Annotated in this window: 46 protein-coding genes (1 of these 46 running past the window's edge); 26 read left to right on the forward strand and 20 right to left on the reverse strand. The window is 61.2% G+C overall.

All coding sequences use genetic code 11. From position 1 onward, the window contains the following. Nucleotides 1-111 precede the first annotated feature (111 nt). Nucleotides 112-9495, reverse strand: a complete 9384-nt coding sequence (locus tag DXT77_RS18400) for a retention module-containing protein (RefSeq protein WP_119428686.1) — start codon at nucleotides 9493-9495, stop codon at nucleotides 112-114. A gap of 533 nt (nucleotides 9496-10028) precedes the next feature. Here DXT77_RS18400 and DXT77_RS18405 point away from each other — a divergent pair. From DXT77_RS18405 to DXT77_RS18415, 3 genes are read left to right on the forward strand one after another with little or no spacing between them, the layout of a single operon-like run. Beyond that, nucleotides 10029-11387, forward strand: a complete 1359-nt coding sequence (locus DXT77_RS18405; RefSeq protein ID WP_119428687.1) for a TolC family outer membrane protein — start codon at nucleotides 10029-10031, stop codon at nucleotides 11385-11387. A 30-nt stretch (nucleotides 11388-11417) separates the two neighbouring features. Then, nucleotides 11418-13577, forward strand: coding sequence for a type I secretion system permease/ATPase (locus DXT77_RS18410; RefSeq protein ID WP_119428688.1), 2160 nt, complete (start codon nucleotides 11418-11420; stop codon nucleotides 13575-13577). 9 nt (nucleotides 13578-13586) lie between these two features. Beyond that, complete coding sequence (locus tag DXT77_RS18415) at nucleotides 13587-14948, forward strand: HlyD family type I secretion periplasmic adaptor subunit (RefSeq protein WP_119428689.1); 1362 nt, start codon at nucleotides 13587-13589, stop codon at nucleotides 14946-14948. A gap of 29 nt (nucleotides 14949-14977) precedes the next feature. Here the strand turns inward: DXT77_RS18415 and DXT77_RS18420 are convergent, their stop codons facing one another. Together DXT77_RS18420 and DXT77_RS18425 are read right to left on the reverse strand one after the other, a co-directional pair. Next, nucleotides 14978-15571 carry a tRNA-uridine aminocarboxypropyltransferase gene (locus DXT77_RS18420; protein ID WP_119428690.1) on the reverse strand — a complete coding sequence of 198 codons (594 nt, stop codon included), beginning with the start codon at nucleotides 15569-15571 and terminating at the stop codon, nucleotides 14978-14980. Between the two features lie 4 nt (nucleotides 15572-15575). Further along, nucleotides 15576-16469: a LysR family transcriptional regulator gene (locus tag DXT77_RS18425; RefSeq protein WP_007956593.1), complete on the reverse strand. Its 894-nt coding sequence runs from the start codon at nucleotides 16467-16469 to the stop codon at nucleotides 15576-15578. 348 nt (nucleotides 16470-16817) lie between these two features. On the opposite strand from DXT77_RS18425, the gene speB reads away from it, so the two are divergent. From speB to DXT77_RS18455, 6 genes are all read left to right on the forward strand, one after another. Then, nucleotides 16818-17768 (forward strand): agmatinase, encoded by a 951-nt coding sequence (gene speB / locus DXT77_RS18430; protein ID WP_007956591.1) that lies wholly within the window; start codon nucleotides 16818-16820, stop codon nucleotides 17766-17768. Between the two features lie 10 nt (nucleotides 17769-17778). Beyond that, on the forward strand, nucleotides 17779-18201 hold the full coding sequence (locus DXT77_RS18435; protein WP_085710361.1) for a nuclear transport factor 2 family protein: 423 nt from the start codon (nucleotides 17779-17781) through the stop codon (nucleotides 18199-18201). A 55-nt stretch (nucleotides 18202-18256) separates the two neighbouring features. Next, a complete protein-coding gene (locus DXT77_RS18440; protein WP_119428691.1) occupies nucleotides 18257-19768 on the forward strand; it encodes a cytosine permease in 1512 nt (503 codons plus the stop codon). A gap of 168 nt (nucleotides 19769-19936) precedes the next feature. Then, complete coding sequence (locus tag DXT77_RS18445) at nucleotides 19937-21316, forward strand: sodium:solute symporter (protein ID WP_119428692.1); 1380 nt, start codon at nucleotides 19937-19939, stop codon at nucleotides 21314-21316. An 85-nt stretch (nucleotides 21317-21401) separates the two neighbouring features. Further along, nucleotides 21402-22127, forward strand: a complete 726-nt coding sequence (locus tag DXT77_RS18450) for an MBL fold metallo-hydrolase (protein WP_119428693.1) — start codon at nucleotides 21402-21404, stop codon at nucleotides 22125-22127. Nucleotides 22128-22174: 47 nt separating this feature from the next. Further along, nucleotides 22175-22423, forward strand: coding sequence for a phosphopantetheine-containing protein (locus DXT77_RS18455; protein WP_085710356.1), 249 nt, complete (start codon nucleotides 22175-22177; stop codon nucleotides 22421-22423). Between the two features lie 100 nt (nucleotides 22424-22523). Here the strand turns inward: DXT77_RS18455 and DXT77_RS30130 are convergent, their stop codons facing one another. After that, entirely contained in the window at nucleotides 22524-22652 is a 129-nt protein-coding gene (locus DXT77_RS30130; protein WP_007914492.1) for a PA1414 family protein, read from the reverse strand. Between the two features lie 142 nt (nucleotides 22653-22794). After that, complete coding sequence (locus DXT77_RS18460; RefSeq protein WP_114881847.1) at nucleotides 22795-23688, reverse strand: LysR family transcriptional regulator; 894 nt, start codon at nucleotides 23686-23688, stop codon at nucleotides 22795-22797. A gap of 105 nt (nucleotides 23689-23793) precedes the next feature. On the opposite strand from DXT77_RS18460, the gene DXT77_RS18465 reads away from it, so the two are divergent. Further along, on the forward strand, nucleotides 23794-24975 hold the full coding sequence (locus tag DXT77_RS18465) for an MFS transporter (protein ID WP_119428694.1): 1182 nt from the start codon (nucleotides 23794-23796) through the stop codon (nucleotides 24973-24975). Here DXT77_RS18465 and DXT77_RS18470 read toward each other — a convergent pair. The 3 genes from DXT77_RS18470 to DXT77_RS18480 all read right to left on the reverse strand — a co-directional run bounded on the left by DXT77_RS18470 (nucleotide 24920) and on the right by DXT77_RS18480 (nucleotide 27409). Further along, on the reverse strand, nucleotides 24920-25852 hold the full coding sequence (locus tag DXT77_RS18470; protein ID WP_119428695.1) for a DMT family transporter: 933 nt from the start codon (nucleotides 25850-25852) through the stop codon (nucleotides 24920-24922). The two genes, DXT77_RS18465 and DXT77_RS18470, sit on opposite strands and share 56 nt — an antisense overlap. A gap of 270 nt (nucleotides 25853-26122) precedes the next feature. Beyond that, entirely contained in the window at nucleotides 26123-26527 is a 405-nt protein-coding gene (locus DXT77_RS18475; protein ID WP_119428785.1) for a DUF2177 family protein, read from the reverse strand. Between the two features lie 45 nt (nucleotides 26528-26572). Continuing rightward, nucleotides 26573-27409: a S1 RNA-binding domain-containing protein gene (locus DXT77_RS18480; RefSeq protein WP_085710349.1), complete on the reverse strand. Its 837-nt coding sequence runs from the start codon at nucleotides 27407-27409 to the stop codon at nucleotides 26573-26575. A gap of 350 nt (nucleotides 27410-27759) precedes the next feature. Here DXT77_RS18480 and DXT77_RS18485 point away from each other — a divergent pair, with 350 nt between their 5' ends. The 3 genes from DXT77_RS18485 (at nucleotide 27760) to DXT77_RS18495 (ending at nucleotide 29821) form a co-directional block, all read left to right on the forward strand. Further along, nucleotides 27760-27948 carry a hypothetical protein gene (locus tag DXT77_RS18485; protein WP_016985943.1) on the forward strand — a complete coding sequence of 63 codons (189 nt, stop codon included), beginning with the start codon at nucleotides 27760-27762 and terminating at the stop codon, nucleotides 27946-27948. A gap of 215 nt (nucleotides 27949-28163) precedes the next feature. Beyond that, a complete protein-coding gene (locus tag DXT77_RS18490; protein WP_119428696.1) occupies nucleotides 28164-28880 on the forward strand; it encodes a TorF family putative porin in 717 nt (238 codons plus the stop codon). A gap of 71 nt (nucleotides 28881-28951) precedes the next feature. Continuing rightward, entirely contained in the window at nucleotides 28952-29821 is an 870-nt protein-coding gene (locus DXT77_RS18495; protein WP_119428697.1) for a DUF6279 family lipoprotein, read from the forward strand. A gap of 124 nt (nucleotides 29822-29945) precedes the next feature. Here DXT77_RS18495 and DXT77_RS18500 read toward each other — a convergent pair whose 3' ends face one another. Then, nucleotides 29946-30335 (reverse strand): transcriptional regulator, encoded by a 390-nt coding sequence (locus DXT77_RS18500; protein WP_119428698.1) that lies wholly within the window; start codon nucleotides 30333-30335, stop codon nucleotides 29946-29948. Nucleotides 30336-30510: 175 nt separating this feature from the next. On the opposite strand from DXT77_RS18500, the gene DXT77_RS18505 reads away from it, so the two are divergent. From DXT77_RS18505 to DXT77_RS18520, 4 genes are all read left to right on the forward strand, one after another. Next, nucleotides 30511-31245 carry a thioredoxin family protein gene (locus DXT77_RS18505; protein WP_119428699.1) on the forward strand — a complete coding sequence of 245 codons (735 nt, stop codon included), beginning with the start codon at nucleotides 30511-30513 and terminating at the stop codon, nucleotides 31243-31245. Nucleotides 31246-31326: 81 nt separating this feature from the next. Beyond that, entirely contained in the window at nucleotides 31327-31602 is a 276-nt protein-coding gene (locus DXT77_RS18510; RefSeq protein WP_119428700.1) for a hypothetical protein, read from the forward strand. 220 nt (nucleotides 31603-31822) lie between these two features. Then, nucleotides 31823-32407, forward strand: a complete 585-nt coding sequence (locus DXT77_RS18515) for a papain-like cysteine protease family protein (protein WP_119428701.1) — start codon at nucleotides 31823-31825, stop codon at nucleotides 32405-32407. A gap of 12 nt (nucleotides 32408-32419) precedes the next feature. Beyond that, nucleotides 32420-33019 (forward strand): hypothetical protein, encoded by a 600-nt coding sequence (locus DXT77_RS18520; protein ID WP_119428702.1) that lies wholly within the window; start codon nucleotides 32420-32422, stop codon nucleotides 33017-33019. Between the two features lie 62 nt (nucleotides 33020-33081). Here the strand turns inward: DXT77_RS18520 and DXT77_RS18525 are convergent, their stop codons facing one another. Next, nucleotides 33082-34422, reverse strand: a complete 1341-nt coding sequence (locus DXT77_RS18525) for a DEAD/DEAH box helicase (protein WP_119428703.1) — start codon at nucleotides 34420-34422, stop codon at nucleotides 33082-33084. A gap of 191 nt (nucleotides 34423-34613) precedes the next feature. Between DXT77_RS18525 and DXT77_RS18530 the strand changes: the two genes are divergently transcribed. Next, entirely contained in the window at nucleotides 34614-35912 is a 1299-nt protein-coding gene (locus tag DXT77_RS18530) for a mechanosensitive ion channel family protein (RefSeq protein ID WP_085710335.1), read from the forward strand. Between the two features lie 64 nt (nucleotides 35913-35976). Here DXT77_RS18530 and DXT77_RS18535 read toward each other — a convergent pair whose 3' ends face one another. Beyond that, nucleotides 35977-36618, reverse strand: coding sequence for a hydrolase (locus DXT77_RS18535; protein WP_119428704.1), 642 nt, complete (start codon nucleotides 36616-36618; stop codon nucleotides 35977-35979). Between the two features lie 169 nt (nucleotides 36619-36787). Between DXT77_RS18535 and DXT77_RS18540 the strand changes: the two genes are divergently transcribed. Further along, a complete protein-coding gene (locus DXT77_RS18540; protein WP_085605645.1) occupies nucleotides 36788-37693 on the forward strand; it encodes a LysR family transcriptional regulator in 906 nt (301 codons plus the stop codon). On the opposite strand, the gene DXT77_RS18545 is transcribed toward DXT77_RS18540, so the two are convergent. The 3 genes from DXT77_RS18545 to DXT77_RS18555 form a co-directional block, all read right to left on the reverse strand. Next, the gene (locus tag DXT77_RS18545; protein ID WP_119428705.1) at nucleotides 37638-38519 is read right to left on the reverse strand and encodes a carboxylate/amino acid/amine transporter; all 882 of its coding nucleotides are present in this window, start codon (nucleotides 38517-38519) and stop codon (nucleotides 37638-37640) included. The two genes, DXT77_RS18540 and DXT77_RS18545, sit on opposite strands and share 56 nt — an antisense overlap. Before the next feature lie 212 nt (nucleotides 38520-38731). Then, the gene (locus DXT77_RS18550) at nucleotides 38732-39331 is read right to left on the reverse strand and encodes an FMN-dependent NADH-azoreductase (RefSeq protein ID WP_119428706.1); all 600 of its coding nucleotides are present in this window, start codon (nucleotides 39329-39331) and stop codon (nucleotides 38732-38734) included. A 169-nt stretch (nucleotides 39332-39500) separates the two neighbouring features. Beyond that, complete coding sequence (locus DXT77_RS18555) at nucleotides 39501-39815, reverse strand: 3-phosphoglycerate kinase (protein ID WP_085710332.1); 315 nt, start codon at nucleotides 39813-39815, stop codon at nucleotides 39501-39503. A 49-nt stretch (nucleotides 39816-39864) separates the two neighbouring features. On the opposite strand from DXT77_RS18555, the gene DXT77_RS18560 reads away from it, so the two are divergent. The 5 genes from DXT77_RS18560 to aqpZ all read left to right on the forward strand — a co-directional run bounded on the left by DXT77_RS18560 (nucleotide 39865) and on the right by aqpZ (nucleotide 44975). Next, nucleotides 39865-40788, forward strand: a complete 924-nt coding sequence (locus tag DXT77_RS18560) for a LysR family transcriptional regulator (protein WP_007956543.1) — start codon at nucleotides 39865-39867, stop codon at nucleotides 40786-40788. 14 nt (nucleotides 40789-40802) lie between these two features. Further along, a complete protein-coding gene (locus tag DXT77_RS18565; RefSeq protein ID WP_119428707.1) occupies nucleotides 40803-41606 on the forward strand; it encodes an alpha/beta fold hydrolase in 804 nt (267 codons plus the stop codon). 3 nt (nucleotides 41607-41609) lie between these two features. Continuing rightward, entirely contained in the window at nucleotides 41610-42173 is a 564-nt protein-coding gene (locus DXT77_RS18570) for a peptidylprolyl isomerase (protein WP_085700647.1), read from the forward strand. Between the two features lie 88 nt (nucleotides 42174-42261). Further along, nucleotides 42262-44094: an ABC transporter ATP-binding protein gene (locus DXT77_RS18575; protein ID WP_114881833.1), complete on the forward strand. Its 1833-nt coding sequence runs from the start codon at nucleotides 42262-42264 to the stop codon at nucleotides 44092-44094. A gap of 185 nt (nucleotides 44095-44279) precedes the next feature. Continuing rightward, nucleotides 44280-44975, forward strand: coding sequence for an aquaporin Z (aqpZ, locus tag DXT77_RS18580; RefSeq protein ID WP_119428708.1), 696 nt, complete (start codon nucleotides 44280-44282; stop codon nucleotides 44973-44975). A gap of 16 nt (nucleotides 44976-44991) precedes the next feature. Here aqpZ and DXT77_RS18585 read toward each other — a convergent pair whose 3' ends face one another. Next, nucleotides 44992-46116 carry a GNAT family N-acetyltransferase gene (locus DXT77_RS18585; protein WP_119428709.1) on the reverse strand — a complete coding sequence of 375 codons (1125 nt, stop codon included), beginning with the start codon at nucleotides 46114-46116 and terminating at the stop codon, nucleotides 44992-44994. 280 nt (nucleotides 46117-46396) lie between these two features. Here DXT77_RS18585 and DXT77_RS18590 point away from each other — a divergent pair, with 280 nt between their 5' ends. Then, the gene (locus tag DXT77_RS18590) at nucleotides 46397-47728 is read left to right on the forward strand and encodes a putative porin (protein ID WP_114881829.1); all 1332 of its coding nucleotides are present in this window, start codon (nucleotides 46397-46399) and stop codon (nucleotides 47726-47728) included. A gap of 143 nt (nucleotides 47729-47871) precedes the next feature. Here the strand turns inward: DXT77_RS18590 and DXT77_RS18595 are convergent, their stop codons facing one another. From DXT77_RS18595 to aceK, 5 genes are all read right to left on the reverse strand, one after another. Next, nucleotides 47872-48108, reverse strand: coding sequence for an anti-sigma factor (locus DXT77_RS18595; protein WP_119428710.1), 237 nt, complete (start codon nucleotides 48106-48108; stop codon nucleotides 47872-47874). Next, a complete protein-coding gene (locus DXT77_RS18600) occupies nucleotides 48102-48713 on the reverse strand; it encodes an RNA polymerase sigma factor (protein WP_119428711.1) in 612 nt (203 codons plus the stop codon). The genes DXT77_RS18595 and DXT77_RS18600 overlap by 7 nt, the downstream gene beginning before the upstream one ends. A gap of 149 nt (nucleotides 48714-48862) precedes the next feature. Continuing rightward, nucleotides 48863-49984, reverse strand: coding sequence for a beta-ketoacyl-ACP synthase III (locus DXT77_RS18605; protein WP_114881826.1), 1122 nt, complete (start codon nucleotides 49982-49984; stop codon nucleotides 48863-48865). A 329-nt stretch (nucleotides 49985-50313) separates the two neighbouring features. Further along, on the reverse strand, nucleotides 50314-54225 hold the full coding sequence (gene hrpA / locus DXT77_RS18610; RefSeq protein ID WP_119428712.1) for an ATP-dependent RNA helicase HrpA: 3912 nt from the start codon (nucleotides 54223-54225) through the stop codon (nucleotides 50314-50316). Nucleotides 54226-54413: 188 nt separating this feature from the next. Then, nucleotides 54414-56135, reverse strand: coding sequence for a bifunctional isocitrate dehydrogenase kinase/phosphatase (aceK, locus tag DXT77_RS18615; protein WP_119428713.1), 1722 nt, complete (start codon nucleotides 56133-56135; stop codon nucleotides 54414-54416). A gap of 417 nt (nucleotides 56136-56552) precedes the next feature. Here aceK and DXT77_RS18620 point away from each other — a divergent pair, with 417 nt between their 5' ends. Next, nucleotides 56553-57671: the 5' portion of a methyl-accepting chemotaxis protein gene (locus DXT77_RS18620; RefSeq protein ID WP_119428714.1), read on the forward strand. Its footprint extends 507 nt past the window's final position; only the first 1119 of its 1626 coding nucleotides appear in the window; the start codon lies at nucleotides 56553-56555; its stop codon lies beyond the right edge, outside the window.

Consider the following 57671-nt stretch of genomic DNA (forward strand, 5'->3'; position numbering starts at 1 on the left):
CTGCTTCGCAACCCAGCGGGAGCAAGCTCCCTCGCCACAGTTTCACCAGGCATAAAAAACCCGCCACCCCGATCACTCGGGGCGGCGGGTTTTGTCGTTTCAGCTCCCGGTTTAAACCGTATCCACCTTCAACGAATGATCATTCAACATCCCATTGATGATCGTCGCCGTGTCATGCCCGCCGGCAATCACCCCGCCCGCCCCCGGTGTCACGCCGTAGTGGCTGGCGAGGTTTACGCCTGCCAGGTCAATGGTCTGAGTCGGCGTGGCGCCGGCCATGGCGCTGACATCGATGGTGGTGACCACCGAAGCGCCGCTGCCGGTGACGGTGAAGTGCAGGTAGTCATCCAGTGACGCTGCGGTGCCGTTTTCACCTTGCAGCAGTTGCGACAGGTCGAGCTTGTCGGTGCCGGGGGTGAAGTCGGTGACGGTGTCGTGGCCGCTGTTGCCCTTGAGCCACTGGAAGGTGTCGGCCCCCGGCCCGCCGGTCAGGGTGTTGTTGCCCATGCCGCCGATCAGCAGGTCGTCACCGCCGCCGCCGTTGAGGATGTCGTTACCCAGACCGCCGTTGATCACGTTGTTATTGTTGTCGCCGGTCAGGGTGTCGTTGAAGTTCGAGCCGACGAGGTTTTCGACGTTGCTGATGGTGTCGATGCCCGCGCCGATGGTGTTCTGCGCACCGAGCAGGCTCAGGTTGACCGTCACCCCGGCGGTGGCATGGGCGTAGCTCACGGTGTCGATACCGATGCCGCCATCGAGGATGTCGTTGCCCGGGCCGCTGTAGAGCAAGTCATTGCCGGCGCCGCCGTGCAGTTCGTTGTTGCCGGAGCCTGCGGTGAGTACATCGTTGCCGTCGCCGCCGTTTAGGATGTTGTCGCCGCTGCCCGCCACCAGCACGTCGTCGCCGGAAGTCCCGGTGAGCGTGTGGCCGTCCTGATAGCTGATGGTCACGTTGGCGGTGTCGCTGCCGCCGTGGTTGTCGTTGGCGGTGTAGGTGCCGTGGAAGTCCGGAGTGACATCGTGGGCCCCGGCGTAGTTGACCGTCATGGTCAGCTGGTAGTTTTCCGCAGCGTTGGTGTTGCTGCCGCTGGTGTTGGTGATGTTGGTTATGTGGATCTGATACGTGCCATCGGCACTGGCGGTGATGGTGCCGCCATCGGCGATGCTGACGAACGCCCCGCCGTTCACCGAATACTCCATGGTGATGTGCCCGGCCGCCAGGTTGTGATCGAGGTTGAGGGTCTCGCCCTGTTTCAGTTTGACGGTGATCAGGTCTTCGTCGTTGGCATTGGCGGTAGTCACCGCGCCGAGGTAACCGCTGACCACCAGCACCGCCGTCATGGCTGCAGTGTTGGCTGCGAAGGAACTGCGCACATCGGCCAGGTTCTGGTTGGCGCTGGTGTTGGTGGTGCCGGTGAAACTGATCGCGCCACTGCCGGTGAAGTCCGCGCCCTTGGCGGCCCAACCGGTGTTGAAGGTGGTGGGCGAAGCGCTGAGGGTATCGCCATCCGGATCGGTGTCGTTGGCCAGCAGCAACTCGCCCGGCACCACAACGTTGCTCGACAGCACGTTGGTGATGATGTGGTCGTCCACTGCCACTGGTGGCGAGTTGGGGATCACTTTCACCGTCAGCGTGGAGCTGGCGAGGTCGCCATCGTTGTCGCTGAGGGTGAAGCCGATGTTCTCGGTGATCACCGTGGTGGTGGTTTTCTGCGAGGTATAGCTGTAGTCGCCGGTATCGAGGTTGACCACCAGCGTACCGCTGTTGTTGGTGGCGATGCTCAGGGTGTTGTTCACCGTGTTGAAGGTGCCGTGGTTGGTGCCGCCGCTGGCAGTGAGCGAACCTTGGCCGCCGTTGGCTTTCGGGTCGTAGGTGTAAGTGGTGCCGTCGACCACGATGGACTTGATGAAACCGCCATCGGCGCCGAACGTCCCGCCATCGCCGAGCAACGAACCGGTGACCGGCGCGCCTTCCACGGTGCCGGACAGCACCGAGTTCAGTTGATTGAGATCGGTGACCACCACGGCATTGGTGTTGGTGTGGCTGATGCCGTCGTAAGCCAGTGGATCGAGGTTGGCGTTGCTGACACCGTTGCCCAGGCCGATCGCATAGTTCTTGATGTTGTTGGCATCAAGGAAGGCCTTGAGCGCGGTCTCGTCGGCGGTGCCGATTTCCTGGCCGGTGGTGGGTTTGCCGTCGGAGAAGAAGTAGCCGACGTTCTGCGCCCCGGTCAGCTTGCCCGAGGTGTTGAACGCGGTCTGCATGGTCGCCACGGCCGCATCGTAGTTGGTGCCGCCACCGGCGCTGAGGCCGGCGAGCAGGGTCTTGGCGGTCGCCACATCGACCCACACCGACGTGCGGTCGGTGGCGTTGCTGCTGAAGGTGACGAGCTGCACTTTTACATCGCCCAGATCATCGTACTTGTCGAGCAAGGCACTGATCGCCTGCTTGGCCAGGTCCAGCCGCGACAGGCCCGGCACGCCGGACGCGTCGGCCATACTGCCGGAGATATCGAGCACGATCAGGATGTTGGAGTCGATCTCCACCGCCGCCACCGACCGATCCGAGGCCACCGCTTTTGGCACGTCGTCGACGATGTTGACCACGATGGTGCTGGTGGTGCTGTTGCCCAGCGCATCGGTGGCTTTGTAGGTGAAGCTTTCGCTTAGCGTGTTCGCGCCGTCGTTGGCGTTCGGCGTGGTTTTCGGCGCCGAGGTCAGCGTGTAGGTGTACGTGCCGTCGGCGTTGAGCTGGATCTGCCCGTAGGTGCCGGTGGCGCTGCCGACCAGGGTGTAGGTGATCGCGCCGCTGCCGCCGGTGACCGCGCCGACCAGGGTACCGGTGGCGGTTTCGCCGGTGTTGGTCGGGTCGCTGCCGATGACCGTGCCGGGGGCCAGGTCTTGCCCGTCCTTGGTCAGGTCGAGGGCTTTTTCGTAGACGGTCACGTCCTGATCCACCGACGCCACGAGTTTGCTGTCGGCGACGTTGACGGTGATGGTGGTGGTGCTTTCGTCGCCGTCACTGTCGCGGATGGTGTAGGTGAACGTGTCGGTGGCGCCCGGCGGGCTCACCGAGTTCGGGTTGCTGTGATAGACCGCGTTGCCCGCCGCATCCAGAGTCAGGTAGCCGTAGGTGCCGTTGATGTTGCTGTTGAGGCCGCCGATGGCCGAGGTCGACGTGTCGCTGCCGGCCCTTACGCCCACCACTGCACCACCTGCTGCCGGGCCATCGGCACCGGTGACGTCGTTGCCCAGCACGCTGATGTTGACCGTGCCGCCCTCCACCACCGAGCCGGTGTCGGCCTTGGCGGTCGGCAGGTCATCGACGATGTTGACGTTGATCTGCCCGGACGCTGTGCTGCCGTCGCCGTCGGTGGCCACCACGTTGAAGTTCTCGGTGATGCTGTTGGCGCCGTTGCCGGTCGGGTGCGCGTCGTTATGCACCAGGGTGTAGCTGTAACTCACGACACCGGTAGCGGCGTTAAAACCGGTGACCGTCAGCGTGCTGCCCAGCGGCGTGATGACCGATTGCGGGAAGCCTGCGGCGATGCCGTTGGTGACTACCGCGATACCGCCGACGGTGAGGGTTTGCAGACCATCGAGGGCGGTGACGGTGAAGGTACCGCTCTGGGTCAGGGCGGTGGCATCCGGCGCTGTGCCGTTGCCGAGGTTTTTCTCGTAGACGGTGAGTTCGCCGCCGTTGACGTCGAGGCCGCTGAGAATTACCGGATCATCGTTGTTGTGGATCTGCAGCACGAGGTTCGCGGTGCTGGTGTCGCCGTCGGAATCGGTGATGGTGTAGGTGAAGGTTTCGGTGCCGTTGCCACCGCCGTGCAGGGCTTTGAAGTCGGCATCGTTGGTGTTTAGCGTGTAGGTGTAAGTGCCATTAGCGTTGAGCACCAGCGTGCCGTAAGTCCCGGTGAAGGTACCGGCGGTGATCGGGCCGGCGTTGGGGCCGGTCGGAACGCGGTCGGCGCCTTGCACGTCGTTGGTCAGGACGTTGCCGGTCAGCGTGAGGTTGGTTTCCGAGGCGGTTCCGGCGTTGGTGTCGTTTACGGCTTTTGGCAGGTCGTCGACGATGTTTACATCCAGCGAAGCATTGGCCGTGGTGCCATTGTCATCCACCACCGTCACAGCGAATTGCTCACTCAGTGTGTTCGCGCCATTGGCGGTTGGGTGTGCATCGTTGTGGACCAGGGTGTAGCTGTAGCTGACGACGCCGGTCGTGGCGTTGAACCCGGTGATGGTCAGCGTGCTGCCCAGCGGCGTGGTCACCGATTGCGGGAAACCGGCGGCTACACCGTTAGTGACAACGGCGATGCCGCCCACGGTCAGCGTGGTCACACCGTCCAAAGCAGTGATGGTGAAGGTGCCGCTTTGGGTCAGGGCCGTGGCATCAGGCGCGCTGCCGGTGCTGAGGTTTTTCTCGAAAACCGTCAGCTCGCCGCCGTTGACGTCGAGGCCATTGATGATCACCGGATCGTCGTTGTTGTGGATCTGCAGCACGAGGTTCGCGGTGCTGGTGTCGCCGTCCGAATCGGTGATGGTGTAGGTGAAAGTTTCAGTGCCATTACCGCCGCCGTGCAGGGCTTTGAAGTCGGCGTCGTTAGGGTTGACGGTGTAGGTGTAAGTGCCGTTGGCATTCAACACCAGCGTGCCGTAAGTACCCGTAAAAGTACCGGCAGTAATCGGGCCAGCGTTCGGCCCTGTTGGCACCCGGTCGGCGCCTTGTACGTCGTTGGTCAGCACGTTCCCGGTCAGGGTCAGATTGGTTTCCGAAGCGGTACCGGCGTTGCTGTCGTCCACTCCTTTTGGCAAGTCATCGACGATGTTGACATCGAGGCTGGCATTGGCGGTCGTGCCGTTGTCATCGACGACGGTGACAGCGAATTGCTCACTCAGTGTGTTCGCGCCATTGGCGGTTGGGTGCGCATCGTTGTGATCGAGGGTGTAGCTGTAACTGACAACGCCGGTGGAGGAATTGAATCCGGTGATGGTCAGTGTGCTGCCCAGCGGCGTGGTCACTGATTGCGGGAAACCGGCGGCTACACCATTGGTGACGACCGCGATACCGCCGACAGTCAGCGTGGTCACACCGTCCAGCGCAGTGATGGTGAACGTACCGCTCTGAGTCAAAGCCGAAGCATCCGGCGCACTACCGGTGCTGAGGTTTTTCTCGAAGACAGTCAGTTCACCGCCATTCACATCGAGGCCGTTGATGATCACCGGATCGTCGTTGTTGTGGATTTGCAGAACCAGGTTCGCGGTGCTGGTGTCACCGTCGGAATCGGTGATGGTGTAGGTGAAGGTTTCAGTGCCGTTACCACCGCCGTGCAGGTTCTTGAAGTCGGCGTCGTTAGGGTTGACGGTGTAGGTGTAGGAACCATCGGCATTCAGCACCAGAGTGCCGTAAGTCCCGGTGAAGGTTCCGGCGGTGACCGGGCCGGTCGGCACACGGTCGGCACCTTGCACGTCGTTGGTCAGCACGTTCCCGGTCAGCGTGAGATTGGTTTCCGAGGCGGTACCGGCGTTGCTGTCGTCCACGGCTTTTGGCAGGTCGTCGACGATGTTCACATCCAGCGATGCGTTGGCCGTGGTGCCGTTGTCATCCACCACGGTAACGGCGAATTGCTCGCTCAGAGAGTTGGCGCCATTGGCCGTTGGATGCGCGTCGTTGTGATCGAGGGTGTAGCTGTAACTGACAACGCCGGTGGCGGCATTGAACCCGGTGATGGTCAGTGTGCTGCCCAACGGCGTGGTCACCGATTGCGGGAAGCCTGCGGCTACACCGTTGGTGACGACGGCGATGCCGCCGACAGTCAGCGTAGTCACACCGTCCAAAGCAGTGATGGTGAAGGTGCCGCTTTGAGTCAGCGCGGTAGCATCCGGCGCACTGCCGGTGCTGAGGTTTTTCTCGAAAACGGTGAGTTCACCACCGTTCACATCCAGGCCGCTGATGGTTACCGGATCGTCATTGTTGTGGATCTGCAAAACCAGATTCGCAGTACTGGTGTCACCGTCCGAATCGGTGATGGTGTAGGTGAAAGTTTCGGTGCCGTTGCCGCCGCCATGCAGATTCTTGAAGTCGGCGTCGTTAGGGTTGACGGTGTAGGTGTAAGAGCCATCGGCACTCAGCACCAGGGTGCCGTAAGTTCCGGTGAAGGTTCCGGCGGTGACCGGGCCGGTCGGGACGCGGTCGGCGCCTTGCACGTCGTTGCTCAGCACGTTGCCGGTCAGGCTCAAGTTGGTTTCCGAAGCGGTGCTGGTGTTGGTGTCGTTTACGGCTTTTGGCAGGTCGTCGACGATGTTTACGTCCAGCGATGCGTTGGCTGTGGTGCCGTTGTCATCCACCACAGTGACGGCGAACTGCTCGCTCAGCGTGTTCGCGCCGCCGGCAGTTGGGTGCGCGTCATTGTGGTCGAGGGTGTAGCTGTAGCTGACGACACCGGTCGTGGCATTGAACCCGGTGATGGTCAGCGTACTGCCCAGCGGAGTCGTGATGGATTGAGGGAAGCCTGCGGCGACACCGTTGGTGACGACCGCGATGCCGCCCACCGTCAGCGTGGTGACGCCGTCCAAAGCAGTGATGGTGAAGGTGCCGCTTTGAGTCAGCGCGGTAGCATCCGGCGCACTGCCGGTGCTGAGGTTTTTCTCGAAGACTGTCAGCTCGCCGCCGTTGACGTCGAGACCGCTGATGATTACCGGATCGTCGTTGTTGTGAATTTGCAGCACAAGGTTCGCGGTGCTGGTGTCGCCGTCCGAGTCGGTGATGGTGTAGGTGAAAGTCTCAGTCCCGTTGCCGCCGCCGTGCAGGTTCTTGAAGTCGGCGTCGTTAGGGTTGACGGTGTAGGTGTAAGAGCCATCGGCATTCAGTACCAGCGTGCCGTAGGTCCCGGTGAAGGTTCCGGCGGTGACCGGGCCGGTCGGCACACGGTCAGCACCCTGCACGTCGTTGGTCAGCACGTTGCCGGTCAGCGTCAGGTTGGTTTCCGAAGCGGTGCTGGTGTTGGTGTCGTTTACGGCTTTTGGCAGGTCGTCGACGATGTTTACGTCCAGCGATGCGTTGGCTGTGGTGCCGTTGTCATCCACCACAGTGACGGCGAACTGCTCGCTCAGCGTGTTCGCGCCGCCGGCAGTTGGGTGCGCGTCATTGTGGTCGAGGGTGTAGCTGTAGCTGACGACACCGGTCGTGGCATTGAACCCGGTGATGGTCAGCGTACTGCCCAGCGGAGTCGTGATGGATTGAGGGAAGCCTGCGGCTACACCATTGGTGACGACGGCGATGCCGCCCACCGTCAGCGTGGTGACGCCGTCCAGAGCAGTGATGGTGAAGGTTCCGCTTTGAGTCAGCGCGGTAGCATCCGGGGCGCTACCGGTGCTCAGGTTTTTCTCGAAGACCGTCAGCTCGCCGCCGTTGACGTCGAGACCGCTGATGATTATCGGATCGTCGTTGTTGTGAATTTGCAGCACGAGGTTCGCAGTACTGGTATCGCCGTCCGAGTCGGTGATGGTGTAGGTGAAAGTTTCCGTGCCGTTGCCGCCACCGTGCAGAGCTTTGAAGTCCGCGTCGTTAGGGTTGACGGTGTAGGTGTAAGAGCCATCGGCATTCAGTACCAGCGTGCCGTAGGTCCCGGTGAAGGTTCCGGCGGTGACCGGGCCGGTCGGCACACGGTCAGCGCCCTGCACGTCGTTGGTCAAAACGTTACCGGTCAGCGTCAGGTTGGTTTCCGAAGCGGTGCCGGCGTTGGTGTCGTTTACGGCTTTTGGCAGGTCGTCGACGATGTTTACATCCAGCGATGCGTTGGCCGTGGTGCCGTTGTCATCCACCACAGTGACGGCGAACTGCTCGCTCAGGGTGTTGGCGCCGTTGGCGGTTGGGTGTGCGTCGTTGTGGTCGAGGGTGTAGCTGTAGCTGACGACGCCGGTCGTGGCGTTGAAACCGGTGATGGTCAGCGTACTGCCCAGCGGCGTCGTGACCGATTGCGGGAATCCGGCGGCCACACCGTTGGTGACGACCGCGATGCCGCCCACCGTCAGCGTGGTCACGCCATCCAAAGCAGTGATGGTGAACGTGCCGCTTTGAGTCAGGGCCGTTGTATCAGGCGCACTGCCGGTGCTCAGGTTTTTCTCGAAAACCGTCAGCTCACCGCCGTTAACGTCGAGGCCGTTGATGATCACCGGATCGTCGTTGTTGTGGATCTGCAGAACGAGGTTTGCAGTACTGGTGTCACCATCGGAATCGCGCAGGGTGTAGGTAAAGGTTTCTGTCCCGTTGCCGCCGCCATGCAACGCCTTGAAATCCGCGTCGCTGGTGTTGAGCGTGTAGGTGTAAGTGCCGTTGGCGTTCAGCACCAGCGTGCCGTAAGTCCCGGTGAATGTACCGGCTACTACCGGGCCGCTGTTGGGGCCGACGGGTATGCGGTCAGCGCCCTGGAGGTCGTTGGTCAGCACGTTACCGGTCAGGCTCAGGCTGGTTTCCGAAGCGGTGCCGGTGTTGCTGTCATCCACCGCTTTGGGCACATCATCGGTGATGTTCACGTCCAGCGAGCCGGTCGCCGTGTCGCCATTGCTGTCACCGGCAATCACCGTGAAATGTTCGCTGAGGCTGTTGGCACCGTCACCCGCAGGATGGGCGTCGTTGCCGTTGAGGGTGTAGCTGTAGCTGACCGTACCGTTCGCCGGGTTGTAACCGGTGATGGTCAGGGTATTGCCCAGTTGTGTGGTGATCGATTGCGGGAAACCGACCGGCACGCCGCCGACGATCACGTTGATGCCGCCGATGCTCAGGCTTGTCAGACCATCGGGCGCCGAGATGCTGAAGCTGCCGGCCTGGGTCAGCGCCCCGGGATTGGCGGCGGAACCGTCCGGCAGATTGGCTTCGTTGAGCGTCAGTTCGCCCCCGGGTACGTCGAGGCCTGTGAGGGTGACCAGGTTGTTGACCGGTGGCGGGATGACCGGCGCCGGTGTGTTGTCGCCGTTGTCGATGACTGCGTTGTGGCGTTCTTGCGGAAACTCGGGAATGCCACCGAAACCGGCCGTGGGAAAACCGATGACCGGATCGACCCGGCCACCTACTTCGGTCAGCAGCACGAAACTGTGGCCGCCGCCCTTTCCGCCATTGGCATCGCCGGGGGCATCGGGGCCTGCCGCAGTGGCTTCAGCGGATTTCGTCGGGTCTTCACCGGCGGCGATGGCTTTCTGGATCTGTGCCACGTCGGTGAGTTGCGCATCGCTCGGGGTCAGTGCTTCCGGGGCATCCACATGGGGCGCGTGGTTGGCCAGCAATTGTCCGGTCAGGGTCAGGCTGCTGTCGCGACCCAGGGTCAGTTCCTGGCCGTTTTGCAGATGGACGGCGACCGCCCCTTCCGCACCGGTGATCAATTGATCCCCCGTAAACAGCCGATCGCCTTCGACCACTGCACGCCGACTTCCGTCAGCGGCTTGAGCGAAAACCTGACCAATGACTTTGGTGACGGTCCCGATGAGCGTTGCCATGTGCATTTCCTCCGCTGCCGACCACCGTCGGCACTGGTTCGCGAAGCAGCCCATGGCTCAAGCGGGTTGTCGGGGCGACGCTCGCACCTCGACAGTTCGTTTCGCAGGTTGTGCAAGTTCAGAAACTCCAGCGCCCTCAGGCACTTGGAATCCCTGATCGATGCAGCACGCCCACTAGCGCTACGTAACGGTGGTGAATCACCCGAGTGACAAAAAACTGTCGCTCATTTGCCGCTACGCGTCCCTCCCCTTTAGCAGTACTTCGCCCGTATGTCGCAAAGTGAGTGGAACTTTCCTCAAGCCTTCATGCACTCCCTAAAGCACATAAAACAAAGGCTTTCGAATGGAACAATGTGCCGGATTCGACGAAGCGCATAAGTTTTTTTTGGCATAAGCCATATGAAAAATTTTTCTTAGCTACGCTTCAGGATGTTCTTAGCTCTGTTGTAACAGCGATGAGACGCTAAACACTAAAAATATCGTCAATAAATTGGCGACAGCGGAATACCATCAGGACTCAGGGAGATGCACCCATGCGCGTTCTAACCCCCCTCTGCAGTGCGGTTTTGCTGGCCATGGCTTGCACTTCCCAGACTCAGGCCATGAACCTCACCGAAGCGATACAAAGCACCATCGCGACCCACCCGGAACTGGCTTCGCGCGTAGACGCCAAACTGTCGGCCGATGAACAGGTGAAAGTTGCCAAGGGTGGCTTCTATCCGTCGGTGGATCTGAACGCCGCTTACGGGCGCGGCTACAGCGATAACACCAACACCCGGGCCCTCGGTAACCACCACACCGAAATCCTCAACTACACCCAGTCCGAGTTGCGTCTGCGGCAGATGCTGTTCGACGGTTTCAACACCGCCAACGAAGTCGAGCGCACCAAGGGCGTCTCCAATTCGCGCGCGTATTACGCGCAAGGCACCGCTCAGGATCTGGCCCTGCGCACCATCGAGGTCTACCTCGAAGTGCTCAAGCGCCGCGAACTGGTGACCCTGGCCAGGAACAACCTGCAGGCGCACCTGCGGGTCAACGACCAGATCGGCCTGCGCACCCAACGCGGCATCGGCAGCACCGCCGACTCCGACCAGTCGGTGGCCCGTAAGGCGCTGGCGCAGAACAACCTCGACACCGCCGAGGTCGATCTGGCGGACGCCGAATCGAACTTCTACGCCGTGGTCGGACGCATGCCCGATGAGCTGGAAGCGCCAGCCTCGACCCGTGGCGAACTACCCGCCACGCTGCCCGAAGCCCAGCAGAGCATGGTCGAAAACAACCCGTATCTGAAATCCGCCCAGGCCGACGTGCAATCGGCCGAGAGCCAGTACGAAGTCGCCAAGTCGCCGTTCTATCCACGCTTCGATGCCGAAGCGGCGGTCGGCGCCAACAACAACGTGCAGGGTGACGAGGGCCACGACAACGAATGGCGGGTCGGCGTGGTGATGAACTACAACCTGTTCCGCGGCGGCAGTGACAAGGCGCGGCTGGCCTCCGATGCGCACCAGATCAACCAGGCCATGGACATCCGCAACAACGCCCTGCGCCAGCTCAACGAGAACATTCACCTGGCCTGGAACGCCATGGTCAACGCCAAGAAACAGACCCCGACCGCCCGCGAATACGCCGAGACCACCAAGCGTGTACGCGCCGCGTATCAGGATCAGTTCGGCCTCGGCCAACGCACCCTGCTCGACCTGCTCGACAGTGAAAACGAGCTGTACAACGCCAACCGCCGCTACACCGAAATCCGCTACACCGAGGAGTTTTCGATGTACCGCGTGCTGGCGAACATGGGTCAGTTGCTGAGCAAGCAACGGGTGGTGCTGCCGGCCGACGCGATTGCCGCTGCCGAAGTGAAGAACGAGGCGCGCTTGCCCGAACTGAAGTAGTCCCGATGATGTAGCCAGGGAGCGATCAATATGACCAGCATGGAACCCGGTGTTTCCGGGATCGATCCGCGTCTGAGCTTCGATGATCCGTTACTCGACGGTCTGTTGATCCTCTGCAAACTGCATGGCGCGACGGTCAGTCGCGCCAGCCTGAGTGCCGGGCTGCCCCTGGACAAACAACGCCTGAGCCTGGACCTGCTGCCCCGCGCCGCAGCCCGGGCCGGTTTGCAGGCGCGGCTGCTGCGCCGCGACCTCAAGGACATCTCCCCGCTCAACCTGCCGGTGCTGTTGCTGCTGGGCAATGGCCGCACGGCGGTGCTGCGGCGTTTTGCCGAGGACGGCAAGGCCCTGATCCTGCCCAGTGAAGCCGACGGCGGCGAGCAATGGGTCAGCCGCGAAGAACTCGCTGAGCACTACAGCGGCCAGGCCCTGTTCGCCCGGCCCCGGCATGAGCTGGAAGACCTGCGTTCACCGTTGGTGCCAAGGGTCCAGGCGTGGTTTCGCGACACCCTGAAGCTGTCGAAATGGCTCTATAGCGATGCGATCCTCGCCAGTTTCCTGATCAACCTGCTCGGCCTGATGGTGCCGCTGTTTGTCATGCAGACCTACGACCGCGTGGTGCCGAACCAGGCCACGTCGACCCTGTGGGTGCTGGCCATCGGGTTGCTGATCGGCACCGGTTTCGAACTGGTGCTGCGGGTGGTGCGCGCGCACCTGCTGGACACCGCCGGCAAGAAGACCGACGTGATCCTTTCCGCGACTTTATTCGAACGCATCACCGGCATGGCGATGAAGGCCCGGCCGGCGACCATCGGCGGCTTCGCCCAGAGCATTCACGACTTTCAGGGACTGCGGGAATTTCTCACCGCCGTGACCTTGACCAGCCTGATCGACCTGCCCTTCGTGGTGCTGATGCTGTTGGTGATCGGCCTGCTCGGTGGCTGGCTGGTGGTGATCCCGCTGCTGGCGTTTCCGATCACGATCATGTTCGCGATGATCATTCAAGTGCGCCTGCGGGACACCGTGCAAAAAAGCCTGAGTCTCGGTGCCGAGCGTCAGGCATTGCTGATTGAAACCCTCGGCGGCCTGGAAACCCTCAAGGCATGCAGCGCCGAAAGCGAGCGCCAGCACAAATGGGAAAGCACCCACGGTGCCCTCACCCGCCTCGACAGCCACGCGCGCAACCTCTCGGCACTGGCCACCAACGGCACGCTGTTCATCCAGCAGTTCTCGGGGATGGCGACCATCGTCGCCGGGGTCTACAGCATCATCGCCGGCAACCTCAGCGTCGGCGCGCTGGTAGCCAGCTACATGCTTGGCAGCCGCGTGCTCGCACCACTGGGCCAGATCGCCGGGCTGATCACCCGTTACCAGCAAGCGCAACTGACCATGAAAAGTACCGACGCGCTGATGGCCCTGCCTCAGGAGCGCGACGGCAAACAGCGACCGCTGGAGCGCACGCAACTGCAAGGCGCGCTGGACGTCAGCGGTGTGACCTTCCATTACAACGGCCAGAATGCACCGGCCCTGAGCAATATCAGTTTCAGCCTCAAACCCGGCGAACGCATCGGCATCATCGGCCGTAGCGGTTCCGGCAAAAGCACCCTGGCGCGGCTGGTGATGGGTTTCTACGAACCGGAAGAAGGCCAGTTGCTGCTCGACGGCCTCGACCTGCGGCAACTGGACGTCGCGGACCTGCGTCAGCAGATCGGTTATGTCGCCCACGACCTGCCGCTGCTGGCCGGCAGTCTGCGCGACAACCTCACGCTCGGCGCCCGTTACGTCAGCGATTCGCGGATGCTCGAAGTGGCCGAACTGACCGGCGTCACCGAACTGGCCCGCCAGCATCCGCAAGGCTTCGACCGGCCGGTGGGCGAGCGTGGGCAATTGCTCTCCGGCGGTCAGCGCCAGGCAGTCCTGCTGGCCCGGGCGCTGTTGCTCGATCCGCCGATCATGTTGCTCGACGAACCCACCAGCGCCATGGACAACAGCAGCGAAGATATCCTGCGCCAGAAGCTCCACGGCTGTGTGCAGGGCAAGACGCTGCTGCTGGTCACCCACCGCACCTCGATGTTGAGCCTGGTGGACCGGTTGCTGGTGCTGGACAACGGCCGGATCGTCGCCGACGGTCCGAAGGAAGCGGTCATCGATGCACTGCGCAAGGGCCGGGTCGGCTCGGCGGCGGTCTAGGAGTTGCCCATGTCTGCTTCCTCCTCTTCAAAATCGCGCGGTTACTTCGACAGTTTCGGCAAAAGCGCCGAAGCCGAATTCATGCCGGAAACCGCCGGCGCGTCGTTGCAGGATTCGCCGCGCTGGTCGCGCATCACCGTGTGGCTGGCAGCGGCGCTGCTGATCAGCGCCCTGGTCTGGGCCAAGTTTGCGGTGCTCGAAGAAGTGACCATGGGCGAAGGCAAGGCGATTCCGTCGAGCAAGGTCCAGGTGATCCAGAACCTTGAGGGCGGGATCGTTACCGAGATCTTCGTGCGTGAAGGGCAAATGGTGAACAAGGGCGACACCCTGCTGCGCCTGGATGACACGCGGTTTCTGTCGAACAAGGGCGAGAGCGAGGCGGATCGCTATGCGTTGATGGCTCAGGTCGAGCGTTTGTCGGCGGAGTCCGAAGGTCGGCCGATGAAGCTCTCCGACGAGATCATCAGCAAGGCACCGCAAGTGGCCGAAGACGAACGCGCGCTCTACGACCAGCGCCAGCGGCGCCTGGCCAGTGAGCAACGCACGCTCACCGAACAGCTGCGGCAGAAGACTCAGGAACTGGCGGAGTTTCGCTCCAAACAGGGTCAGTACAGTTCCAGCCTAGCGCTGTTGCAGCAAGAGATGAACATGTCATCTCCGCTGGTGGGCACCGGGGCGGTGTCGCCGGTGGAGATCCTGCGGCTCAAACGCAGCGCGGTGGAAATTCGCGGTTCATTGAACGCCACGACGCTGGCGATTCCCCGGGCCGAATCGGCAATCAACGAGATCAAGAGCAAGATCGACGAATCGGAACAGACCTTCCGCTCCGACGCGGCCAAGGACCTCAACCAGAAACGCACCGACCTGTCGAAAATCACCGCATCGAGCATCGCCATCGACGACCGCGTCAGCCGCACCACCGTGACTTCGCCGGTACACGGGGTGATCAAGCAATTGAAGGTCAACACCATCGGCGGCGTGGTCCAGCCGGGCAGCGACATGGTGGAAATCGTGCCGCTGGAAGACAACCTGCTGATCGAAGCCAAGGTGCGTCCGCAGGACGTGGCGTTCCTGCACCCCGGACAGAAAGCCATGGTCAAGTTCAGTGCCTACGACTACACGATCTACGGTGGGCTGAGCGCCAAACTTGAGCTGATCGGTGCCGACACCATCACCGACGACAAGGGCAACAGCTTCTACCTGATCCAGGTGCGTACCGACAAAAACCATTTGGGCGGGGATGTGAAGCCGTTGCTGATCATTCCGGGGATGGTGGCGACGGTGGACATCATTACCGGGGAGAAAAGTGTGCTGGATTACCTGCTAAAACCGGTGCTTAAGGCCCGGACCGAAGCGATGCGCGAGCGGTAGTCGCACTCGTTCCCACGCAGTGGGAACGATCAGCCTCCGTGATTCTTCTGGAAAGTCTCCTCCCCCATCGCCGCAATCTGCCCTTCGATCAACGCCTCGAACGGTTTGAGCAACGGATCGAAAGAGACCGGTGCTTCCAGCGTTTGCAACGCCTGAACAATCGCCTCGATGGTCGACAACGCCCCCGGCCCCGGTGCCTTGCGCAATCGATACCGGGAAACACCACCCTCCGCCAAAGTCACCCGAGGCAACGCCGCCAGCAAGGGATTGAGGTGCAACATCTTGCGCGCCTTGCGCCACGTGCCGTCCGGCACCACCAGCAACAGCGGTTCATCGGACGCGGTGTAAGCCTGCATCGGCTGCGCATCGTCCGCCGGGAACAACAATCGCGCCTGATAGCCCGGCCGATTCAACAGCGCGGGGAGATCCTCGAACACCTCGCCGACGATCAGTTCGGCATTGTTCAAACCGAGTGCTGCCAGCCGTGCGGTGTTGAGCGCGTGACTAACCTCACTCGGGTGCTGCAGCAGCAACACCCGGGTGCGGCTGTCGAGGCTGGGGATCAGCGGGCACAGGCAATGGGTTTGTGGGCGCAGGCAGCGCGGGCATTGGGGTCTGGACATGTTCTCAGGCCTGATTGAGCTGCGCTTTGAGCAGATCGCGGAAAGTCTGGATCAGCGGCTCGCGGCTGCGGCCCCGGCGCATGATCATGGAAAACGGCGCCTGATAACCGAAGGTCGCCGGCAACAGAACCCGCAGGTCGCCCTTGTCGGCCCAGGCCTGGGCGTAGTGCTCCGGCAGGTAACCGATGTAGGCGCCGGACAGCACCAGAATCAGCTGCGCCTCCATACTTTCCACGGTAGCGGCGCTGTGTTTGAAGCCATGGCGCGCCAGTTCCGCCTGGCTCCAGTAGCCGCGCCCGACCATGCGTTGCTGGGTGATGACCTGTTCGGGAATCCGCCGTTCGTTGAATAACGGGTGACGGCTGCTGCAATACAGCCAGTGCTGTTCGCGGTACAGCGGCATGTACACCAGACCGCTCATGCGCGTGGAAAACGCACCGATGGCCAGATCGAGGCGGTTGTCCTGCACGCCGAGTTGCAATTCGTAGGGACTCATCACCGACAGATGCAAATGCACCGCCGGGTGTTCCTGGCTGTAGGCGCCGATGGCTTCGGCGAACGGCAAGGCCTTGTCGCTGACCGTGGAGTCGATCACCCCCAGATTGAGCGTGCCGCGCAGTTCGCCCTTGAGCGCGGCGGCGTATTGCTCGAAACCTTCGAGCTCGGCGAGCAGGCGCAAGGTTTCCTGATGGAACAGCTCGCCCTTGCTGGTCAGGCTGAAACCACCGCGCCCGCGATGGCACAGCACCAGACCGAGCGCGGCTTCGAGCTGGCTCATGTAGGTGCTGATCGCCGAGGTCGACAGGTTGAGTTCCTGCTGCGCATTGGCAAACCCCTGATGCCGCACGACGCTGACGAAGATGCGCAAAAGTTTCAGGTCGGGTAAAGCGTTGGCCATCGAGGTCTCCGATCTTGGGATAACCCACACGGTTGAAGACGATGAAGATCATTGTGGGAGCGAGCCTGCTCGCGATAGCGGCAGCACAATCAACTCCAATGTTGACTGAGCCGCCGTCATCGCGAGCAGGCTCGCTCCCACAGAAACTGCATCAGTCACGCCGTCGGGTATGGGCTGACAAGTCTATCCCGCGCCTTCCCATTAGTTTAGAAAATTCTGAACTAAGTTTTTGTTCGTAGCGATTCTTCCATCTCACTACATTTCGCAGAATCGGCCCCACAGCGGCGTCCGAACCTGTGCTGAACGGCGCGCCGACATAAATAAAACAAAGACGATGAGGCCCTACCCGTGGACAAGATTCTTCACCAACCACTGGGCGGCAACGAAATGCCGCGCTTCGGCGGCATCGCCACCATGCTCCGACTCCCCCATGTACCGACCGCTGCCGGCCTGGACGCTGCCTTCGTTGGCGTGCCACTGGACATCGGTACTTCGCTGCGCCCCGGCACACGCTTCGGGCCTCGCGACATCCGCACCGAATCGGTGATGATCCGCCCGTACAACATGGCCACCGGCGCCGCGCCGTTCGACTCGCTGTCGGTTGCCGACATCGGTGACGTGGCAATCAACACCTTCAACCTGCTCGACGCCGTGCGCATCATCGAAGAAGCCTACGACAACATCCTCGAGCACAACGTGATCCCGATGACCCTGGGTGGCGACCACACCATCACCCTGCCGATCCTGCGTGCCATCCATAAAAAGCACGGCAAGGTCGGTCTGGTGCACATCGACGCTCACGCTGACGTCAACGATCACATGTTCGGCGAGAAGATCGCCCACGGCACGACCTTCCGTCGCGCCGTCGAAGAAGGCCTTCTGGACTGCGACCGCGTGGTGCAGATTGGTCTGCGTGCGCAGGGTTACACCGCTGACGACTTCAACTGGAGCCGCGATCAGGGCTTCCGCGTTGTTCAAGCCGAAGAGTGCTGGCACAAGTCGCTGGAACCGCTGATGGCCGAAGTGCGCGAGAAAGTCGGTGGCGGCCCGGTGTACCTGAGCTTCGACATCGACGGCATCGACCCGGCCTGGGCACCGGGCACCGGAACCCCGGAAATCGGTGGTCTGACGACCATTCAGGCGATTGAAATCGTTCGCGGCTGCCAGGGCCTCGACCTGATCGGCTGCGATCTGGTAGAAGTCTCGCCCGCTTATGACACCACCGGCAACACCTCGCTGCTGGCCGCCAACCTGCTGTACGAAATGCTCTGCGTACTGCCGGGCGTGGTCCACCGCTGAGGGTCGGGTCATGAACGAACGTGATCAGGTTCTGAAAGCGGCCGCCGATCTGGTGTCCGCCTTCGCCCGCAACGATCGCGAAGCCTACTTCGGCGCGTTCAGCGCCGATGCGAGCTTCGTGTTCTACACCCTCGAACAGCCCCTGCTTTCGCGCGATGCCTATCAGGCCTTGTGGGACAGCTGGCGCGCCGAGGATGGCTTCGAGGTGCTGTCGTGCACGTCGAGCAACGCCTTCGTCAGCCTGCAGGGTGACGTGGCGATTTTCATCCATGACGTGGCCACCGAGCTGCGCATGCAAGGGGAGCAACACTTCAGCCAGGAGCGCGAGACGATTGTTTTCAAAAAACAAACGTCGAGCCTAGAACAACAAGGCCATTGGCTGGCCTGCCACGAACATTTGTCCGCAATGCCGGAAGGGCTGCCACCCCCTTAGCCAAGACAGGTGACGCTCACGCACGATGAGCGCGCCTTTATGATCGGAGCAGATCATGAATAACAACAACAAAGACCAAAGCCTTACGCAGATTGAAACCCACGGGGTCGAACAGATCCCGGACAACGAACGCACCGCCGGTCCCGTGGACTTGTTCCGCATGATCTTTGGCGGCGCGAATACCTTTGCCACCGCCGTGCTCGGCAGTTTCCCGGTGCTGTTCGGCCTGTCCTTTCAGGCGGGCGTCTGGGCGATTGTCTCGGGCGTGCTGCTCGGCTCGCTGATCCTCGCACCGATGGGCCTGTTCGGCCCGCTCAACGGCACCAACAATGCCGTGTCGTCCGGTGCGCACTTCGGCGTGCACGGGCGGATCGTCGGTTCGTTCCTGTCGCTGTTGACCGCCATCGCCTTCTTCTCGCTCTCGGTGTGGAGTTCGGGGGATGCGCTGATTGGTGGTGCGAAACGCCTGATCGGCCTGCCGGAAACCGACCTGACCCTGGGCCTGGCCTACGGTCTGTTCGCGGTGCTGGTGCTGACCGTGTGCATCTACGGCTTCCGCTTCCTGCTGTGGGTGAACAAGGTCGCGGTGTGGAGCGCGAGCCTGCTGTTTCTGCTGGGTATCTTCGCTTTCGCCGGTCCTTTCGATTCGAACTACGCCGGTACGGTCAGCCTCGGCCAGCCGGGCTTTTGGGCCGCGTTCATCGGCGCCGCGCTGGTGGCCATGAGCAACCCGATTTCCTTCGGCGCGTTCCTCGGCGACTGGGCCCGCTACATCCCGCGTGAAACATCGCGCAAGCGGATCATGGCGGCGGTGATTTTCTCGCAGATCGCCACCTTCATTCCGTTCCTGTTCGGCCTGACCACCGCCACCATCGTAGCGATCCAGGCACCGGACTACATCGCGGCCAACAACTACGTCGGCGGTCTGCTGGCGGTGTCGCCGAGCTGGTTCTTCCTGCCGGTGTGCCTGATTGCGGTGATCGGCGGCATGTCCACCGGCACCACTTCGCTGTATGGCACCGGGCTGGACATGTCCAGTGTGTTCCCGCGTCTGCTGTCACGGGTCAAGGCGACGCTGCTGATCGGCGTGCTGTCGATAGCCTTCATCTTCATCGGGCGCTTCGCGGCGAACCTGGTGCAGAGCGTGTCGACCTTCGCCGTGCTGATCATCACCTGCACCACGCCATGGATGGTGATCATGATCATCGGCCTGGTGGTGCGTCGCGGCTTCTACTGCCCGGACGACCTGCAAGTGTTCACTCGCGGGGAGCAAGGCGGACGCTACTGGTTCAGCCACGGCTGGAACTGGCGCGGCCTGGGTGCATGGATCCCGAGCGCGGCGGTCGGCCTGTGCTTCGTCAACCTGCCGGGGCAGTTCGTCGGCCCGCTGGGTGAACTGGCCGGCGGTATCGACATCAGCCTGTTGGTGACCCTGGGCCTGGCCTCGGTGATGTACCTGATGCTGCTGAGCCTGTTCCCGGAACCGGCGCTGGTCTACGGGCCGAAGGATCCACGGAGCAAAGGTGCTGCCACGGCAGCAAAATCTGAAATGCGTCAGCCGGCCTGACACCATCCCCCTGTGGGAGCGAGCCTGCTCGCGATGACGGCAGCACATCCAACATCGATGTGACTGAAAAATCGCTATCGTCGGATCGCCGCCCGGAGCAGGCTCGCTCCCACAAGGGAAAACTGATTCCAGCTTCACCATAAAAAAGACAATCGGAGACACGCCATCATGGCTTTGGATTTATTCGTCGTCCTCATCTACGCGGCCGGCATGCTTTTGCTCGGCTATTTCGGCATGCGCAAAGCCAAGACCAACGAGGACTTCCTCGTCGCCGGGCGTAACCTCGGCCCGAGCCTGTACATGGGCACCATGGCCGCGACCGTTCTGGGTGGTGCGTCCACCGTCGGCACCGTGCGTCTGGGCTACGTGCACGGCATCTCCGGTTTCTGGCTGTGCGCGGCACTGGGTTGCGGCATCGTGGCGCTGAACCTGTTCCTGGCCAAGCCGCTGCTGAAACTGAAGATCTACACCGTTACCCAGGTCCTGGAAAAACGCTACAACCCGATGGCCCGCTCGGCGAGCGCGGCAATCATGCTGGCCTACGCGCTGATGATCGGCGTGACCTCGATCCTCGCCATCGGCACCGTACTGCAAGTGCTGTTCGGCCTGCCGTTCTGGGTCTCGGTACTGCTCGGCGGTGGCGTGGTGGTGGTGTACTCGGCCATCGGCGGCATGTGGTCGCTGACCCTGACCGACATCGTCCAGTTCATCATCAAGACCGTGGGCCTGATGTTCATCCTGTTGCCAATCTGCCTGTACAAAGTCGGTGGCTGGGACGAACTGGTGCTGAAGCTGCCGGCGGCGGCGTTCAACTTCACCACCATCGGCTGGGACACGATCATCACCTACTTCATGATCTACTTCTTCGGCATCCTGATCGGTCAGGACATCTGGCAACGGGTGTTCACCGTCAAGAATGAAAAAGTGGCTCAGTACGCCGGCAGCTTCGCGGGCATCTACTGCATCCTCTACGGTCTGGCCTGCGCCCTGATCGGCATGGCAGCGCACGTACTGATCCCGGATCTGGATAACGTCAACAACGCCTTCGCCGCCATCGTCAAACTGTCGCTGCCGGACGGCATCCGTGGCCTGGTGATCGCTGCTGCCCTGGCCGCAATGATGTCCACCGCCAGCGCCGGCCTGCTCGCCGCCGCCACCACCCTGACCGAAGACCTGCTGCCGAAACTGCGTGGCGGCAAACAGTCGAGCCTGGGCGTGAACCGCCTGTTCACCCTGCTGACCGGTGTCGTGGTGCTGTGCATCGCATTGGTGGTCAACGACGTGATCAGCGCCCTGACCCTGGCTTACAACCTGCTGGTGGGCGGCATGCTGATCCCGCTGATCGGCGCAATCTTCTGGAAACGCGCCACCACCGCCGGCGCCATCGCCAGCATGGGCCTGGGCTTCGCCACCGCCCTGCTGTTCATGGTCAAGGACGGTCTGGACGCCAACACCCCGATCTACTACAGCCTGGCCGTCGGCCTGGTGAGTTTCGTGGTGGTGAGCCTGGTATCCCGTCGCCCTGCCCCGGTGGCCAGCGCGATCTAAGCTGAACATAACGATTTGATGCTTTCTTCGACGGGTGTGGCGTCGGTTGCCACACTCGTTTTTTTTCGTCTGGAGAAAATGGCCGATGAAGATTGTTTCACGGGACCAATGGTTCGAAGTGCAGCACCTGAGCGACGGCATCCGCCTGATTCACGAGCCGTATATCAGCCCGTTTTATCGCTGCAACCTCTGGCATGTTCAGGGACGGGACAAGGATCTGCTGCTCGACAGCGGTTCGGGCCTGGTGAGCCTGCGCGAGCAACTGCCATGGCTGACCGAGCGGCCGCTGGTGGCGGTGGCCAGTCATTGCCATTTCGACCATATCGCCGGGCATCACGAGTTTGCCGAACGGCTGGTCCATCCCGCCGAGGCAGACATTCTGGCGGCGCCAGATGGCGAGAACGACTTGAGCCGGGCCTTCGTCGGCGACGACATGTTCGAAGCGCACCCCGATTGCCCGTTGTGCTACGCCGAATACCGGGTCAAGGCTGCACCGGCCACCGGGTTTGTCGAGGACGGTGATGTGCTGGACCTGGGCAACCGCACCTTGCAGGTGCTGCACACGCCGGGGCATTCACCGGGCGGGATCAGCCTCTATGAAGCCGCGACCGAAACCCTGTTCAGCGGCGACATCATCTACGACGGGCCGCTGATCGAGGACGCCTACCACTCCAATCTCGAGGATTACGCCGCCAGCCTGCGACGCTTGCAGGCCCTGAAGATCCGCACGGTGCATGGCGGCCATTTCGGCAGTTTCTCCGGAGAGCATTTACGTTCGATGATTGACGAATGGTTGCGCCGACACGCCTGAGGCCTGCTGTACTCCAGTCAGATCCCGCCACTTTTTGAACATCTGCCATGAGAAGAGCTGCCGTGCGTGCCGCCGTGCACCGATTCATCAAACGCCTGCTGGAACACCGCGACTTCAATGACAACACCAGTCTGGCGGAGCTGGGTCTGGAGAAGGCGGACATCGAGGATCTGATCTTCCACCTGGAAGATGAATTCGGACTGACGGCCTTCACCGCCGAAGAGGACCGCATGCTCAAGAGCGCAAAAACCGCGAATGACCTGAGCCGGTTTCTGTTGGAAATCGGGCGGCACTGAAAAGCAAAAGGTCGCCGTTTCGGGCGGCTCCAGCCTCTTTCTGCCGGAGCCGCCCGAAACGGCGACCTTTCTAATCTTTAATCCTTGAAGCCGGAAGGCATTACCGCCGACGCTGCTGACGCCGACGCTGTTCGTCGTCAGTGCGAATCGGGACCGGTTGCAGAGGCGGTTCGATCAAGCCGAGGGCAACACCCAAATCGTGCAGCCAGTTCTGAATTTTCTCTTTCATCGTCATGCCCCCTTCAGGGTGGTGCTGAGCGGCCGGAATTCTGTAGCCGCTTTGCACTGATAATAGTCCGAAGTCCTACGCAATGCTCGGCGAAATCCGCAATGATCTGTTACTGAATGGATCAGAATCCCTGACCGTTCGTTCAAGCCGTTTCCCGGGTATCTTCGCCAGCCACGGGATAGAGCGCCTGCTGCTGTTCAATCCACGCATTGAGGTTGGCCCCGACCATGCCCCGGCGCCACATGAGCCATGTTGTCGCACTGGCAAAAGGTTCGGCCAGCGGGTGCACTGCGACACTTTCACGCCCCGGCAGACTGGCGAGCATCGACTCCGACATCAGCGCCACGCCGCTGCCGGCAATCACGCAAGCCAGCATCCCTTGATAAGACTCGATCTCCATCGCCCGGCCCATCGCCGCGTGATAGTGGGCGAACCACGACTCCAGCCGCGCGCGGTAGGCGCAGCCATGGCGGAAGGTGAACACCGCCCGCCCCTCGACATCCTTGGCACTGCGCACCGGAGGGTGATCGGCCTCGCTGATCAGCACCAGCCGCTCGTTGCACAATGGCACGCCGTCGATCCCGGCCAGTTGCGGCGGGCCGTCCACCAGCGCGGCATCGAGTCGCCCGGTGAGCAGCCCTTCGAGCAACTCGCCGCTGGGCCCGGACTGCACCTGCAGATTCACCGCCGGATACTGCTTGTGATAACGCGCCAGCAACGCCGGCAAATGGATCGCGGCGGTGCTGTACAGGGTGCCGAGCACGAAATCCCCCGCCGGTTGCCCGCCCATTACCGCCGCACTGGCCTGATCGCGCAGGGCGAACAGTTTGCCGGTGTAGTCCAGCAGGACTTTTCCCGCAGGCGACAACTGCAAACGCTGACGCTCACGGACGAACAGTTCGACACCCAATTGCTCTTCGAGCTGTTTGAGCCGGGTCGACAGGTTCGACGGCACGCGATGCAGGCGTTCGGCGGCGCGAGTGATCGAGCCCTCCTCCGCCACGGCCTGGAAGATCCGCAATTGGCTGAACTCCACAACCTTTCTCCTGAACAGAACAAGTTACTCACTATTATTCAATTTTAAAGAAAGTCAATCAGTCCTAGCCTGACGGTCATCGAACCTTCCAACGGAATCCAGACCATGTCGCCGCTGATTCGCTTATCCGCCAGCTTCATTGCCCTGATGATGGCCATGGGCATCGGGCGTTTCGCCCTCACGCCGCAACTTCCCCACCTGATCAGCGAAGGCCAGATAGACCTGACTGCCGCCGGTCTGATTGCAGCCGCGAACTACCTCGGTTATCTGCTCGGCGCTGTGGACGCGATGTTTTCCCGTCGGCCCGATCAGGTGCAGCGGCGTCTGCACGGTGGCTTGTGGCTGTGTGTGCTCCTGACGCTGGCGTCGTTCTGGGCCAGCGGTTTCTGGTCGCACTTGCTGCTGCGCTTCGGCACCGGTGTGGCGAGTGCCTGGGTGCTGGTGATGATAACTGCGCTGAGTCAGCCGCTGGCTGCGGCGGCGGGTCGCCCACGGTTGGGAGCGCTGGTCTTTGCCGGGCCGGGCCTTGGAATCTTTCTGACGGGGTTGCTGGCGCTGTTCTCGCATCTGGCGCAGCAAACTTCCGCCACTTTGTGGCTGATCTATTCCGCCGTGGCGTTGGTGATGTTGCTGGGGATCGTGCGGATCCTGCCGCAACCGGGTGTCGGCGCCCCGACCGCAGTGACTACCGCCAGCCCATCAAATCGTGGCATTGGGCGATTGGCAGTGGTGTATGCCTTGTACGGCGTGGGCTACATCATTCCGGCCACGTTTCTGTCGCAGATGGCCAATGCGCAGTTTCATGGACAATGGCAGGCGGATCTGTTCTGGCCATGCTTCGGCCTCGGCGCCGCGATTGGCGTGTTGCTGGTGAGTTTGCGCCGGCACGATCCGGAAACCACCCGGCACTGGCTGATGGCGACGTTGTGGCTGCAAGCGGCTGGTGTCTTTGCCTGCCTGCTGGGCAGCGGCCTCGGCCTGGCTTTGGGTGTGATCCTGTGCGGCACGCCGTTCCTGGCCTGCATGCAACTGGTGATGCAGCGCTCCCGGGAGCTGGCGCCCCACGCCACCCAGCGCAACGCCGGCCTGCTCACCGCGTGCTTCGCTGTCGGTCAGCTCAGCGGACCGTTGCTGGCGGCGGTCAGCAGCCACTTCAGCGGTGGCCTGCAACCGGCGCTGGTGATCGCCGGCAGTGGCCTGCTGATTGCCGGCGGTCTGGCGTGGAAACCGCTTACGACTGGCCGAGCGCTTTGCGCAAACGCCGACGCACCCACTGTTCCGCGCTGACGAAGGTGATGCCGAGCAACACCAGCACGGCACCGATGATGAAGTTCAGGCTCAGTTCTTCGCCGAGCAGCACCACGCCAAACGTGACGCCGAACAACGGCGTCATGAAGGAAAACACCGCCAGGTTGGCCGCCAGATAACGGCGCAGCAGCCAGAACCAGGTCAGGTAGCTGAAGAACGACACCACCAGGCCCTGGAACAACACGCTGCCAAGCGCCACGGCGGTCAGGCTGACGTGGGTGATCTGGCCGCTGAGCAGTGCGATCAACAGCAGGCCGACGAAACCGACGATCAACTGGTAAAAAAGCGTCAGCGTCACCGGCGCTTCCGACAGGCGCGAAGCACGCACCACCACGGTGGTCGCGCCCCAACTGGCCCCGGCCAGCACGCCGAGGGCATCGCCCATCAACATGCGGTGATCGAGGTTGTCCCACGACACCCCGCCGGCAAACGCCACGGCAATGCCGACGAACGCCATGAAAATCCCCAGCCATTGCACCGGCCGCAGACGCTCACTGGGCAACAGGAAATGCACACCGAGTGCGGTGAAGATCGGCGCTGTATAGAGGAACACCGACATGTGCGCCGCCGTGGTCAGTTGCAGTCCTTCGGAAATGAACAGGAACTCGAGCCCGAACAAGGCACCGGCCAGCAAGCCGCCGCGCCAGGTCGTGCCGACCTGATCCCAGCCGCCCTTCCAGCAGATCAGCAGTCCTACAAGCAATGCGGAAATCCCCGACCGCCCCGCCGCCTGCATCACCGGCGCGATGTCGCTCGCCGCCCACTTGATCAGCACCTGTTGCACGCCCCAGATCAGGCACAGGCCGATCATCACTTGCAGGGCAAAACCGTCGGCACTGCGCCGACTGACGCTCACCGCAACACCTCGAACACACACGACATGGCAGTTTTTCCAAAGGTCAAAACAAAGCCCCGGCTCTTCGTCCGGGGCGAAAAATGGTCTCGGGGATTATTAACCAGTTGGCCAGAAAAAGCCGTCTGGAAGAGACACTTCATTCTCCTGAAGCGTCAGAGCTGAATGGCTGACGGCTGACGCCGCCGATCGCGAGCAGGCTCGCTCCCACAGGGAAGCGCGATCTCATGTGGGAGCGAGCCTGCTCGCGATGACGTCGGTTCAGGCACAACATTACCCGGCGGATTGGCCAAATCTTCTGGCCACCCTCCATCCCGCCGAACAGGCAATAGCCGTGGCAAACGTCCCCCATGCCCAATCCAGCAACGTCACCTGCACCGACCAGCCGCGAAGCGTCGCCCAGTTGGTCAGATCATAGGTGCCATAAGCGACCAGCCCGAGCAGCGCGCCCATGCGGGCGGCTCGCTGCCAGGTCATCGAAGGCAACACCACAAACGCCACACACCCGAAAACGTACAGGCAATAAAAAACCGCTGCTGGCACCAGCAACGGTTTTTCGAGCATCAGCGAACCGAGCAGTTCGCGATAGGTCGGCGCCATCAGCACGCCGAGCCAGAGGCCGTCGAGCAGTAGAAACGTCAGCAGCGTGGCGACGTAGGCAATCAGTGCTTTTTTCATCTGCCCGACCTCAGGTTGGCCCATGCAACATGGGCCACGTCAGGCTCAGGTTAGTTCAATGCGATCGGCATGAATGACGATCTTGCCTTCCTTGTACAAGGAACCGATGGCCTTCTTGAAGTTGCCCTTGCTGACACCAAACAGACTGCTGATCAGCGCCGGATCGCTCTTGTCGCTGACGGCCAGGGTACCGTTGCTTTCGCGCAACTTGGCGAGAATCTTCGAACTCAGGCTGCTGGCCGCTTCCTGGCCCACCGGCTGCAGGCTCAGGCTGATCTTGCCGTCGGCGCGCACTTCCTTGATGAAGCCTTTTTCGCGCATGCCGGAACGCATGAACTTGAAGATTTCATTCTTGTGGATCAAACCCCAGTGCTTGTTGTTGATGACGGCCTTGAAGCCCATGTCAGTGGCTTCGGCCACCAGCAGATCAACTTCCTGGCCCACGCTGTAGTTAGCCGGGGTCTTGTCGAGGTAGCGATCAAGGCGCGCGGTGGCGGTGATGCGGCGGGTGTGTTTGTCGAGGTAGACATGCACCACGCAGTATTCGCCGGCGGTCATCTGGCGTTTTTCTTCGGAGTAAGGCAGCAGCAGATCCTTCGGCAGGCCCCAATCGAGGAACACACCGATGCTGTTGACTTCAACAACTTTCAAACTGGCAAATTCACCGACCTGAACTTTTGGTTTTTCAGTGGTGGCAATTAGTTTGTCATCGCTGTCCAGATAAATGAAAACATTGAGCCAGTCTTCATCTTCGCTGGGAATATCTTTGGGGATATAACGGTTGGGCAAAAGAATTTCGCCGTCGGCACCGCCGTCCAGATATAAACCGAAGTTAGTGTGTTTAACCACTTGCAAACTGTTGTAGCGCCCGACTAAAGCCATTTCCAATACCCTCATTGCGTGGGCGGCATTCTACCCGGTTTTGCCGGGTTCGTTGGCCGGCAGATGCTCCCGCAAACTGAAAATTGCGCGAAGCCTTGATTTTCCTTGGTTTGCCGCCGCGCAGGCGCCACTCGTCAGACCACCCCGGCGACTCCCCGGCGCGACGCCCTCGCGAAAAATCCACCCTTCCCGATAAATGTTGTTATTTAAAACAGCAGGTTAGCGGGATATTTCTAATAATTAATCGAGAATAATCCACCCGTACGTTGGGTTATCCCGGGGGATATTTACCAAGCAATTGTCAAGTTATTACTGTACGATGCCTGGCCGAGTTACTTTCCTACAGGTTAATGGCCGCCATGCGTGTAAAAGCATCCACCAGCAAAGCAAAGCCAGCTCCAGCCGTTGAAACCAGCGAATCGATCAACGATCAGATCGCGGCATTCCTCAAGTCCGGCGGCGAGATCCAGCAAATTGCCAAGGGCGTCAGCGGCCAGACGTTCGGCCCGTCCAAGCAGATCAGCCTGGGCAAGAAGTAACACCCCGCAACATCCCAGTCCCAAGACGCTTTGAGCTTCGAAGCGTCTGGACCGGAACCCTCGCAAGACCTCTCTCGCGTTTAATCAAACCGACAAAACATCAGAAATCGACGAACGGCCCTCGATGCCGATCATTCGCCGGTATCCTTGCACGCGTCTGGATCAAGCGTTTCAGCAGGTACGTCGGCCTGCGCTCGCTGTTCATGGAGTGACGCATGCTCAAACCTCTCTGTTTATTTCTTGCAGGACTGCTGGCGAGCACGATGGCGCACGCACAGATTTTCCAGCGTGAACTCGGCGACTTCGACCTCAAGCTCGGCACTACGCCCAGCCGCAGCATGGCCCAAGGCCTGGTCAAACCTTCTGCCGCCGGCTCGTTCCACGGCGGCCTCGATCTGAGCCACGACAGCGGCCTCTACGTGGGCCAATACGCGCCGAGCATGGGACTGACGCCGGGCAAGAATCTGGAGATCGACTCCTACGTCGGTTTTAAACAACCTTTCGATCAAACCCTCGGCTACGAAGTCGGGATGATTCACTACAGCTATCCCAAGGTCGACACCCTCGACAGCCAGGAGCTGTTCGGCGGCCTGACCCTGCTCGGCAGCCGTTTCGGCATCGCACTGAGCAACGACCCGGACAAACAGAACAACACCCTGTTTGCCGATCTGGGCGGCAACCAGCCGTTCGGCATCGGGATCAGCATGAAATACACCACCCACCAGCTCAACACGCCGGTCACGGTAGACGGTGGTTATGTCAGCAGTTTTACCGACTGGTCGGTGAAATTTTCCCGGCCGGTGATGGGCATCGACCTGGACCTGATCTACAGCAATTCCAGCCTCAGCGGCAGCGATTGCTCGGCGTACTCCGGGCACAACAGCCAGTGCGACGGGCTGGTCACGCTCAAGGCCGAACGCGCGTTCTATTGATTGGCTGAACTGCCGGGAGCATCCTGCGTTCACATAAGAATCAGACGCCAGGCTTTCGCAAGGACTCGCTCATGTCTCGCTGGTTCAAACACTGCGCCACCCTGTTGATCCTCACCCTCGCCCTCGGCGCGTGCAGCCGCGTCGGCCTGGCCTATCGCAATCTCGACGTGATCATTCCCTGGACGCTCAGCGACTACCTGGACATGACCGGCGAGCAGAAAGGCTGGTTCAACGAACGCCTCAAGGAACACCTGAGTTGGCACTGCACCACGCAATTGCCGGGTTATCTGGACTGGCTGGATCGCCTGCAAACCATGGTCGAAACCAATCAGGTTACCGACGCTGCGCTCCAGGCCCGCACCTTGGAGGCCAAGCAGGCGATTGCCGAAACCGCCCGGGAAATCACCCCGTCGGCCATCGAGCTGCTGCAAGGGCTGGACGACAAACAGGTCGCCGACATGAACGATGCGTTTGCCAAGGATCTGCGCAAACGTCAGCAGGAATATGTGAAACCACCACTGGCCCAGCAGATCGCCGAGCGTGGCGCCCGCATGGACAAGCGCCTCAACGACTGGCTAGGGCCTTTGAGCACCACGCAAGAGCAACGGGTGATGGCGTGGTCGACCGCACTCGGCGACCAGAACACTCAATGGATCGCCAACCGTGCGCACTGGCAACAACAGTTCAGCGCCGCCGTCGCCCAGCGCAAAAGTCCGGAATTCCCACAGCGGATCGAGACCCTTCTGGTCTATCGCGAGCGTTTATGGACAGCGGATTACCGCAAGGCCTACGCCGACACCGAAGCCCAGGCGCGCTCGCTGGCGGTGGATCTGATGGCAGAAAGCACACCGCAACAACGCCAGCGCCTGTTGAAGAAAATCGAAGGAGTGCGCAAGGACTTCAATGATTTGAAGTGTTTGAAGGCCGCACAAAAAAGCTGAGATCACTGTAAAAACCAATGTGGGAGCGAGCCTGCTCGCGATAGCGGCCTGGCAGTCAAAAACAGTTTGGCTGAAAAATCGCTATCGCGAGCAGGCTCGCTCCCACAGTTTTTTTTGCAAAGCCTCAGGCGATCTGCGCTTTGGATGCCACGTGATCAAACGTCGCCTCATCCAGCGCATCCTCCTGTTCATCCAGCACCTGACGCGGATGATCATTACCGGGAATGCTGCTGTCGATCAGGCTCAACAGGCTCGACCCCCGCAGGGTCAGGCTGAAGTTGTTGCCGGTACTGCCATCTTCTTCGCGAGGGGTTATGTAACCACGATCCAGCAGCAGTTTCTCGTAGTCACAGGCAAGGGTTTTCAGGTGATCCAGATTCTCGATCGGCTCGCCTGCTGCCGCCTTGTCAGCCGCATAGTCTTCGGCAAAGGTCCGGGGTGCAAAGCTGTGGCCTGCGCCGTTCTGCACTTCATGCAGCAGGCGTTCAATCAAATCCCAGTTATAAGTCGTCATCCTGATTCAACCTCCGGTGCGCGTGATTAATGGCGCTTTCATAGGTTGTGACCCGAGTGGGCAATAGCCGTTCAGCTTGATGTGCGGCACCGACCGACCGGCGGTCTGTCGATTTCCGACGGCTTCAAGCGACTAGTCTGAGACAGACGGTTTAAACCCCGCAGGAGAAATCATCATGAACGTTGAGAATCATAAGGTGGTGTCGCGCGAAGAATGGCTCGCCGCCCGCAAGCAGCATCTGGCCGATGAAAAAGCCTTCACCAAAGAACGCGACCGCCTCAGCGCCAAACGCCGCGCGCTGCCGTGGGTGAAAGTCGACAAGGACTATCGCTTCATGGGGCCGGACGGCGAATTGAAACTCGCCGACCTGTTCGGCCAGCACAGCCAGCTCATCGTCTATCACTTCATGTTCGCCAAGGGCTGGGAAGAAGGCTGCCAGGGCTGCTCCTTCCTCGCCGATCACTTCGACGGCGCCAATCTGCACCTGGCCCATCACGACATAGCGCTGGTGGCTGTGTCCCACGCGCCATTTGCCGAATTCCAGGCGTTCAAGCGGCGGATGGGCTGGAAGTTCGACTGGGTGTCGTCGGACGGTTCCGATTTCAACTACGACTTCGGCGTGTGCGCCCGTGCTGAAGATGCCGAAGCCGGAAAGGCTACGTACAACTATGAAAAGACTGACAGTGGCGAAGAGGAAATGCCGGGGCTGAGCATGTTCTATCGCGCCAATGACGGCGAGATATTCCACACCTACTCAACCTACGCCCGGGGCCTGGACATGCTCGTCGGCGCCTACAACTTTCTCGACCTCACGCCAAAAGGGCGGAACGAGGACGAGATCATGGAGTGGGTGAGGCATCACGATCGCTATGACGGAGAACACAAATCCAGTTGCTGCCACGGCGACTGAGCCGGCAAAGACACTGAACTTTTCACGGGTCACGGCCCTCAACCGGTTAACCCGCCTTAACCGGATCTGAGGCCTGCCACCATGAAAACCCTGCTCCCCCTCACACTCGCCACCACCCTCGCCTGCGCCCTGCCCGTGTGGGCCTGCACGCCCGAAGAGGCCACCGCCAAACGCGAACAACTGGCTCAGGAAGTGGCAAAGCTCACCGAGCAAAACCCGGCCAAGGCCAAGGAAATCAATGCCGAGCTGCAGAAAATGGACCTGGGCACCGCCTCTGCCGATCTGCCGGACAAATGCCAGTTGATCGATCAACGCTTGAAGGAGCTGGATTCGGCCGAGCATAAAACCGAGGGTTAACGGCCTCGGGCTTCAGCCTCCACCACAAAGGACATGCTCAAAGCAGTGTCCTTTCGTCCGTATAATTGCACTTGTGCATTTATTTATTTGCACAAATGCATATTCAGACCTAGGGTTACCTCGAGCCTGCTCGGAACCCGCCGCAGAAGTGGCCCCCCTTAACCGCCGACGGCTCGTAATACATGCAGGACATTTGTTTTCATTCATGGAGGATTGAAAAATGTTAACCACTGAAACAACGCAGCTCATCGGCAACACCCTGCCCGGGTGCCTGATCGGCCATCTGCTCGACGCGCAACTGGTCGAGGTTGAAGCCGCGCCACAGGCCGAGGCCCTGGCGGCCTCTAGCCTGAACTTCACGATGCAGCAACAGACCCAGACCAACTGGTGCTGGGCAGCGGTTTCCGCTTCGGTCGGCAACTATTACGGCACCGGGTCCTGGACCCAGTGCGGCGTAGCCAGCACCCAATTGAACCGCAACTGCTGCAGCCAGCCGGGGCCGTGCAACGTCTACGGCTATCTGGATTCGGCCCTGCAAACCACCCGCAGCTACAACGGGATGAATCAGGGTTCGTTGCAGATGTCGGCCATCCAGAACCAGATCAACATGGGCCGGCCTGTCGGTCTGCGCTGTGCCTGGTACGGTGGCGGTGCGCACTTCCTGACGATCTATGGCACCAACGGCAACTACGTGCTGGTTGCGGATTCGATCTACGGCTATTCGACTCGCGCACTGAGCTCGTTCCCCGGTTCCTACAACGGCGGCGGCAACTGGACCCACACTTACTTCACGGCGAAAAACTAGGAGGGCGACATCATGCAACTGACTTATCCAAAGGCGCCTTCCAACGGCGTTCAGACCTTGCGTCCGGTGTTGCAAGCGGCGCTGCAAACCCAGGGCTTTGGCATCAATCGCCAGTTCGCCAGTGCGGCGCCGGCGAAGATCAGCCTGAGCGAGGCCTATCGCGGCTACTCGCTCAGCCTTGAGGATCTGAGCCAGGGCAAAGGCCTGAAGGACGCCCGGGTCGGTGACTGGCATTACCTGGTGTTTGCCGACGGCGTGTCGATTGCCGATGCGCAATTGGCCGAAGTCCGCGGTCACGTCGAGTTTGCCTCGTTGAACCACGGCAACCTGGCGGCCGCCACGGTCGATGCGCTGAAGCTGGCCGAGCAATCGCCGCAGTTGCAGGGCAAAACCGTCGAGCTGCGAGTGCTGTTCGTTTCGGCGCTGCAGGTCGTGGCGATCTGGCTGCACGCGGCCGGTGAAGATGTGCTGATCCCGATCGAGCCGACGCCCCAGGAGCTGGCCCTGACCGGGCTGTACAGCGAGGCCGCCCTGCTCGCGCAGCTCAAACCGAAGGCGGATCAGGCCAAGCAACGCTTTGACGCCGACACCCGTGGGCAACTGGGCAGCTGATAAACGCAGGCAATAAAAAACCCGGACACTGTCCGGGTTTTTTATTGCCTGCCTGAAACGCCTTACTCGGCCGCAGGTGCTGCCGGCTTGCGGCGTTTGAGCGGGGCCATGCCGTCGCTGCTCACCAGAGAATCCGGTTTCGGACGGTTAGCGCTCTTGCGCTTGGTCGGGGTCTTGGCGGCGGCTTTTTTCTTGTCGCCCTTGGCGTCGGTCTTTTTCTTCTTCACACCGACGGCCTTGCCCGAGGCCTTGACCTTCTTCGGTCCGCCGTAGGTGCCTTTGACTTCCTTGATGGTGCGGCGCTCGAAGCTCTGCTTCAGATAACGCTCGATGCTCGACATCAGGTTCCAGTCGCCGTGGCAGATCAGCGAGATCGCCAGACCGTCGTTGCCGGCACGGCCGGTACGACCGATGCGGTGTACGTATTCGTCGCCGCTGCGTGGCATGTCGAAGTTGATCACCAGGTCCAGGCCATCAACGTCCAGACCACGGGCCGCCACATCGGTAGCCACCAGGATCTTCACGCCGCCCTGCTTCAGACGGTCGATCGCCAGTTTGCGATCCTTCTGGTCTTTCTCGCCGTGCAGCACGAACGCCTTGTATTCCTGGGCGACGAGGCGACCGTAGATGCGGTCGGCCATGACCCGGGTGTTGGTGAAGACGATAGCCTTCTGATAGGTCTCGTTGGCCAGCAGCCAGTTGACGATCTGTTCTTTGTGCTGGTTGTGGTCGGCAGTGATGATCTGCTGACGGGTGGTGTCGTTCAGCTGGCTGACCGCGTTGAGCTGCAGGTGCTCAGGGTTGTTCAGCACCTTGGCGATCATCTCGCGCAGGCCGGAACCGCCGGTGGTAGCGGAGAACAGCATGGTCTGCTGACGGTTCGGGCATTCGTCGACCAGACGCTGCACGTCTTCGGCGAAACCCATGTCGAGCATGCGGTCGGCTTCGTCGAGCACCAGCACTTCGACTTCTTTCAGATCGAGGTTGCCGGCGTTCAGTTGCTCGATCATCCGGCCCGGGGTGCCGATCAGGATGTCCGGCACCTTGCGCAGCATGGCGGCCTGGACCTTGAAGTCTTCACCGCCGGTGATCAGGCCGGACTTGATGAAAGTGAACTGCGAAAAGCGCTCGACTTCCTTCAGGGTCTGCTGGGCCAGTTCGCGGGTCGGCAGCAGGATCAGGGTCTTGATGCTGACGCGGATCTTGGCCGGGCCGATCAGGCGGTTGAGGATCGGCAGGACAAACGCGGCGGTCTTGCCGCTACCGGTTTGCGCCGTCACCCGCAGGTCACGCCCCTGAAGCGCCAGCGGAATGGCCGCGGCTTGCACAGGCGTTGGCTCGACAAATTTCAGCTCGGCCACGGCTTTGAGCAGGCGTTCGTGCAGGGCGAATTGGGAAAACACGGGTGCTACCTCGAAGATATGCAGAAAAACAGCTGCATAGGTTACCGGTTTCGAGCGCTCAGGCCGAGTTTCTTTATGAAATCAGCCGCAATCAGTGGCTTTTTTGTTGCTCGATTTGTCTCCAACGGTAATACACAGCGTCTTAAATGCTCTAATCGCCCGTCGCGTCCTACAGAAGAATCGTTGCCCTCATGGATTTCAAACAGCTCTGGCTCAACGCCCAAGACCTCTGGGGTGCCCTCGATCAGCACCCGCTCCTGCACGCCGGCCTGGCACTGATCCTGTTGCTGGTGATCGCGCTGGTCCTCGGACGAGTGGCGCGTTACCTGATCCTGCATGCCAGCCGCATGCTCGGTCGCCAGCCCGCGCTGCACTGGATCAACGACTTTCGGCATAACAAGGTGTTTCAGCGTCTGGCGCAGATGACGCCGTCGCTGGTGATCCAGTTCGGCCTGCACCTGGTGCCGGAACTGAGCAAAACCGCCATGGTGTTCCTCGGCAACGTCGCGCTGGCGTTCACCATTCTGTTCCTGCTGCTGTCGGTCAGCGCCCTGCTCAATGCCCTGCTGGACATCTACGCCCGCACCGAACACGCCCGCACCCGCTCGATCAAGGGGTATGTGCAACTGGCAAAAATGGTCCTGTACGTGTTCGGCGCGATCATCATCGTCGCCACCCTGATCGACCGCTCGCCGTTGTTGCTGCTGTCCGGTCTGGGTGCGATGTCGGCGGTGATCCTGTTGGTCTACAAGGACACCCTGCTGTCGTTCGTCGCCAGTGTGCAACTCACCAGCAACGACATGCTGCGGGTCGGCGACTGGATCGAAATGCCGCAAGTCGGCGCCGATGGCGACGTGGTCGACATCACCCTGCACACGGTCAAGGTGCAGAATTTCGACAAGACCATCGTCTCGATCCCGACCTGGCGCCTGATGTCCGAGTCGTTCCGAAACTGGCGCGGCATGCAGCAGTCCGGCGGGCGGCGGATCAAGCGCAGTCTGTTCATCGACGCCAGCGGTGTGCGTTTCATCCGCGACGATGAAGAAGAGAAACTGTCCCAGGTGCACCTGCTGACCGCCTACATGGGCCGCAAGAAAGCCGAACTCAAGGCCTGGAACGAAGCGCAGGGCAACGTCGCGGCAATGTCGGCCAACCGCCGGCGCATGACCAACATCGGCACCTTCCGCGCCTATGCCTTGGCTTACTTGAAGAGCCACCCGGAGATCCAGCCGAACATGACCTGCATGGTCCGCCAGATGCAGACCACGGCCCAAGGCATTCCGCTGGAAATCTACTGCTTTACCACCACCACGGTGTGGGCCGATTACGAGCGGATCCAGGGGGATATTTTCGATTACCTGCTGGCGGTGCTGCCGGAGTTTGGCTTGAGCCTGTATCAGCAGCCGAGCGGTGGGGATTTGCGTTCCGGGATACTGCCGGCAGTCCTTGGCGCGAGCCACATTCCAGAAGCCGAGAAGCATCTGATGTAGCGCTTTCTTCAGCGCAAAAAAAAGACGCAACCCGGGTTGCGTCTTTTTTTGTCCGGCCGACTTGTCAGGCCCGCCGCTGCGGTGCCTTGTGCACCATGGTGTAGGCGTAGTCGACGCCCATGCCGTACGCACCGCTGTGTTCCAGCACCAGGTCCATCACCGCCTGATAAGTGTCTTTGTGCGCCCAGTCACGCTGGTACTCGAGCAGCACTTGCTGCCAGGTCACCGGTACTGCGCCGGCCTGAATCATCCGCTGTACCGACATGTCGTGGGCTTCTTTGGTAGTGCCGCCGGACGCGTCGGTGACGATGTACACCTCGTAGCCTTCGGCCAGGGCTTCCAGTGCCGGGAAGGTCAGGCAGACCTCGGTCCACAGTGCGGCGATGATCAGTTTCTTGCGGCCGGTGGCCTTCACCGCGTCAACCAGCGCCTTGTCTTCCCAGGAGTTCATCGAGGTGCGCTCGATCGGCTTCTGCTCCGGGTGCACCGCCAGCAGTTCCGGCCAGATGTAGCCGCTGAAGCTTTCGGTTTCGACCGAGGTGTAGATGGTCGGCACGTTGAAGATCTTGGCGGCCTTGGCCAGGCCGACGGTGTTGTTCTTCAGGGTCTGGCGGTCGATCGACTGCACGCCGAAAGCCATTTGCGGCTGGTGGTCGATCAGGATCAGGGCGGAGTTGGTCGGGTTCAGCAGTTCACGGATAGACATGGCGCGTTCCTTTTGATGTCGATTCAGAGTTTCGATTGGGTAATGGGTGAGTCGAGTGGCTCGCCGTCTTCGGCGTTGTTGTCTCGGCTTGGATGTCACTTTAGGGGCTAGCCGATAAAGGGACAATTCCATAAAATCGAGAATCATTGATTCCAAAAAAGGGACAATCATGGATCGCATCGAATGCATGCGCGCCTTCGTGGTGACAGTCGGCGAGAACGGCTTCGCGGCCGCCGCCCGGGCCATGGACGTGCCCCGCTCGAAAGTCAGCAAACAGATTCAGGCGCTGGAAGAAGCCATCGGTGTGCAACTGCTGCAACGCACCACCCGCAGCCTGCACCTGACCGAGGCTGGCGCGGAGTATTTCGAAGCGGCGCGGGAAGTGATTGCGGCACTGGACGAGGCCGAGCAGCGAGCCCGGGACGGGGTTGGCGAATTGCGCGGGGTGTTGCGGGTGAACGCACCGATGTCGTTCGGCCTGCGGCGGCTGGGCAAGCTGATTCCGCTGTTCCACGAGCAGCACCCGAACATCGAGTTACAACTGGTGCTCAGCGATCAGCAGGTCGATCCGGTGCGCGGCGGGTTCGACGTGACCATCCGCATCGCCAGCCTTCCCGACTCGACCATGATCGCCCGGCAACTGGCGCCAGCGCCGCGGATCATGGTCGCCTCCCCCGCTTACCTCGAACGCGCGGGCACGCCACAGACCCCGCAGGATCTGCGCTCGCATCAATGCTTGAACTACGGCTATCTGCAGAGCGGCGTCAGCCTGCAACTGTGCAACGGCAAGGAAACCCAACGGGTCAACGTCACCGGGCCGCTGCACGCCAACAACGGCGACCTGCTGGCGCAAGCGGCCGAGGCCGGCATGGGCATCGCGCTGCTGCCGGACTTTATCGTCGAAGAAGCACTCGCGGCCGGGCGACTGGTGCCGGTGCTGTGCGAATGGCAAGCCCCGGCGATCACCATCAACGCGGTGTATTCGTCAGCGCGACGGGTGCCGCAGAAGACCCGCGCGTTTATCGAGTTTCTGGTGGGGCAACTGGCGCCGGCCTGCGAATCCCCAACCGGCTGATCCACACCGCCGCCAGAATCACGCCGCCACCGAGGAACAACCGCCCCAGTTCCTCATGCTGATTCCAGATCAGCAGGTTCAGCAGCAACCCCACCGGCACGTGCAGGTTGTTCATCACCGCCAGGGTGCCGCCGTTGACCAGGCACGCACCCTTGTTCCACCAGTACAGACCGAGTGCGGTCGAGACCAGACCGAGGAACACCAGCACACCCCATTGCAGCGGCGCTTCGGGCAGGAAGCTGGATTTGCCGAACAGCAGGAACGCCGGCAATGCCACCGCCAATGCGCCAAGGTAGAAGAAACCGAAGCGCCGGTAGTGCGGCAGATCGCTCGGGTGCTTGGCCACCAGATGCTTGTACAGCACCTGCCCGGCGGCGTAGGTGAAGTTGGCCAGTTGCAGCAGCAGAAAGCCCATGAAGAAGTCCGGGTTGATCCGGTCGTAGCGAATCACCGCCGCGCCTGCGACCGCCACCAGTGCGGCGATCAGCGCCCACGGGTTGAAACGGCGGTTCAGCGCGTCTTCGATCAGAGTCACGTGCAACGGCGTGAGGATGGTGAACAGCAGCACTTCCGGCACCGTCAGCACCCGGAAGCTCAGGTACAGGCAGACGTAGGTCACGCCGAACTGCAACGCGCCGATCAGCAGCATGCCGCGCATGAACGCCGGTTCCACCGAGCGCCAGCGCGTCAGCGGGATGAACACCAGCCCGGCCAGCACCACACGCACCAGCACCGCGAAGTAGCTGTCGACATGCCCGGCCAGGTATTCGCCGATCAGACTGAAGGAAAACGCCTGGATCAGCGTGACAATAAGTAGATAGCCCATGGTCGCCTCGATTTCGAATGGCGGCGACGATAGCGGTTTTTGCCGGCCATCGCTAAATCCCGGGCAAAAAAAAGCCCGATCTCGCTAAAGCGTTCAATCGGGCTACAGCACTCAGGAGCAACAAGTGCAAAGGGAGGTTCGATGCGCGTAGAGCCTTGAAGGGGTTGCGCCAGGTCACTAGAACAATCGGCGATTATCTGGCGATTAACATATCAAGCGACCTGGGACAGTTTGGCGTTGGCCTGGTTGAGGCCTTTCTCCTGGAAGTCGCCGCCCAGGTTCATGCCTTCGGCGTGGATGAAGGTCACGTCGTGGATGCCGATGAAACCCATCACCTGACGCAGGTACGGTTCCTGGTGATCCGCCGGACCGCCGGCGTAGATGCCACCGCGAGCAGTCAACACGTACGCACGCTTGCCGCTGAGCAGGCCTTGCGGACCGGTTTCGGTGTACTTGAAGGTCACGCCGGCACGCAGCACGTGGTCGAGCCAGGCTTTCAGGGTGCTCGGTATGGCGAAGTTGTACATCGGCGCAGCCATCACCAGCACGTCGGCGGCCAGCAGTTCGTCGGTCAGTTCGTTGGAGCGATCCAGCGAGGATTGTTCGTTGGCGTTGCGCTGGTCAGCGGATTTCATCCAGCCGCCCAGCAGGTTGCTGTCCAGGTGTGGCACCGGGTTCACGGCGAGGTCACGGACGGTGATCTGATCGGCCGGATGTGCAGCTTTCCACTGACTGATGAAAGTCTGAGTCAGTTGACGGGAAACCGAGTCTTGCTGGCGGGCGCTGCTTTCGATGATCAGAACGCGGGACATGGTGTGTAGCCTCCATCCGAGAATGTTGTAAGTCGATGGAGTGAAGGTTAAACAGAGTCGTATCGATGAAAAAGCGCAAATAATTGCTGCAAACCATCGAAATATTCGTTTAGATGCAAGCTACACCTGCAGGAGCGGGCTGACTCGCTCCCACAGAAAGGCAAAACCGCTATTTCGGGTTGCAGCTCAGCTCGACGCGCAGCTTGATGATCTCGCGGGAGAACTTGGCGGTGGCGTTGGTATGTTTGCCGGCCGGCACCTCGATATTGCGGGTGCGCGGCGCCTCCGGGCCATTGCTGAACACGACTTTGCAGACCGCGTCGACCTCGCCGTAGTTGGCGACCCGGATGGAGCCGATGTCTTTATCGGTATCGAAGGACTCGTAGTCGATCTTCAGGCCATTGAGATTCTTCTGCACATCGATCGGATACGCAAACGCGGTCAGCGGCAGCAACGCCAGTACCACACAACAGAATTTTTTCATTCGGCAGTCTCCATGAGGGACAGCCAGCTTAGGACAAGAGGAGCTATCGATGAAAGCGCCCCGCGTGACCCTTGATCAATGGCGAACGTTGCAGGCGGTGGTTGACCACGGCGGATTCGCCCAGGCCGCCGAAGCGTTGCACCGTTCGCAATCGTCGGTGAGCTACACCGTTGCCCGCATGCAGGATCAGCTCGGTGTGCCGTTGCTGCGCATCGACGGCCGCAAGGCAGTGCTGACTGAAGCCGGCGGCGTGCTGCTGCGGCGTTCGCGACAACTGGTGAAACAGGCCAGCCAACTGGAAGACCTCGCTCATCACATGGAGCAAGGGTGGGAAGCCGAAGTCCGGCTGGTGGTCGACGCTGCCTACCCGAGCGCCCGCCTCGTTCGCGCACTGACCGCGTTCATGCCGCAGAGCCGTGGCTGCCGCGTGCGTCTGCGTGAAGAAGTGCTGTCGGGTGTCGAGGAGGTGTTGCTCGAAGGCGTGGCCGATCTGGCGATCACCGGCCTGAGCATTCCCGGCTACCTCGGCGCGGAGTTGAGCGATGTGGAATTTGTCGCCGTCGCCCACCCCGAACACGCGCTGCATCGGCTGAACCGTGAACTGAATTTCCAGGACCTGGAAACCCAGATGCAAGTGGTGATCCGCGACTCCGGCCGCCAGCAGCCCCGGGACGTCGGCTGGCTCGGCGCCGAACAGCGCTGGACCGTCGGCAGCCTCGCCACCGCCGCCAATTTCGTCTCCAGCGGCCTGGGGTTCGCCTGGCTGCCACGGCACATGATCGAACGGGAATTGAAGGAAGGCCTGCTCAAGCTGCTACCGTTGGATCAGGGCGGCAGCCGCAATCCGAGTTTCTATCTGTATTCGAACAAGGACAAACCGCTGGGCCCGGCTTCGCAGATCCTCGTCGAACTGCTGCGCACCTTCGACACCTTGCCGCTGGACGCACCGTTCGCCGCCCCCGAACAAGCCTGACACGGAGTTCACCGATGGCGTATTTCGAGCATGAAGGCTGCAACCTGCACTACGAGGAATATGGCCACGGCGATCCGTTGCTGCTGGTTCACGGGCTCGGCTCCAGCACGCTGGACTGGGAAATGCAGATCCCGGCACTGGCCGCGCAATACCGGGTGATCGTCCCGGACGTGCGCGGCCACGGCCGCTCCGACAAGCCCCGCGAGCGCTACAGCATCGCCGGTTTCAGCGCCGACATTGTCGCCCTGATCGAACATTTGAAGCTCGGCCCGGTGCACTACGCCGGGCTGTCCATGGGCGGCATGATCGGCTTCCAGTTCGCTGTCGATCAGCCGCAGATGCTCAAGAGCCTGACCATCGTCAACAGCGCGCCCGAGGTCAAGGTGCGCAGTCGCGACGACTATTGGCAGTGGTTCAAGCGCTGGAGCCTGATGCGTTTGCTGAGTCTGGCCACCATCGGCAAGGCCTTGGGCGCCAAACTGTTCCCCAAACCGGAGCAGGCGGATTTGCGCCAGAAGATGGCCGAGCGCTGGGCAAAAAACGACAAACGTGCTTATCTCGCCAGCTTCGATGCGATTGTTGGCTGGGGGGTTCAGGAACGACTTTCGAGGATCTCCTGTCCAACGCTCGTCATCAGCGCCGACCGGGACTACACCCCCGTCTCGCTGAAAGAAACCTATGTCAGACTGCTGCCCGATGCACGGCTGGTGGTGATCGCCGATTCGCGCCACGCCACCCCGCTCGATCAACCCGAACGCTTCAATCAAACGCTGCTGGCGTTTCTCGCCACAGCCGATATTCACCCTCAGGATCACTGAACCATGCTGAAAAAACTCGCCCTCGCCGCCGGCACCGTGCTGTTCGCCGCCAACCTGATGGCTGCCACGCCGGCCAAGGCGCCACACGTCGAACTGGTGACCACCAATGGCACCATCGAAATCGAGCTGGATCCGGTCAAGGCGCCGATCAGTACCAAGAACTTCCTCGATTACGTCGACAGCGGTTTCTACACCAACACCATTTTCCACCGCGTGATCCCGGGCTTCATGGCCCAGGGCGGCGGCTTCACCCAGCAGATGCAACAGAAAGAAACCAAGGCACCGATCAAGAACGAAGCCAGCAACGGTCTGCACAACGTTCGCGGCACCCTGTCGATGGCCCGTACTTCCGATCCGAACTCGGCCACCAGCCAGTTCTTCATCAACGTCGCCGACAACGCGTTCCTCGATCCGGGCCGCGACGCCGGTTACGCGGTGTTCGCCAAAGTGGTCAAGGGCATGGACGTGGTCGACATCATCGTCAACTCCCAGACCACTACCAAACAGGGCATGCAAAACGTGCCTGTCGACCCTGTGATCATCAAGTCGGCCAAGCGCATCGACTAAGCTTTACAGGGCATATCGAGCGGCGACGGTTGAACACCGCGCCGCTCACACTGATAAAAGGAGAGCCCGTACTCCGGGCGGTTATCTGATGCTCTATCGCCGTTTCGAACAACTGATCGACATATTCCGTGACGCGCCTACGGCATCCCCGCCGGACCGTGTTCTGCCCTTCTATACCTATTACCTGAAGCAGGTCTGGCCGAGTTTCGCCGCCCTGCTGATCGTCGGCCTGTTCGGTGCCCTGATCGAAGTGGCGCTGTTCAGCTACCTGAGCCGCATCATCGACCTTGCACAAGGCACGCCGAACGTCGATTTCTTCAAGGTGCATGGCGCCGAACTGGCGTGGATGGCCGTGGTGGCCCTGCTCCTGCGACCGCTGTTCCTGGCCCTGCACGACATGCTGGTGCACCAGACCCTGAGCCCGAGCATGACCAGCCTCATCCGCTGGCAGAACCACAGTTACGTGCTCAAGCAGAGCCTGAATTTCTTCCAGAACGACTTCGCCGGGCGCATCGCCCAGCGCATCATGCAGACCGGCAACTCGCTGCGTGACTCTGCGGTGCAGGCGGTGGATGCGTTGTGGCACGTGCTGATCTACGCGATCAGCTCGCTGGTGCTGTTCGCCGAAGCCGACTGGCGCCTGATGATCCCGCTGCTGACGTGGATCGCAGCCTACATCGGCGCGCTCTACTACTTCGTGCCACGGGTCAAGGACCGCTCCGTCGCCGCTTCCGACGCGCGCTCGAAACTGATGGGGCGCATTGTCGACGGCTACACCAACATCGCTACCCTGAAGCTGTTCGCCCACACCAACTTCGAACAGCACTACGCCCGCGAAGCGATTCAGGAGCAGACCGAAAAAGCCCAGCTGGCCGGCCGCGTAGTCACCAGCATGGACGTTGCCATCACCACCATGAACGGCCTGCTGATCGTCGGCACTACGGGGCTGGCCCTGTGGCTGTGGACGCAATCGGTGATCAGCGTCGGCGCCATCGCCCTGGCCACCGGCCTGGTGATCCGTATCGTCAACATGTCCGGCTGGATCATGTGGGTGGTCACCGGGATCTTCGAGAACATCGGCATGGTCCAGGACGGCCTGCAGACCATCTCGCAACCGGTCAGCGTCACCGACCGCGAACAGGCCAAACCGCTGGCCGTGGCCCGTGGCGAAGTGCGTTTCGAGCACGTGGATTTTCACTACGGCAAGAAGAAAGGCATCATCGGCGACCTCAACCTGACCATCAAACCCGGCGAGAAAATCGGCCTGATCGGCCCGTCCGGCGCCGGTAAATCGACCCTGGTCAACCTGCTGCTGCGCTTGTACGACGTCGAGGGCGGGCGGATCCTGATCGACGGCCAGAACATCGCCGAAGTCGGCCAGGAAAGCCTGCGCGCGCGGATCGGCATGATCACTCAGGACACCTCGCTGCTGCACCGTTCGATCCGCGACAACTTGCTGTACGGCAAGCCTGACGCCACCGACGCCGAACTCTGGGAAGCGGTGCGCAAGGCCCGGGCCGACGAGTTCATACCGCTGCTGTCGGATGCCGAAGGACGCACCGGATTCGATGCCCACGTCGGCGAGCGCGGCGTCAAACTGTCCGGCGGTCAGCGCCAACGGATCGCGATTGCCCGGGTGCTGCTCAAGGACGCGCCGATCCTGATCATGGACGAAGCGACCTCGGCACTGGACTCGGAAGTCGAAGCGGCGATCCAGGAAAGCCTGGAAACCCTGATGCAGGGCAAGACCGTGATCGCCATTGCCCACCGCCTCTCGACCATTGCCCGCATGGACCGGCTGGTGGTGCTGGAGAACGGCAGGATCGCCGAGACCGGCAACCATGCCGAACTGCTGGCCCACGGCGGATTGTACGCACGGCTATGGGCGCACCAGACCGGAGGGTTTGTCGGCATCGATTGATCCGCCACGAAACGCAAAAACCGCCACAGCCCTTCCACCACGGGCTCTGGCGGTTTTTTCATGGCTGCTGGAAATCCCCGTATTCCCTGCTGTACTCAGCGAAGGCTCTGGAGATGAACCTGTCGTAATTGCAAGGAAGCACAACTCGATGCAGTCTCGATAGCGCGTCTATCAAGGACTCTCTCATGTCTCTGTTAAAACGTTCAGCCACGGAGTTGTTGGGTACGTTCTGGTTGGTGCTGGGTGGTTGCGGCAGTGCGGTGATCGCTGCGTCCTCACCTGTGGGGATCGGCGTGCTGGGGGTCGCCCTGGCGTTTGGCCTGACGGTGCTGACCATGGCGTTTGCCATCGGCCACATCAGCGGCTGTCATCTCAACCCGGCCGTGTCGGTCGGTCTGGTTGTCGGTGGTCGGTTCCCGGCCAAAGAACTGCCCGCCTACATCATCGCCCAGGTGATCGGCGGGATCCTGGCAGCGGCGCTGCTGTATCACATTGCCAGCGGCAAGGAGGGTTTCGACATCGCCGCCGGCCTTGCTTCAAACGGTTATGGCGAACACTCACCGGGAAAATACTCGATGGCCTCCGGGTTCGTCACGGAGCTGGTTATGACTGCCATGTTCGTGGTGATCATCCTTGGCGCCACCGACAAGCGCGCCCCGGCGGGACTGGCACCGATTGCCATCGGCCTGGCTCTGACGCTGATCCACCTGATCTCGATTCCGGTGACCAACACCTCGGTCAACCCGGCCCGCAGCACGGGCCCGGCGCTGATGGTCGGTGGCTGGGCCATCGCGCAGTTGTGGATGTTCTGGGTCGCGCCGCTGCTGGGCGCGGTGGTGGGCGGCGTGGTCTATCGCTGGCTGGGCAAGGAAGAAACCTGAGGAGAGCGGGCGAGGATCAGGCTTGTCGATACGGCAAGGCGCTCCTCGCCTCTTCCGCGTAAGCCAGCACACCGGCGCGCTCCTGCTGAAGGAAATCCTTCACGGCGGCTTTCAGGCCGGGATGGCGCAGGTAATGCCAGGAGTGAGTGATCACCGGCTCAAAGCCACGAATCAGTTTGTGTTCGCCCTGGGCGCCGGCATCGAAACGCTGAAAGCCTTGGGCAATCGCGTAGTCCATGCCCTGATAAAAACAGGTTTCGAAATGCAGCCGGTCGTACTCGGCCAGACATCCCCAATAACGCCCGTAGAAACTGTCGCCACCCACAAGGCTGAACGCCATCGCCACCGGCCTTGAGCCCTGTTTGGCCAGCACGACACGAATCGATTCCGGCATGCGCTCGGTCAGCAGGCTGAAGAACTCCCGCGTCAGGTACGGCGCCTGACGGCGCACGGCATAGGTGTTGGCGTAGCAGGCGTAGACAAAATCCCACTGCGCCTCATCCAGATCTCGCCCCTCAAGCCATTCGAATTCGAAACCCTGCCCCGCCACTTGCTCCCGCTCCTTGCGCATCTGCTTGCGCTTGCGCGAGCTGAGCACGTCGAGAAAGTCCTGGAAGTCGCGATAGCCGCGATTCTGCCAGTGGTACTGACAGCCGATGCGTTGCAGCCAGCCCGGCTGCTCGGCCATGGCGGTATCGGTGAAGGCATCGGTGAAGTTGATGTGGGCGCCGGAGAGTTCTTCGATTTCCAGATAGCCCGGCAGGCTCTTGAGTAGTTCGAATCCGTCCTCGACGTTCGCCGCCAACAACCGTGGACCACTGACCGGACTGAAGGGCACAGCGCTCAAGAACTTGGGGTAGTAATCAATGCCGGCACGGGCGCAGGCATCGGCCCAACCGTGATCGAACACGTATTCGCCGTAGGAATGCCACTTGCGATAACCGGGCAGCGCCGCGATCAGACGCCCTTCTTCGACGTGCAGCAAATGCTCCGCCTGCCAGCCAGTGTGCGGGCCGACACTGCCGCTGTCTTCCAGCGCGCCGAGGAAGGCATGGCGCAGAAACGGCTGGTTGTCCGGCACCAGTGCATCCCAGAGTGCCGGTTCGATTTCCGACAGTTTTTGCAGGCGCTGCAACGGCATTTTCCTCTCCACTTCTGGCCCTGAAAGCCTCGCGAGTATCGCTGATCCGCCCTGTCTTGCCCATGTCCGATTGCGCGACAGCGCTCTAGATCAATAGTTCACGCAAGTTTTGTATCGTCATCAACCTGCCATCACCGTGCCACTGCTCTGTCATAAACCATCGCGATACTGGCGCCTGTTTTTAGAGCGCCGGGTTCTACCCGGACACAGTTTTCCGACGTTCAAATCGTCGGTTGTGCCCAGGATGGTTCAGCCATCCCTCTCATCTTCGGAGATTGCTATGCGTCTTGCTTCCACGAAAACTGCGGCGGCCCTGTGCGGTGGCCTGTTGCTGGCCATGAGTGTTCCGGCCAGTGCCGCAGTCGACGCCAAACTGCTCGACATGCTCAAGGCTAACGGTTCCATCACCCAGGCGCAGTACGTAGAACTGCAAACCGAACTGGCCCAGGATCAGAAGGCCCAGCAAATCGCGCAGCAGGCGCAGCAAGAGACCAACGAGCAAATCGCGGCAACCGCGAAGAAAACCAACGAGCTGAGCAGCTTCGACCAGAAGCTGGCCTGGGCTGCCAAGACCCAGTTCAAGGGTGACGTACGTTTCCGTCAGGAAACCGTGAAAAACGATGGCGTACCGAACGCCAAGGACCAGGACCGTCAGCGCATTCGTGCCCGTCTGGGTGCCTACACCGAAATCAACCCGCAGGTTGATACCGGTATCCGTATCGCCACCGGCAGCAGCGATGACGCCCGCTCCACCAACCAGGACCTGAACAACTACTTCGACAAGAAGCAGATCTGGCTCGACCTGGGCTACGTCGACTACCACCCTGACGCGGTCAAGAACCTGCACCTGATCGCCGGCAAGATGAACCAGCCTTGGGTGAGCATGGGCGACATCATCTGGGACAGCGATATCAACCCGGAAGGCCTGGCCGTCACCTACAAGTACCCGCTGAACGGCAGCGCCGAACTGTTCGGTAGCGCCGGTCACTACACCCTCAAGGACAACGTCGACGGCGAAGGCGTGCAGTTCAAGCACGACCTGCGTCTGTACGCTGGCCAGTTGGGCGGTCGTTTCGCGCTGACCGACAGCCTGAAACTGACCCTGGGCGGCAGCATCTACTCCTACGACAACGACAAGGACAGCGCCTGCCCTACCAGCGGCACCGTTACCGCGCCATGCGCCCTGGCCGTCAACGGCAACAGCCCGAACGAAACCTTCAAACTGTATGAAGGCTTCGGTCAGCTGGACATCGCCAACCTGCCGGTTCCGCTGTCGATCTACGGTCAATACGTGAACAACAACGACGCCAGCAACGACCAGGACACTGGCTGGCTGGCCGGCGTGAAGACCAAGGTTTACGGCTTCGGCATCGATTACAACTATCGCGACGTGCAGCGTAACGCGGTGGTGGGTGCCTTCACCGACTCCGACTTCGCCAACGGTTACACCGGTTCCCGCGGCAGCAAGCTGAAAGTGAGCTACGAGCTGGACAAGAACTTCACTTTGGGCGCCACCTACTTCATGGCTAACTCGGATTACACCAACGCCAGCCTCAAGAAGACCGACTCCGACATCAACACCCTGCAACTGGATGCTGAAGCCAAGTTCTAAAACAGCAGTCACAGGCGGCAAGTTACAAGCTTCAAGTGAAAGCCTCGCTTGAAGCTTGAAGCTGAAGTTATCCTACAGCCCGGCGCCGCAACAGCGATCCCCATCATCCGTTCGCTGCTGTTACGCCGGGCTGTTTTTTTGTCTCAGGGACTGTCTTTTCGCCGTTGCGCCGCCAGCCGCTCGGCCAACGCATCCACACCCTCATCCGGTTTCTCCGGCATCACCCGCAATGTCGCCTGCATCAAACGCATCTGACGAATGAAACGCCGGCAATTAGGGCAGAACATCAGGTGATGACGCACCATCAGTTTCTCGCGAAAGCTCAGCTGGCCATCGAGATAATCGCTGGATCGTGCCACTTGCTCCTTGCAGGTCAACATTCGCCTGTCTCCTCAAAATGTTCCACGGTCGCGAAGACCTTCAAACGTGCCCGGTGCAGCAGCACACGGACATTGGAGAGCGAGATCTCCAGAAGATTACAGATCTCTTCCAGCTCCAGGCCCTGACGCTCGCGCAGCAACAGCACACTGCTTTGCAGTTCCGACAGGCTGAGCAGCGTGTGTTCCAGGCATTCGCGCAGTTCATTTTCGGTCAGCAGCGCTTCGGGCGTGTCCTGATGCCAGGCGAACGGTGCGATCAGCCAGTGGCCGTCGCCGGGGGAAAAGCGGTCGTCGTCGATGGTGCCATGGGGCGATGGCAGATCATCCATCAGCACTTCGCGGCGATTCTGCTTGTAGCGGCCCTTGGCCGAATTGGCGGTGATGGTCAGCAGCCAGGTCTTGAGACTGGAGCGGCCCTCGAAGCTGCCGATATGCCGCACCACCGACAGCCAGGCGTCCTGCACCACTTCCTCGACATGACGCTGACCGACAATCGCATAGGCCACGGCGCGCATGGCGCTCTGGTAGGTTGTGACCAGCTCCTTGAAAGCCTTTTGCTCGCCAGCCAGCAAGCGCGCCAGCAATTGGGTGTCGTCAACCGCCATCCTTCAATCCCCTTGTCCTGACTTCGAAAATGATAACGGCAGGATGGCGCTCACTGTGCCATCCTGCCGCTACCTTCGAAAATTACAGCGTTACAGCTGATCCGGCTGTAGGAAAGATCAGCGCGGTTAAGAGGAAATTAACCTTCGCCTCAACGCTTGCGCAGAATCACGCTACCAATCGAATAACCGGCACCGAACGAACTCAGTACCGCCAGCGAACCGGCCGCCAGATCGTCCTGATACTTGTGGAACGCGATCACGGAGCCGGCGGAGCTGGTGTTGGCGTAGGTGTCGAGAATCACCGGCGCTTCTTCTTCGGTCGCTTCGCGGCCCAGCAGCTTGCGCACGATCAGGTGATTCATGCTCAGGTTGGCCTGGTGCAGCCAGAAGCGCTTCACGTCACCGACGTTGAGTTTGTTCTCCTCCAGATGCTCGCCGATCAGCTCGGCCACCATCGGGCACACGTCCTTGAACACCTTGCGACCTTCCTGCACGAACAGTTTGTCGCGGGCACCGATGCCCTCTTCCGCTGCGCGGTTGAGGAAGCCGAAGTTGTTGCGGATGTTGTTGGAAAACTTGGTCAGCAATTTGGTGCTGACCACGTCGAACTGGTGCTTCGACGTTGCCGTATCGGCACGCTCGATGACGACGGCGGTAGCGGCGTCACCGAAGATGAAGTGGCTGTCGCGGTCGCGGAAGTTCAGGTGACCGGTGCAAACTTCCGGGTTGACCATCAGGATCGCCCGGGCCTGGCCCAGTTGCACGGTGTTGGCGGCTTGCTGGATGCCGAAGGTCGCCGACGAGCAGGCAACGTTCATGTCGAAACCGAAACCCTGGATGCCCAGTGCTTCCTGGACTTCGATGGCGATGGCCGGATAGGCGCGCTGCAGGTTGGAGCAGGCGACGATCACGCCGTCGATGTCGGCGGCGGTCTTGCCGGCGCGCTGCAAGGCTTGTTCGGCAGCGCCGATGGCCATCTGGCAGAGCACCGACCATTCGTCGTTGGAACGCTCCGGCAGGCGTGGTGCCATGCGTTGCGGATCAAGGATGCCGTCCTTGTCCATGACAAAGCGGCTCTTGATGCCCGAGGCTTTTTCGATAAACGCGGCGCTGGATTCGGTCAGGGCCTGGATCTCGCCGCTGGCGATGGCGTCGGCGTTGTCCGCGTTGAACTGCGCGACGTAGGTATTGAAAGACTGCACCAGCTCTTCGTTGGAGATGCTGTTGGCCGGGGTGTACAGGCCGGTGCCGCTGATGACGACGTTATGCATGGTCGTTTCTCTAATCTGTTCAGGCAGAAAGTGCTGGCACCGACGTGCCAACACGCAAAGGGTCTATTCCCATAGAGGGGACGCAAAAACCTGGCATCGCTTTATTCCGCTGCGCGACCCGGCAAAGGCTCTGGGTCGCGAAACCGGCATTTATGGTGGCGAAGTTTGCCATAAACCCGAGGTTTTGGCCCCCTTCTCAAGATCAACACCTGCTCCATGTGGGAGCGAGCCTGCTCGCGAAGGCGTCGTAACAGCCAACATTGCTGGCGACTGACACACCGCTTTCGCGAGCAGGCTCGCTCCCACAAAGGATCTAAGCAATTTCTGAATCAGGCCTCGACCTGGCTCCATTGTTTATTGAGGCGCTTGTCGGAGATCGGCACTTTCGTCCCCAACTGCTGGGCGAACAGCGAAACCCGGTACTCCTCCAGCCACCAGCGATACAGCTCGAGCTGCGGATCGCGCTTGCCTTCCTGAGCATGCTTGGCGGCGCGAGTCTGGTATTGCGTCCAGAGGCCGGCGAGTTCGCCGCTCCAGACCCGATCCTTCTGCACCTGGGCGCCCAGCTTCTCGAAACGCTGCTCGACGGCCTTCAGATAGCGCGGCAGCTCCTTGAGCCAGAGCATCGGCGTTTCGCGGACGAAGCCCGGATACACCAGATGACCGAGCTGCTGCTTGATATCGTTAAGCGCCACCGCCTGAGCCAGGTCGATCTTGCCTTTGAAGCGTTTTTGCAGACCGTGCCAGAGCTTGAGGATTTCCAGGGTCAGGCGTGCTACCCGCTCCGCATGCTCCGTCCAGATGCCACGCTTGCGCTCGGCCAGAGCCGCCAGCCCTGCGCCGTCGCGAGGTAACGGGTCTTCGCCATCAAGAATGCAGCTGTCGAGGCTGGCCAGCAGAATGTCTTCCACCAATGCATCGACCCGACCCAGTTCGCGGTACAGCAGGCCCAGTTCGGTCAGGCCCGGCAACTTGCCACGCAGGAACTTGGCCGGTTCGGCCAGTTGCAGCATCAACAGCCGCTGCAAGGCGCGGCGATGCTGGAACTCGGCTTCGGCCGGGGTCGAGAAGCGCCCTTCCTTGACCGTGCCGCCCTCTTCCACCAGCGCCGGATAGACCGTCATCGATAGCCCGGCGATCTTCTGCTGAGTCTTTTCCGCCACCGGCGCGAAGACCTTGGCCTCCACCGGTTGCTGGCTTTTCGCACTCTGCGGCACGGCCAATGCAGCCTGGCTGGCTTCGGCGAAACGCGCCGTCAGCTCCGCCAGATCCCGACCTTCACCGAGGAACTTGCCCTGGCCGTCGACGATTTCCAGGTTCATCCGCAGATGGCTTTCGACCTGCTGCGCCGCTTCGGCCCAGGCTTCGTCGCTGACCCGTGCACCGGTCATGCGCAGCAGTTCACGGCCCAATGCTTGCGGCAACGAACCCTCGGCGAACGTCATGCGTTGCAGCGCAGCCTTGATAAAGTCCGGCACCGGCACGAAGTTCTTGCGCAGGGCCTTGGGCAGGTTGCGCACCAGCGCAATGCACTTGGCCTCGATCAGCCCCGGCACCAGCCATTCCAGGCGTTCCGGCGGCAGCATCGGCAACAGCGGCGCCGGCACACGCAGGGTCACGCCGTCGCGCGGGTGATTGGGTTCGAAGTGGTAACTCAGGGCCAGTTCCAGATCGCCGATGTGCAGGGTGTCCGGGTAATGCTGGGCGGTGACTTCGCTGGCCTCGCGGGCCAGCACGTCCTCTTCGCGCATGATCAGCAGTTGCGGGTCTTTCTGGCTGTTGACCCGATACCAGCTGTCGAAGGTCGCGGTCTGATGAATCTCCGCCGGCAGTCGCGCATCGTAGAACGCGTACAGGGTTTCCTCGTCGGCCAGAATGTCCCGGCGACGGGCCTTGGCTTCCAGTTCGTCGAGTTGCTCCAGCAATTGCTTGTTGGCGGTCAGGCATTTGGCCCGGGACTGAATCTCGCCGCGCACCAGGCCTTCACGGATGAACAGCTCGCGCGAGACCACCGGATCGACCGGGCCGTAATGCACCGGTCGACGCCCGACCACGATCAGGCCGAACAGCGTGATCTGTTCGAACGCGACGACCTGGCCGCGCTTCTTCTCCCAGTGCGGTTCGAAGTGGTTTTTCTTGATCAGATGTCCGGCCAGCGGCTCGATCCAGTCGGCGTCGATCTTCGCCACCATCCGCGCGTAAAGCTTGGTGGTTTCCACCAGTTCGGCGGTCATCACCCACTGCGGGCGCTTCTTGCCGATGCCCGAGGACGGATGAATCCAGAACCGCCGCTGACGGGCGCCAAGATAGTCGCCGTCGTCGGTTTTCTGACCGATCTGGCTGAGCAGGCCGACCAATACCGCTTTGTGCAGTTTCGGATAGTCCGCCGGCTCTTTATTGAGGCTCAGCTGCAAATCGCGGCAGATCAGGCTCAACTGGCGATGGGAATCGCGCCACTCGCGCAAGCGCAGGTAGTTGAGGAAATTCTTGCGGCACCAGTTGCGCAGCGGATTGGCGGTCAGCGCCTGGCGCTGTTCTTCGAAACCACGCCACAGATTGACCAGCGCAGCGAAGTCCGAATCGGCATCCTTCCACTGCGCGTGGGCCTGATCGGCGGCTTGCTGACGCTCCGGCGGACGCTCGCGCGGATCCTGAATCGACATGGCGCTGGCAACGATCAGCACTTCCTGCAAGCTGCCGAGTTTCGCCGCTTCAAGCAGCATGCGGCCCATGCGCGGGTCCACCGGCAGGCGCGCCAACTGGCGGCCGAGCGGCGTCAGCTGACTGTTGCGATCCACCGCCGACAGCTCTTGCAGCAGGTTGAAACCGTCGCTGATCGCCTTGCCGTCGGGCGGCTCGATGAACGGGAACGCGGTGATCTCGCCGAGGCGCAGATGCAGCATCTGCAAAATAACCGCTGCCAGATTGGTGCGCAGGATTTCCGGATCGGTGAATTCCGGGCGACCGAGGAAGTCCTCTTCGCTGTACAAGCGCACACAAATGCCCGGCTCGACCCGGCCGCAACGACCTTTACGCTGGTTGGCGCTGGCCTGGGAAATCGCTTCGATCGGCAGGCGCTGAACCTTGGCGCGGTAGCTGTAGCGACTGATGCGCGCGGTGCCGCTGTCGATCACGTAACGGATGCCCGGCACGGTCAGCGAGGTTTCGGCAACGTTGGTCGCCAGCACCACGCGACGGCCCGGGTGGGACTGGAAGATCCGCTGCTGCTCGGCCGGCGACAGGCGCGCGTACAACGGCAGGATTTCGGTGTGCTTGAGCTGGGCCTTGCGCAGCATGTCGGCGGCGTCGCGAATCTCGCGCTCGCCCGGCAGGAACACCAGTACGTCACCAGGACTGCGGCGTTCACTGCGCTCATACGCGGCGATTTCATCGAGGGTGGCGAGGATCGCCTGATCCACGGTCAGGTCGTCCTCGACGCGGTTGCCCTCTTCGTCCTGCTCCAGGGTCAGCGGGCGATACCAGGTTTCCACCGGGAAGGTGCGGCCGGAAACCTCGACAATCGGCGCATCATCAAAGTGCTTGGAGAAACGCTCCAGATCGATGGTCGCCGAGGTGATGATGACCTTCAGATCCGGACGACGCGGCAGCAGGGTTTTCAGGTAACCGAGCAGGAAGTCGATGTTGAGACTGCGTTCGTGCGCTTCGTCGACGATGATCGTGTCGTAGCGTTCGAGGTAGCGGTCGTTCTGGGTTTCCGCCAGCAGGATGCCGTCGGTCATCAGTTTGATCAGAGTGTTGGCATCGCTCTGATCCTCGAAGCGCACCTGATAGCCGACCAGCGCGCCCAGCGGCGTACCGAGTTCTTCGGCGACCCGGCTGGCCACACTGCGCGCCGCGATTCGGCGAGGCTGGGTGTGGCCGATCAGACCGTGCTGGCCGCGACCGATCTCCAGACAGATCTTCGGCAACTGGGTGGTTTTACCCGAGCCGGTTTCACCGGCGATGATCAGCACCTGATGCTTTTCCAGGGCCTTCTTGATTTCGTCACGCTTGGCCGCAATCGGCAGGCTGTCGTCGTAACGGATCACCGGCAGGCTGGCCTTGCGCGCCAGCACCTGATCGCAGGACGCCTGCATGCGCGCCACCCACTGGGCCAGCTTGGCCTCGTCGGGTTTCTTGCGCAGCTCAAGCAACTGCCGCCGCAGCCGGTGGCGGTCGGCGAGCATGGCGTGATCGAGGTTTTTCAGCAGTTTGTCGATGGAGGGCGATTCGTCGGTCATCGGGTACGCAATTCGGTCGTCTAGTGGCGCAAGGACGCGATTGTCGCAGATTTTACGACCGCTGCGCGGCCGATCGCGAGCAGGCTCGCTCCCACCCTGGATCTCCAGCGGCCATAAAACCGGTGCACAGCGCGATCAAATGTGGGAGCGAGCCTGCTCGCGATGAATTGCGCAGCAATTCCAGAAAGTCACTCGTTATCGAGGCCCTTGCGCCGATACGGGAATACATCGATGACTTTCCCCGCCCTGATCGCCTCCTGCAACCCCTTCCAGTAATCAGCGTTGTACAGCTCGCCATGCAACTGATCGAACAATTTGCGCTGCGCCGAGTCGGCAAACAGAAACGGCGGAAACTCCTCGGGGAACACGTCCAGCGGCCCGATCGAGTACCACGGTTCGGAGGCCATTTCGTCCTCCGGCGTGCGCGGTGGCGGGATGTGGCGGAAGTTGGCTTCGGTGAGGAAGCAGATCTCGTCATAGTCGTAGAACACCACCCGGCCATGGCGGGTGACGCCGAAGTTCTTCAGCAGCATGTCGCCGGGGAAAATGTTGGCCGCCGCCAGTTGCTTGATCGCCAGCCCGTAATCCTCCAGCGCTTCGCGCACCTGGGCTTCGTTGGCGTTGTCCAGATACAGGTTCAGCGGGGTCATCCGGCGTTCGGTCCAGCAGTGGCGGATCAGCACCGTTTCGCCTTCCAGCGACACCGTGGACGGCGCAACTTCCAGCAATTCCGCCAGACACGCCGGATCGAATTTGCTCAGCGGAAAACGGAAATCGGCGAACTCCTGGGTATCGGCCATGCGCCCGACGCGGTCGACGCTTTTTACCAGTCGGTACTTCTCGATCACTGTGGCGCGGTCGACGTTTTTCGACGGCGAGAAGCGGTCCTTGATGATCTTGAACACGGTGTTGAAACCCGGCAGCGTGAACACGCTCATGACCATGCCGCGCACGCCCGGGGCCATGATGAACTGGTCGTCGGTATTGGCCAGGTGGTTGATCAGCGCGCGATAAAACTCGGATTTTCCGTGCTTGTAGAAGCCGATCGAGGTGTACAGCTCGGCGATGTGCTTGCCCGGCAGGATGCGCTTGAGAAAGCCGATGAATTCCGCTGGCACCGGCACATCCACCATGAAATACGAACGGGTGAACGAGAAAATAATCGACACATCCGCTTCGTCGGTGATCAGCGCGTCGATCTGAATCCCCCGCCCCTCGCGGTGCAGCAGCGGAATCACCAGCGGCCACTGGTCGTCGTTGGTGTAGATGCGCCCCACCAGATAGGCGCCCTTGTTGCGGTACAGCACCGAGGAAAACAGTTCGACGCTCAGTTCCGGGTCCTTGCACACCCAGTCCGGCAAGTTCTCGCGCAGTTGCGCTTCCAGACGCTGCAGATCCCGGGGCAGATCGGCGTAATCCTCGCTGAATCGGTAATCGGCAAAGATGCTCGCGAGCATGCCCGACAACTGTCCTTGCGGCTTGTAGGTGCGGGTTTGCGCAGCCCGGGCGCGGCGCAGGCTTGGCCGGGTGGTATGGATGAACATGCAGCCGTCGCTGATCAGGTCGTGGCTGAACAGGCCGCAGAAAATCGAGTTGTACCAGGTCTCGGAGAGTTCATCGTCGAAGCGCAGGTCGATGATGCTGATGTAGGCACTTTTCACCAGTGGCCAGCAACTGACCTCCATCAGCGTGTCCGCCTCGAAATACTCGCGCAGGCGCGCGACGGTTTCGCCGACCTTGTCTTCGTAGAGGTTGATCCGCGCCGCCGACGCGGTTTGCGTCTCTTGCCAGCGCGCCTGTTCGAAACGTTCCCGGGCGCCGTCGGTGATCCGCCGGAAATGCTCGCGGTAATCGTCAAAGCCATCGAGGATCATGCGGGCGATGTCGGTGGCTGGCCATTGCTGCGGCATAGATGAGACCTCTGCGGGAATTGAAGAATCTGTGCTCGAAGGCCTGAGCTTAGCCACGGAACCGGGGGCAGGAGAAGCGTAATTTCTGCCAATTCCGCGACGGCGTTGTACAACGACACAGTTTTTATCAAAGTTTTTTTAATCGACCGTTCGGTCAGCAAACACATCAACCGGTCGCTCCCGCCGTCCGGCGCCAGCCCGCGAATTCTCTGGGTTTCGGATCCAATCAAGTAACGACATCTCTATTCCGCGGCTTTGCCCTGCCTGCGCATTCCCGCCCATCGCCCGTGACCTTGATTGCGCAGTGACCTTACCAAGGTGATGGCACTTTGATATACAGCCCGCCATCACCCGCCTCACAACAAGATCCTCGGCCCACGAGGACGCCCTCTTTCTCAACGTTCAAGGAGCACATTGATGTCTATCCGGAATCTGCGCATAGGTTTGCGCGCCAGTTTGAGTTTTGCCGTTCTGGCCGGTCTGCTGATGGTGGTGGGCCTGTTCGGTCTGGGCCAGATGAAGGCCCTGCGTGAAAGCGCAGCGGTGATCGAAGAATCGTGGATGCCCAGCATCGAAAGCATCCATGACGCAGCGGCGAACATCGCCAGCATCCGCCTCGAATCCCTGCGTCTGATCACCAGTACCCAGGCCGCTGTGCGCGAACGCAGCAAGGGCATTCTCACGGCGCAACGTCAGGAGTTGCTCAAGCGCCTCGACGATCACAAAGCCCTGCTCGCCAACGATCAGGAACGGGCGATGCTTGAAGGTCTGGGTGCCGACACCGCCAAGTACCTGAGCATCCTCGACCAGATCATCAAACAGATCGACGCCGGGCAGAACGATCAGGCCTACACGCGGCTGACCACTGAACTGGCGCCTCAGGGCAGCGTGCTCGACAAGACCCTGGAGCAAATGATCACCCTCAATCAGCAAGGCGCCGATGCCGCCGCAAAATCCGCTGCCGCGACCTATCAGCAGTCACTGTGGATCGTCGCGACAATCATCGTCATCGCCCTGATCGCCACCTTGCTGCTGGCGTGGCTGCTGACCCGCAGCATCACCGCGCCGATCAATCAGGCGTTGAATGTGGCCCGGCGGATTGCCTCCGGTGATCTCAGCGGCCGCATCGACAGCGACGGCCGCGATGAAGCGGCGCAGTTGCTCACCGCGCTGGCCGAGATGCAGGGCAATCTGCGCTCGACCATTCGCGGTATCAGCGAGTCGGCACAGCAACTGGCCTCCGCCGCCGAGGAAATGAGTTCGGTGATGGAGCAAAGCACCCGTGGCCTGCAACAGCAGAACGACCAGATCGAACAGGCCGCCACGGCGGTCACCGAAATGAGCACAGCGGTCGATGAAGTCGCGGCCAACGCGGTGTCCAGCGCCGAAGCGTCCGAAGCCTCGAACGAGGACAGCAAGCACGGGCATGTGCAGGTCAGTGAGACCATCAGTTCGATTCAGGAACTCGTGAGCGCGGTGCTCGGTGCGTCCGAACAGGCCGAGGGCCTGGCGACCCAGGCCCAGGACATCAGCAAG

The organism is Pseudomonas sp. 91RF (assembly GCF_003576265.1).
GTDB lineage: Bacteria > Pseudomonadota > Gammaproteobacteria > Pseudomonadales > Pseudomonadaceae > Aquipseudomonas > Aquipseudomonas kribbensis.

Bases quoted from the DNA above. Each gene is read 5' to 3' on its own strand.
- DXT77_RS18415 (WP_119428689.1), top strand. From the start codon at position 13,587: ATGTCTGCTTCCTCCTCTTCAAAATCGCGCGGTTACTTCGACAGTTTC.
- DXT77_RS18595 (WP_119428710.1), bottom strand. From the start codon at position 48,108: ATGTTGACCTGCAAGGAGCAAGTGGCACGATCCAGCGATTATCTCGAT.
- DXT77_RS18425 (WP_007956593.1), bottom strand. From the start codon at position 16,469: ATGGCCAACGCTTTACCCGACCTGAAACTTTTGCGCATCTTCGTCAGC.
- DXT77_RS18545 (WP_119428705.1), bottom strand. From the start codon at position 38,519: ATGGGCTATCTACTTATTGTCACGCTGATCCAGGCGTTTTCCTTCAGT.
- DXT77_RS18530 (WP_085710335.1), top strand. From the start codon at position 34,614: ATGGATTTCAAACAGCTCTGGCTCAACGCCCAAGACCTCTGGGGTGCC.
- DXT77_RS18495 (WP_119428697.1), top strand. From the start codon at position 28,952: ATGTCTCGCTGGTTCAAACACTGCGCCACCCTGTTGATCCTCACCCTC.
- DXT77_RS18405 (WP_119428687.1), top strand. From the start codon at position 10,029: ATGCGCGTTCTAACCCCCCTCTGCAGTGCGGTTTTGCTGGCCATGGCT.
- DXT77_RS18570 (WP_085700647.1), top strand. From the start codon at position 41,610: ATGCTGAAAAAACTCGCCCTCGCCGCCGGCACCGTGCTGTTCGCCGCC.
- DXT77_RS18515 (WP_119428701.1), top strand. From the start codon at position 31,823: ATGTTAACCACTGAAACAACGCAGCTCATCGGCAACACCCTGCCCGGG.
- DXT77_RS18440 (WP_119428691.1), top strand. From the start codon at position 18,257: ATGAATAACAACAACAAAGACCAAAGCCTTACGCAGATTGAAACCCAC.
- DXT77_RS18450 (WP_119428693.1), top strand. From the start codon at position 21,402: ATGAAGATTGTTTCACGGGACCAATGGTTCGAAGTGCAGCACCTGAGC.
- hrpA (WP_119428712.1), bottom strand. From the start codon at position 54,225: ATGACCGACGAATCGCCCTCCATCGACAAACTGCTGAAAAACCTCGAT.
- aceK (WP_119428713.1), bottom strand. From the start codon at position 56,135: ATGCCGCAGCAATGGCCAGCCACCGACATCGCCCGCATGATCCTCGAT.
- DXT77_RS18455 (WP_085710356.1), top strand. From the start codon at position 22,175: ATGAGAAGAGCTGCCGTGCGTGCCGCCGTGCACCGATTCATCAAACGC.
- DXT77_RS18520 (WP_119428702.1), top strand. From the start codon at position 32,420: ATGCAACTGACTTATCCAAAGGCGCCTTCCAACGGCGTTCAGACCTTG.
- DXT77_RS18480 (WP_085710349.1), bottom strand. From the start codon at position 27,409: ATGGCTTTAGTCGGGCGCTACAACAGTTTGCAAGTGGTTAAACACACT.
- DXT77_RS18420 (WP_119428690.1), bottom strand. From the start codon at position 15,571: ATGTCCAGACCCCAATGCCCGCGCTGCCTGCGCCCACAAACCCATTGC.
- aqpZ (WP_119428708.1), top strand. From the start codon at position 44,280: ATGTCTCTGTTAAAACGTTCAGCCACGGAGTTGTTGGGTACGTTCTGG.
- DXT77_RS18500 (WP_119428698.1), bottom strand. From the start codon at position 30,335: ATGACGACTTATAACTGGGATTTGATTGAACGCCTGCTGCATGAAGTG.
- DXT77_RS18410 (WP_119428688.1), top strand. From the start codon at position 11,418: ATGACCAGCATGGAACCCGGTGTTTCCGGGATCGATCCGCGTCTGAGC.
- DXT77_RS18490 (WP_119428696.1), top strand. From the start codon at position 28,164: ATGCTCAAACCTCTCTGTTTATTTCTTGCAGGACTGCTGGCGAGCACG.
- DXT77_RS18400 (WP_119428686.1), bottom strand. From the start codon at position 9,495: ATGGCAACGCTCATCGGGACCGTCACCAAAGTCATTGGTCAGGTTTTC.
- DXT77_RS18600 (WP_119428711.1), bottom strand. From the start codon at position 48,713: ATGGCGGTTGACGACACCCAATTGCTGGCGCGCTTGCTGGCTGGCGAG.
- DXT77_RS18585 (WP_119428709.1), bottom strand. From the start codon at position 46,116: ATGCCGTTGCAGCGCCTGCAAAAACTGTCGGAAATCGAACCGGCACTC.
- DXT77_RS30130 (WP_007914492.1), bottom strand. From the start codon at position 22,652: ATGAAAGAGAAAATTCAGAACTGGCTGCACGATTTGGGTGTTGCCCTC.
- DXT77_RS18550 (WP_119428706.1), bottom strand. From the start codon at position 39,331: ATGTCCCGCGTTCTGATCATCGAAAGCAGCGCCCGCCAGCAAGACTCG.
- DXT77_RS18565 (WP_119428707.1), top strand. From the start codon at position 40,803: ATGGCGTATTTCGAGCATGAAGGCTGCAACCTGCACTACGAGGAATAT.
- DXT77_RS18555 (WP_085710332.1), bottom strand. From the start codon at position 39,815: ATGAAAAAATTCTGTTGTGTGGTACTGGCGTTGCTGCCGCTGACCGCG.
- DXT77_RS18575 (WP_114881833.1), top strand. From the start codon at position 42,262: ATGCTCTATCGCCGTTTCGAACAACTGATCGACATATTCCGTGACGCG.
- DXT77_RS18540 (WP_085605645.1), top strand. From the start codon at position 36,788: ATGGATCGCATCGAATGCATGCGCGCCTTCGTGGTGACAGTCGGCGAG.
- DXT77_RS18465 (WP_119428694.1), top strand. From the start codon at position 23,794: ATGTCGCCGCTGATTCGCTTATCCGCCAGCTTCATTGCCCTGATGATG.
- DXT77_RS18605 (WP_114881826.1), bottom strand. From the start codon at position 49,984: ATGCATAACGTCGTCATCAGCGGCACCGGCCTGTACACCCCGGCCAAC.
- DXT77_RS18590 (WP_114881829.1), top strand. From the start codon at position 46,397: ATGCGTCTTGCTTCCACGAAAACTGCGGCGGCCCTGTGCGGTGGCCTG.
- DXT77_RS18560 (WP_007956543.1), top strand. From the start codon at position 39,865: ATGAAAGCGCCCCGCGTGACCCTTGATCAATGGCGAACGTTGCAGGCG.
- DXT77_RS18510 (WP_119428700.1), top strand. From the start codon at position 31,327: ATGAAAACCCTGCTCCCCCTCACACTCGCCACCACCCTCGCCTGCGCC.
- DXT77_RS18505 (WP_119428699.1), top strand. From the start codon at position 30,511: ATGAACGTTGAGAATCATAAGGTGGTGTCGCGCGAAGAATGGCTCGCC.
- DXT77_RS18485 (WP_016985943.1), top strand. From the start codon at position 27,760: ATGGCCGCCATGCGTGTAAAAGCATCCACCAGCAAAGCAAAGCCAGCT.
- DXT77_RS18475 (WP_119428785.1), bottom strand. From the start codon at position 26,527: ATGAAAAAAGCACTGATTGCCTACGTCGCCACGCTGCTGACGTTTCTA.
- DXT77_RS18435 (WP_085710361.1), top strand. From the start codon at position 17,779: ATGAACGAACGTGATCAGGTTCTGAAAGCGGCCGCCGATCTGGTGTCC.
- DXT77_RS18445 (WP_119428692.1), top strand. From the start codon at position 19,937: ATGGCTTTGGATTTATTCGTCGTCCTCATCTACGCGGCCGGCATGCTT.
- DXT77_RS18535 (WP_119428704.1), bottom strand. From the start codon at position 36,618: ATGTCTATCCGTGAACTGCTGAACCCGACCAACTCCGCCCTGATCCTG.